This window comes from Mycobacterium hubeiense, assembly GCF_002838065.1.
In the GTDB taxonomy this organism is placed as follows: Bacteria; Actinomycetota; Actinomycetes; order Mycobacteriales; family Mycobacteriaceae; genus Mycobacterium; species Mycobacterium hubeiense.
On sequence record NZ_PIZU01000009.1, the window covers coordinates 57,672 to 114,856 of the forward strand.

General features: G+C 67.6%; 54 protein-coding genes and 2 pseudogenes (2 of these 56 cut by a window edge). 43 read left to right on the plus strand and 13 right to left on the minus strand.

Annotated elements, in window-relative coordinates; translation table 11 throughout:
- The 3 genes in view from ripC to CWS39_RS09495 are tightly spaced (at most 9 nt apart) and all read left to right on the plus strand, a layout consistent with a single transcriptional unit that may run on beyond the window.
- A protein-coding gene (gene ripC, locus CWS39_RS09485; RefSeq protein WP_102142666.1) for a peptidoglycan hydrolase RipC crosses the window boundary here: on the plus strand, positions 1-366 show its 3' end. Its footprint begins 783 nt before the window's first position; 366 of the gene's 1,149 nt are visible here — the last part of the coding sequence; its start codon lies off the left edge, out of view; its stop codon occupies positions 364-366.
- A complete protein-coding gene (locus CWS39_RS09490) occupies positions 335-1,153 on the plus strand; it encodes a peptidase (RefSeq protein ID WP_102142667.1) in 819 nt (272 codons plus the stop codon). Before ripC ends, CWS39_RS09490 begins: the two co-directional genes overlap by 32 nt.
- Before the next feature lie 9 nt (positions 1,154-1,162).
- Entirely contained in the window at positions 1,163-2,290 is a 1,128-nt protein-coding gene (locus tag CWS39_RS09495; RefSeq protein ID WP_102142668.1) for a glycosyltransferase family 4 protein, read from the plus strand.
- Positions 2,291-2,293: 3 nt separating this feature from the next.
- Here the strand turns inward: CWS39_RS09495 and CWS39_RS09500 are convergent, their stop codons facing one another.
- On the minus strand, positions 2,294-4,090 hold the full coding sequence (locus tag CWS39_RS09500; RefSeq protein WP_102142669.1) for an AMP-dependent synthetase/ligase: 1,797 nt from the start codon (positions 4,088-4,090) through the stop codon (positions 2,294-2,296).
- A 94-nt stretch (positions 4,091-4,184) separates the two neighbouring features.
- On the opposite strand from CWS39_RS09500, the gene CWS39_RS09505 reads away from it, so the two are divergent.
- The 5 genes from CWS39_RS09505 (at position 4,185) to CWS39_RS09525 (ending at position 7,548) form a co-directional block, all read left to right on the plus strand.
- A complete protein-coding gene (locus CWS39_RS09505) occupies positions 4,185-4,577 on the plus strand; it encodes a polyketide cyclase / dehydrase and lipid transport (protein ID WP_102142670.1) in 393 nt (130 codons plus the stop codon).
- Positions 4,578-4,645: 68 nt separating this feature from the next.
- The gene (locus CWS39_RS09510; protein WP_102142671.1) at positions 4,646-5,086 is read left to right on the plus strand and encodes an SRPBCC family protein; all 441 of its coding nucleotides are present in this window, start codon (positions 4,646-4,648) and stop codon (positions 5,084-5,086) included.
- A gap of 1 nt (position 5,087) precedes the next feature.
- Positions 5,088-6,353: an ArsA family ATPase gene (locus CWS39_RS09515; protein WP_199178028.1), complete on the plus strand. Its 1,266-nt coding sequence runs from the start codon at positions 5,088-5,090 to the stop codon at positions 6,351-6,353.
- Complete coding sequence (locus CWS39_RS09520; RefSeq protein ID WP_102142740.1) at positions 6,350-6,724, plus strand: hypothetical protein; 375 nt, start codon at positions 6,350-6,352, stop codon at positions 6,722-6,724. Before CWS39_RS09515 ends, CWS39_RS09520 begins: the two co-directional genes overlap by 4 nt.
- A gap of 83 nt (positions 6,725-6,807) precedes the next feature.
- Entirely contained in the window at positions 6,808-7,548 is a 741-nt protein-coding gene (locus CWS39_RS09525; protein ID WP_102142673.1) for a lysophospholipid acyltransferase family protein, read from the plus strand.
- Here the strand turns inward: CWS39_RS09525 and CWS39_RS09530 are convergent.
- Positions 7,545-8,819 carry a glycosyltransferase 87 family protein gene (locus tag CWS39_RS09530; protein WP_102142674.1) on the minus strand — a complete coding sequence of 425 codons (1,275 nt, stop codon included), beginning with the start codon at positions 8,817-8,819 and terminating at the stop codon, positions 7,545-7,547. The two genes, CWS39_RS09525 and CWS39_RS09530, sit on opposite strands and share 4 nt — an antisense overlap.
- Before the next feature lie 83 nt (positions 8,820-8,902).
- Between CWS39_RS09530 and CWS39_RS09535 the strand changes: the two genes are divergently transcribed.
- Genes CWS39_RS09535 through CWS39_RS09550 form a run of 4 tightly spaced genes read left to right on the plus strand, consistent with a single transcriptional unit; the run spans position 8,903 to position 12,181 of the window.
- Positions 8,903-9,763 (plus strand): hypothetical protein, encoded by an 861-nt coding sequence (locus tag CWS39_RS09535; protein WP_102142675.1) that lies wholly within the window; start codon positions 8,903-8,905, stop codon positions 9,761-9,763.
- Positions 9,763-10,260, plus strand: coding sequence for a polyadenylate-specific 3'-exoribonuclease AS (locus tag CWS39_RS09540; protein ID WP_102142676.1), 498 nt, complete (start codon positions 9,763-9,765; stop codon positions 10,258-10,260). Before CWS39_RS09535 ends, CWS39_RS09540 begins: the two co-directional genes overlap by 1 nt.
- Positions 10,261-10,293: 33 nt before the next feature.
- Positions 10,294-11,682 (plus strand): class II 3-deoxy-7-phosphoheptulonate synthase, encoded by a 1,389-nt coding sequence (locus tag CWS39_RS09545; protein ID WP_102142677.1) that lies wholly within the window; start codon positions 10,294-10,296, stop codon positions 11,680-11,682.
- Positions 11,683-11,719: 37 nt separating this feature from the next.
- Positions 11,720-12,181 carry a copper chaperone PCu(A)C domain-containing protein gene (locus CWS39_RS09550; protein ID WP_102142678.1) on the plus strand — a complete coding sequence of 154 codons (462 nt, stop codon included), beginning with the start codon at positions 11,720-11,722 and terminating at the stop codon, positions 12,179-12,181.
- Here the strand turns inward: CWS39_RS09550 and CWS39_RS09555 are convergent.
- A complete protein-coding gene (locus CWS39_RS09555) occupies positions 12,178-13,383 on the minus strand; it encodes a protein kinase domain-containing protein (RefSeq protein WP_102142679.1) in 1,206 nt (401 codons plus the stop codon). The two genes, CWS39_RS09550 and CWS39_RS09555, sit on opposite strands and share 4 nt — an antisense overlap.
- 38 nt (positions 13,384-13,421) lie before the next feature.
- Here CWS39_RS09555 and CWS39_RS09560 point away from each other — a divergent pair, with 38 nt between their 5' ends.
- The gene (locus CWS39_RS09560; RefSeq protein ID WP_102142680.1) at positions 13,422-13,826 is read left to right on the plus strand and encodes an Rv2175c family DNA-binding protein; all 405 of its coding nucleotides are present in this window, start codon (positions 13,422-13,424) and stop codon (positions 13,824-13,826) included.
- Here the strand turns inward: CWS39_RS09560 and CWS39_RS09565 are convergent.
- The 4 genes from CWS39_RS09565 to CWS39_RS09580 all read right to left on the minus strand — a co-directional run bounded on the left by CWS39_RS09565 (position 13,747) and on the right by CWS39_RS09580 (position 17,816).
- Positions 13,747-15,318: an alpha-(1->6)-mannopyranosyltransferase A gene (locus CWS39_RS09565; protein ID WP_102142681.1), complete on the minus strand. Its 1,572-nt coding sequence runs from the start codon at positions 15,316-15,318 to the stop codon at positions 13,747-13,749. The two genes, CWS39_RS09560 and CWS39_RS09565, sit on opposite strands and share 80 nt — an antisense overlap.
- A 5-nt stretch (positions 15,319-15,323) precedes the next feature.
- The gene (gene idsA2 / locus CWS39_RS09570) at positions 15,324-16,412 is read right to left on the minus strand and encodes a bifunctional (2E,6E)-farnesyl/geranyl diphosphate synthase (protein ID WP_102142682.1); all 1,089 of its coding nucleotides are present in this window, start codon (positions 16,410-16,412) and stop codon (positions 15,324-15,326) included.
- Between the two features lie 95 nt (positions 16,413-16,507).
- Positions 16,508-17,191 (minus strand): LppM family (lipo)protein, encoded by a 684-nt coding sequence (locus CWS39_RS09575; protein WP_102142683.1) that lies wholly within the window; start codon positions 17,189-17,191, stop codon positions 16,508-16,510.
- 25 nt (positions 17,192-17,216) lie between these two features.
- On the minus strand, positions 17,217-17,816 hold the full coding sequence (locus CWS39_RS09580) for a GNAT family N-acetyltransferase (protein ID WP_199178022.1): 600 nt from the start codon (positions 17,814-17,816) through the stop codon (positions 17,217-17,219).
- Positions 17,817-18,042: 226 nt separating this feature from the next.
- Between CWS39_RS09580 and CWS39_RS09585 the strand changes: the two genes are divergently transcribed.
- The 20 genes and pseudogenes from CWS39_RS09585 (at position 18,043) to CWS39_RS09680 (ending at position 39,206) form a co-directional block, all read left to right on the plus strand.
- Positions 18,043-18,444, plus strand: coding sequence for an SCO2097 family morphological protein (locus CWS39_RS09585; RefSeq protein ID WP_102142684.1), 402 nt, complete (start codon positions 18,043-18,045; stop codon positions 18,442-18,444).
- Positions 18,445-18,742: 298 nt separating this feature from the next.
- Positions 18,743-19,174, plus strand: a complete 432-nt coding sequence (mraZ, locus tag CWS39_RS09590) for a division/cell wall cluster transcriptional repressor MraZ (protein ID WP_102142685.1) — start codon at positions 18,743-18,745, stop codon at positions 19,172-19,174.
- A complete protein-coding gene (rsmH, locus tag CWS39_RS09595; RefSeq protein ID WP_199178023.1) occupies positions 19,149-20,273 on the plus strand; it encodes a 16S rRNA (cytosine(1402)-N(4))-methyltransferase RsmH in 1,125 nt (374 codons plus the stop codon). The genes mraZ and rsmH overlap by 26 nt, the downstream gene beginning before the upstream one ends.
- Before the next feature lie 2 nt (positions 20,274-20,275).
- Entirely contained in the window at positions 20,276-21,346 is a 1,071-nt protein-coding gene (gene ftsL / locus CWS39_RS09600) for a cell division protein FtsL (RefSeq protein WP_102142687.1), read from the plus strand.
- Positions 21,267-23,265: pseudogene (locus CWS39_RS09605) on the plus strand (peptidoglycan D,D-transpeptidase FtsI family protein); the annotation flags it as partial. The gene ftsL and the pseudogene CWS39_RS09605, both read left to right, overlap by 80 nt.
- A 42-nt stretch (positions 23,266-23,307) precedes the next feature.
- Positions 23,308-24,831, plus strand: a complete 1,524-nt coding sequence (locus CWS39_RS09610; RefSeq protein ID WP_102142689.1) for a UDP-N-acetylmuramoyl-L-alanyl-D-glutamate--2,6-diaminopimelate ligase — start codon at positions 23,308-23,310, stop codon at positions 24,829-24,831.
- A complete protein-coding gene (locus tag CWS39_RS09615; RefSeq protein WP_102142690.1) occupies positions 24,828-26,330 on the plus strand; it encodes a UDP-N-acetylmuramoyl-tripeptide--D-alanyl-D-alanine ligase in 1,503 nt (500 codons plus the stop codon). The genes CWS39_RS09610 and CWS39_RS09615 overlap by 4 nt, the downstream gene beginning before the upstream one ends.
- Positions 26,327-27,485: pseudogene (mraY, locus tag CWS39_RS09620) on the plus strand (phospho-N-acetylmuramoyl-pentapeptide-transferase). Before CWS39_RS09615 ends, mraY begins: the two are co-directional and overlap by 4 nt.
- A 1-nt stretch (position 27,486) precedes the next feature.
- Positions 27,487-28,944, plus strand: a complete 1,458-nt coding sequence (murD, locus tag CWS39_RS09625) for a UDP-N-acetylmuramoyl-L-alanine--D-glutamate ligase (RefSeq protein ID WP_102142742.1) — start codon at positions 27,487-27,489, stop codon at positions 28,942-28,944.
- Between the two features lie 14 nt (positions 28,945-28,958).
- The gene (gene ftsW / locus CWS39_RS09630) at positions 28,959-30,428 is read left to right on the plus strand and encodes a putative lipid II flippase FtsW (RefSeq protein WP_431306106.1); all 1,470 of its coding nucleotides are present in this window, start codon (positions 28,959-28,961) and stop codon (positions 30,426-30,428) included.
- Positions 30,429-30,493: 65 nt separating this feature from the next.
- On the plus strand, positions 30,494-31,549 hold the full coding sequence (murG, locus tag CWS39_RS09635) for an undecaprenyldiphospho-muramoylpentapeptide beta-N-acetylglucosaminyltransferase (RefSeq protein ID WP_431306107.1): 1,056 nt from the start codon (positions 30,494-30,496) through the stop codon (positions 31,547-31,549).
- Positions 31,546-33,009, plus strand: a complete 1,464-nt coding sequence (gene murC, locus CWS39_RS09640; protein ID WP_102142693.1) for a UDP-N-acetylmuramate--L-alanine ligase — start codon at positions 31,546-31,548, stop codon at positions 33,007-33,009. The genes murG and murC overlap by 4 nt, the downstream gene beginning before the upstream one ends.
- The gene (locus CWS39_RS09645; RefSeq protein WP_102142694.1) at positions 33,009-33,923 is read left to right on the plus strand and encodes a cell division protein FtsQ/DivIB; all 915 of its coding nucleotides are present in this window, start codon (positions 33,009-33,011) and stop codon (positions 33,921-33,923) included. Before murC ends, CWS39_RS09645 begins: the two co-directional genes overlap by 1 nt.
- Positions 33,924-34,109: 186 nt before the next feature.
- Positions 34,110-35,252 carry a cell division protein FtsZ gene (gene ftsZ, locus CWS39_RS09650; protein ID WP_102142695.1) on the plus strand — a complete coding sequence of 381 codons (1,143 nt, stop codon included), beginning with the start codon at positions 34,110-34,112 and terminating at the stop codon, positions 35,250-35,252.
- A 32-nt stretch (positions 35,253-35,284) separates the two neighbouring features.
- A complete protein-coding gene (pgeF, locus tag CWS39_RS09655; protein ID WP_199178024.1) occupies positions 35,285-35,998 on the plus strand; it encodes a peptidoglycan editing factor PgeF in 714 nt (237 codons plus the stop codon).
- Positions 35,995-36,744: a YggS family pyridoxal phosphate-dependent enzyme gene (locus CWS39_RS09660; protein ID WP_102142697.1), complete on the plus strand. Its 750-nt coding sequence runs from the start codon at positions 35,995-35,997 to the stop codon at positions 36,742-36,744. Before pgeF ends, CWS39_RS09660 begins: the two co-directional genes overlap by 4 nt.
- 67 nt (positions 36,745-36,811) lie before the next feature.
- The gene (locus CWS39_RS09665) at positions 36,812-37,438 is read left to right on the plus strand and encodes a cell division protein SepF (RefSeq protein WP_102142698.1); all 627 of its coding nucleotides are present in this window, start codon (positions 36,812-36,814) and stop codon (positions 37,436-37,438) included.
- Positions 37,439-37,570: 132 nt separating this feature from the next.
- Positions 37,571-37,861 carry a YggT family protein gene (locus CWS39_RS09670; protein ID WP_102142699.1) on the plus strand — a complete coding sequence of 97 codons (291 nt, stop codon included), beginning with the start codon at positions 37,571-37,573 and terminating at the stop codon, positions 37,859-37,861.
- Between the two features lie 221 nt (positions 37,862-38,082).
- Positions 38,083-38,877 carry a DivIVA-like cell division protein Wag31 gene (gene wag31, locus CWS39_RS09675; RefSeq protein WP_102142700.1) on the plus strand — a complete coding sequence of 265 codons (795 nt, stop codon included), beginning with the start codon at positions 38,083-38,085 and terminating at the stop codon, positions 38,875-38,877.
- Between the two features lie 32 nt (positions 38,878-38,909).
- Positions 38,910-39,206, plus strand: coding sequence for a hypothetical protein (locus tag CWS39_RS09680; RefSeq protein WP_102142701.1), 297 nt, complete (start codon positions 38,910-38,912; stop codon positions 39,204-39,206).
- Here the strand turns inward: CWS39_RS09680 and CWS39_RS09685 are convergent.
- Positions 39,203-39,892 (minus strand): phosphoribosyltransferase, encoded by a 690-nt coding sequence (locus CWS39_RS09685; RefSeq protein WP_102142702.1) that lies wholly within the window; start codon positions 39,890-39,892, stop codon positions 39,203-39,205. The two genes, CWS39_RS09680 and CWS39_RS09685, sit on opposite strands and share 4 nt — an antisense overlap.
- Positions 39,893-39,957: 65 nt before the next feature.
- Here CWS39_RS09685 and CWS39_RS09690 point away from each other — a divergent pair, with 65 nt between their 5' ends.
- The 3 genes from CWS39_RS09690 to CWS39_RS09700 are packed head-to-tail and all read left to right on the plus strand — an operon-like array spanning position 39,958 to position 43,238.
- Positions 39,958-41,295, plus strand: coding sequence for a TIGR01777 family oxidoreductase (locus tag CWS39_RS09690; RefSeq protein ID WP_102142703.1), 1,338 nt, complete (start codon positions 39,958-39,960; stop codon positions 41,293-41,295).
- Between the two features lie 22 nt (positions 41,296-41,317).
- Positions 41,318-41,740 carry a DUF2784 domain-containing protein gene (locus tag CWS39_RS09695; protein ID WP_102142743.1) on the plus strand — a complete coding sequence of 141 codons (423 nt, stop codon included), beginning with the start codon at positions 41,318-41,320 and terminating at the stop codon, positions 41,738-41,740.
- On the plus strand, positions 41,697-43,238 hold the full coding sequence (locus CWS39_RS09700; RefSeq protein WP_102142704.1) for a phospholipase D family protein: 1,542 nt from the start codon (positions 41,697-41,699) through the stop codon (positions 43,236-43,238). The genes CWS39_RS09695 and CWS39_RS09700 overlap by 44 nt, the downstream gene beginning before the upstream one ends.
- On the opposite strand, the gene CWS39_RS09705 is transcribed toward CWS39_RS09700, so the two are convergent.
- A complete protein-coding gene (locus tag CWS39_RS09705; RefSeq protein WP_102142705.1) occupies positions 43,222-44,466 on the minus strand; it encodes a cytochrome P450 in 1,245 nt (414 codons plus the stop codon). The genes CWS39_RS09700 and CWS39_RS09705 overlap by 17 nt on opposite strands.
- 138 nt (positions 44,467-44,604) lie before the next feature.
- Here CWS39_RS09705 and CWS39_RS09710 point away from each other — a divergent pair, with 138 nt between their 5' ends.
- Positions 44,605-47,904: a helix-turn-helix transcriptional regulator gene (locus CWS39_RS09710; protein WP_431306108.1), complete on the plus strand. Its 3,300-nt coding sequence runs from the start codon at positions 44,605-44,607 to the stop codon at positions 47,902-47,904.
- Here CWS39_RS09710 and CWS39_RS09715 read toward each other — a convergent pair.
- On the minus strand, positions 47,901-48,308 hold the full coding sequence (locus tag CWS39_RS09715) for a type II toxin-antitoxin system VapC family toxin (protein WP_102142706.1): 408 nt from the start codon (positions 48,306-48,308) through the stop codon (positions 47,901-47,903). The two genes, CWS39_RS09710 and CWS39_RS09715, sit on opposite strands and share 4 nt — an antisense overlap.
- Entirely contained in the window at positions 48,305-48,565 is a 261-nt protein-coding gene (locus CWS39_RS09720) for a type II toxin-antitoxin system Phd/YefM family antitoxin (protein ID WP_102142745.1), read from the minus strand. Before CWS39_RS09720 ends, CWS39_RS09715 begins: the two co-directional genes overlap by 4 nt.
- A 110-nt stretch (positions 48,566-48,675) precedes the next feature.
- On the opposite strand from CWS39_RS09720, the gene CWS39_RS09725 reads away from it, so the two are divergent.
- The gene (locus tag CWS39_RS09725; protein ID WP_102142707.1) at positions 48,676-49,965 is read left to right on the plus strand and encodes an HNH endonuclease; all 1,290 of its coding nucleotides are present in this window, start codon (positions 48,676-48,678) and stop codon (positions 49,963-49,965) included.
- Here CWS39_RS09725 and CWS39_RS09730 read toward each other — a convergent pair.
- Positions 49,962-50,624: a response regulator gene (locus CWS39_RS09730; protein ID WP_102142708.1), complete on the minus strand. Its 663-nt coding sequence runs from the start codon at positions 50,622-50,624 to the stop codon at positions 49,962-49,964. The two genes, CWS39_RS09725 and CWS39_RS09730, sit on opposite strands and share 4 nt — an antisense overlap.
- A complete protein-coding gene (locus tag CWS39_RS09735) occupies positions 50,617-52,242 on the minus strand; it encodes a sensor histidine kinase (RefSeq protein ID WP_233213427.1) in 1,626 nt (541 codons plus the stop codon). Before CWS39_RS09735 ends, CWS39_RS09730 begins: the two co-directional genes overlap by 8 nt.
- Before the next feature lie 94 nt (positions 52,243-52,336).
- Here CWS39_RS09735 and CWS39_RS09740 point away from each other — a divergent pair, with 94 nt between their 5' ends.
- The 5 genes from CWS39_RS09740 to CWS39_RS09760 all read left to right on the plus strand — a co-directional run.
- Entirely contained in the window at positions 52,337-53,317 is a 981-nt protein-coding gene (locus CWS39_RS09740; protein ID WP_102142710.1) for a Bug family tripartite tricarboxylate transporter substrate binding protein, read from the plus strand.
- On the plus strand, positions 53,314-53,835 hold the full coding sequence (locus CWS39_RS09745) for a tripartite tricarboxylate transporter TctB family protein (RefSeq protein ID WP_233213428.1): 522 nt from the start codon (positions 53,314-53,316) through the stop codon (positions 53,833-53,835). Before CWS39_RS09740 ends, CWS39_RS09745 begins: the two co-directional genes overlap by 4 nt.
- Position 53,836: 1 nt before the next feature.
- A complete protein-coding gene (locus CWS39_RS09750) occupies positions 53,837-55,378 on the plus strand; it encodes a tripartite tricarboxylate transporter permease (protein WP_102142711.1) in 1,542 nt (513 codons plus the stop codon).
- The gene (locus CWS39_RS09755; protein WP_102142712.1) at positions 55,375-55,767 is read left to right on the plus strand and encodes a universal stress protein; all 393 of its coding nucleotides are present in this window, start codon (positions 55,375-55,377) and stop codon (positions 55,765-55,767) included. The genes CWS39_RS09750 and CWS39_RS09755 overlap by 4 nt, the downstream gene beginning before the upstream one ends.
- Before the next feature lie 77 nt (positions 55,768-55,844).
- Positions 55,845-57,185: the beginning of a bifunctional nitrate reductase/sulfite reductase flavoprotein subunit alpha gene (locus tag CWS39_RS09760; protein ID WP_102142713.1), read on the plus strand. The gene runs 2,442 nt beyond the window's last position; only the first 1,341 of its 3,783 coding nucleotides appear in the window; it begins with the start codon at positions 55,845-55,847; its stop codon lies off the right edge, out of view.

The window sequence follows — 57,185 nt, forward strand, 5'->3', positions numbered from 1 at the left end:
GGCGCGCCGGCCCCCGGTAGTGGGCATTCCTCCACCGTCATCCAGGCGGCACTGAGCCGCATCGGCTCGCCGTATTCGTGGGGTGGGTCCGGTCCGAACGCCTTCGACTGCTCGGGACTGGTGATGTGGGCCTTCCAGCAGGCGGGTATCTCGCTGCCACACTCCAGCCAGGCATTGGCGCGCGGCGGGCAGCCGGTGTCACAGGATCAGATGCAGCCAGGCGACGTCGTCACCTACTACTCCGATGCCTCGCACGCCGCGATCTACATCGGTGACGGGATGATGGTGCACGCCTCGACCTACGGGACGCCCGTGCGGGTTGCCCCGGTGAACAATGCGCCCATCTACAACGTCCGTCGCTACTAAGCGGCTGCTGCTCGGGATCTTGCTGACCGAGCTGATTTTCGGGGTACTGCTCCTCGGTCAGCCCGCCGCGCCGCAGATCCCCCGCCTCGCGGCACCCGCTGCGCACACCACCTTCACCGGCGGCTCCACCACGCTGATGCTGCCCGATGGCCGCCGGGTGGCGCTGGTCGATCTGGGCGGACCGGACGCCGCGTCGCTACTGACCCGAGTCACCGCTGAAATCGCCGATGCGGCGAACGCGGTGACGGCGTTCTGGGGTCCTGATTGGCCGCGTGAGGTGACCATCGCGGCCACCGCTACCGACGAGCAGTTCACCGCGTTGGCCGGCGGCGGGGCCGACATCGCCGCGGCCACCACCAAAGAACGGATCGTCTTCGCACCGGGCGCTGCCGCGATGAGCAACACCGCGCTGCGAATCGTCTTGCGCCATGAGCTTTTCCACTACGCCACCCGCACCGTCACCGCATCAGACGCTCCCCGCTGGCTGACCGAAGGCGTCGCAGACTTCGTCGGCCGACCGCCCGTCGCAGCGCCGCGCGACGCGCAGGCGGTGTTGCCCACCGATACCGAGCTGGACACCGCCGGACCCCTCCGCTCGCTGGCCTACGACCGGGCGTGGTGGTTCAGCAGCTTTGTCGCCGAGGTGTACGGCACTCCAGCGCTGCGGGCGCTGTATCTGCGGGCCTGCGGCATCGGACACACCGATGTAGGCACCGCCGTGCGCGACACGCTGGGCGCCGACCTCGACGAGGTGCTGAATCGGTGGCGCGCCTGGCTCACCCGCTAATCTGACCGGGTGCCCCGGCTCCTGCTGGTTACCAACGACTTTCCGCCGCGACGTGGCGGGATCCAGTCGTACCTTTCCGAACTGGTGGACCAGCTGGAGTCATCCGGGTCGCACACGCTCACGGTGTACGCACCGAAGTGGAAGGGATCCAACGACTTCGATCGGGCGGCGCCCTATGAAGTGGTCCGGCACCCCACCACGCTGATGCTGCCCGAGCCGAGGGTGGCCCGCCGGATGTGCGAACTCATCAAATCCCGTGACATCGACACGGTGTGGTTCGGGGCGGCCGCGCCGCTGGCGCTGATGTCGAGCCTCGCGCGTCAGGCCGGGGCAGGCCGGGTCATTGCCAGCACACACGGCCACGAGGTCGGCTGGTCGATGCTGCCGGTTGCACGAACAGCGTTGCGCCGCATCGGAAACGACACCGATGTGGTGACGTTCGTGAGTCGGTACACCCGAAGCCGGTTCGCCTCGGCGTTCGGGCCGCAGGCCGCGCTGGAGCATGTGCCGCCGGGAGTGGACGTCCAACGGTTCGCACCAGACCCGAATGCCCGCGCTGAATTGCGGTCGCGGTACCGGCTGGGGGAGCGGCCAGTAGTGGTGTGCCTGTCGCGGCTGGTGCCTCGCAAGGGTCAGGACATGATGATCCGCGCGCTGCCGGTGATCCGGCAGCGCATTCACGGCGCCGCGTTGGTGATCGTCGGCGGCGGGCCATACCGAACGACGTTGGGCCGGTTGGCACATCGCTACGGCGTGGCCGACCATGTGGTGTTCACCGGCGGCGTGCCCGACGCCGAACTCCCGGCACACCACGCGCTGGCCGACGTGTTCGCGATGCCGTGCCGCACCCGCGGTGCCGGGCTGGACGTGGAGGGGCTGGGCATCGTCTATCTGGAAGCGTCGGCGACGGGTGTGCCGGTGGTGGCCGGACGCTCGGGCGGCGCGCCGGAGACCGTGATCGACGGCAAAACCGGTGTGGTGGTCGACGGTTGGAACGTCGGCGCAATCTCCGCCGCGGTCAGCGACATCCTCGCCGACCCCGACCGGGCATCGCGCATGGGTGCCGCGGGACGCCAGTGGGTGGTCGACAACTGGCAGTGGCCGCGTCAGGCCGCGCGACTGGCCGCGCTGCTGTAGCCGTTAGCCGTACAGCGCCTCGATGTCGTCGGCGAACTTCTCGGCCACGACCTTGCGCTTGACCTTCATCGTCGGTGTCAACTCGCCGGTGTCCTCGGTGAAATCGACTGGCAGAATGCGGAATTTGCGGATCTGCTCGGCCTTGGACACCGCCTGATTGGCCTCCTTGACCGCGAGGTCGATCTCGGCGATCAGATCGGGGTCGTTCGCCAGATCGGCCACCGACGCGCCGGCGTCCTTGCCGTTGCGCTCTTTCCAGCCTGGAAACGCCTCGGGGTCAATGGTGATCAGCGCGCCGATGAACGGTTTGGCGTCCCCGACGGCCATCGCTTGGCTGATCAACGGGTGGGCGCGCAGCTGATCCTCCAGGATCGCCGGTGCGACGTTCTTGCCGCCCGCCGTGACGATGATTTCCTTCTTGCGTCCGATGATGGTCAAAAAGCCGTCGTCGTCGAACGCGCCGAGGTCGCCGGTGTGGAACCAGCCGTCGGAGAACACCTTGGCGGTCTCCTCCTCGTTGCGCCAGTAGCCGCCGAACACCACGCCGCCCTTCACCAGCAGCTCGTCGTCGTCACCCAACCGCATGCTGTTGCCGGGCAACAACTTTCCGACGGTGCCGATCTTGAGGTCGTCGACGCGGTTCACCGTGATCGCGGCACTGGTCTCGGTCAGGCCGTAGCCCTCGTAGATGGTGAGCCCGACGCCGCGGTAGAAGTGGCCCAGCCGAGCGCCCAGCGGTGCGCCGCCGGAAATCGCCGCGTGGCAGTCGCCGCCAAGCGCCGCGCGGAGCTTGCCGTAAACCAACCGGTCGAACAGCGCGTGCTTGGCCCGCAGTACCAAACCCGCACCGCCGGTGTCCTGCGCCTTGCTCCACTCGATGGCGGTGTCGGCGGCGATCTCGAAAATCCGCCCCTTGCCGTCGTTTCGGGCATTCTGCTCGGCGGTGTTGTACACCTTCTCGAAGACCCGGGGCACCGACACCACCAGGGTCGGTTTGAACACCCCGAACATAGGCACCAGATTCTTGATGTCACTGGTGAATCCGAGCGTCACCTTGTTGGCGAACGCGGCAATCGTGATCGCCCGCGCCAGCACGTGGGCCAGGGGGAGGAACACCAACATCCGCTCGCCCTTGGCCAGCTGGTCGGGGAAGCACTCTTTGGCGCCGCGGATCTCGTACACCAGGTTGGAGTGGGTCAGCTGGCATCCCTTCGGGCGGCCGGTGGTGCCCGACGTGTAGATCAGCGTGGCGGGTTCGCCGGACTTGATGCCGGCCAGCCGGGTGTCGAGGTCTTTGGCGTCGACCGACTTGCCCGTCTCGGCCAGCACATCGAGTGCTTGGGATTCGGCGCCGTCGATGCGCAGCACCTTGCGCAGCTGGGGCAGTTCGCTCTTGAGCTGCTCGATGGTCTCGGCATGCGCATCGGTCTCGGCGAACGCCAGCACCGCGCCCGAATTCTCCAGCACGAACCGCACCTGTTCGGCCGACGACGTCTCGTAGATGGGAACCGTCACCGCGCCGGCCGCCAGGATCGCGAAATCGATGATCGGCCATTCGTATCGGGTCGCCGACAACACCGCCACCCGGTCGCCGGGCGCCACCCCTTCGGCGATCAAACCCAATGCCGTCGAGCGGATTTGCTGTGCCGCCTGGGCACAGGTCACATCCGTCCAGGCGCCCTCGACCAGGCGCCGGAAGATCACGTGGTCGGGATCCTCGCGTTCGTGGTCGAACACGGTGCTGACGATGTTGTCGTGCTCGCCGACGGTGAACGATGCGGGAACACTGAACTCACGCACGATCTTGGCCTCTCGTGGTTGTTTCGCCGTTGCCGACTTCAGCCTAGTCGGCCGCCGACGACCAGGTCAGGCGCATGTGTGAAGCTTGTGGGCGATGAACAGCATCCAGATCGCCGACCAGACGTTCGTCGCCGCCGATCCGGCCGACGTCGGCCGGGCCGTCGCGGATGCCGCCAGCTGGCGGCGGTGGTGGCCGGACCTGCGGCTGACGGTGGTGGAAGACCGCGGTGAGGCGGGGCACCGGTGGACCGTGACCGGTGCTCTTACCGGCACGATGGAGGTCTGGCTGGAGCCGATGCTCGACGGGGTGATCCTGCACTATTTCCTGCACGCCGAGCCGGCGGGCGTCGCGGCGTGGCAGTTGGCGAAGATGAACCTGGCCACGCTCAACCATCGGCGCAGGGTGGCCGGCAAGAACATGGCCTTCGAGATCAAGCGCACACTGGAGGCGTCGCGCCCGGTCGGGGTCTCGCGCCTGGCCCGATAATGGGTCACAGCCATCGGGTGCCGGTAGATTTTCACACCTGAGGCTGCCTGCGGGCGGGAGGGAACTACGTGGCGGACAAGACTGCGCAGACCATTTACATCAACGCCGATCCGTCGACGGTGATGGACGTGATCGCCGACATCGAGTCGTACCCGGAATGGGTGAACGAGTACAAGCACACCGAGGTGCTCGAGGCCGATGAGAAGGGCTACCCCAAGACCGCCCGCCTGGAGCTGGACGCCGCGGTGCTCAAAGACACCATGGTGCTGACCTATGACTGGGGCAACGTCGACCGCGGCTCGGTGCGATGGAGCTTGGTGTCCAGTTCACTGCTCAAATCGCTCGAGGGGGAATATCGGCTGTCTCCCAAGGGATCTGGCACAGATGTCACCTACGAGTTGTCTGTCGATCTGATCATTCCGATGATCGGGTTGCTCAAACGCAAGGCTGAGCGCAGATTGACCGACACCGCACTGAAGGATCTCAAGAAACGAGTAGAGGCTGAGTGAGCTGAGGGATGGCGCCGACGCGGCCGCCGACGCCCGGGTCAGTCTCTTCGTCGGCAAGGGCGGGGTAGGCAAGTCGACGCTGGCGACGGCGACCGCGGTGCGCGACGCGCGTGCCGGAATGCGGGTGCTGATCGTCTCGACGGATCAGGCGCATTCCATCGGGGATGTGCTGGGCACCACCGTCACGCCGACGGGTCGGCGCGAACCCACCCGGGTGCTCGCCGACGACGCGGATGCCGGGGGCGGCTCGCTGGACGCCCTGGCATTGGACACGCTGGCGCTTCTGGAGGAGCACTGGCGCGACGTCGCCGGTCTGCTGGCCGACCGTTTCCCCGATTCTGACGTGGGAGACATTGCGCCCGAAGAACTTTCGGCATTGCCGGGCATACAGGAGGTGCTAGGTCTACACGAAGTCGGTGAACTCGCAGCCTCGGGGCAGTGGGATCACGTCGTCGTGGACTGTGCCTCGACCGCGGACGCGTTGCGGATGCTGACGTTGCCCGCGACGTTCGGGTTGTATCTGGAGCGGGCCTGGCCCCGGCACCGCCGGTTGTCGATGACCGCCGACGACGCCCACTCGGCGGCGATCGTCGATCTGGTCGAGCGGGTCAGCGCCGGCACCGAGCGATTGAGCTCGCTGCTGACCGACGGGACGCGGGTGGCTGCACACCTGGTGCTGACCGCGGAGCGGGTGGTGGCCGCCGAGGCCGTGCGCACGCTCGGATCGCTGGCGCTGATGGGTGTGCGGGTCTCCGAGCTGCTTGTGAATCAAATTCTGGTGCAAGACGATTCGTTCGAATACCGCAACCTGCCCGAGCACCCGGCGTTCGATTGGTATGCCGAGCGCATCTCCGAACAGCAGAGCGTGCTCGACGATCTGGGCGCCGCCATCGGCGATGTGCAGTTGGTGTTGGTGCCGCATTTGGCGGGCGAACCGATCGGCCCCAAGGCCCTCGCGGAGCTACTGGACTGTGCGCGCCGGCGTGACGGCTCACCGCCGCCGGGGCCGCTGCGACCGATTGTGGACCGCGAGTCCGGATCTGGTCTCGAGGCCGTCTACCGGTTGCGGCTAGAGTTGCCAGCGGTCGACTCCGGCGCGTTGACGCTGGGCCGAGTCGACGACGACCTGATAATCGGTGCCGGCGGTATGCGGCGCCGGGTTCGGCTGGCGTCCGTCCTGCGGCGGTGCATCGTGATGGACGCCGAGCTGAAGGGCAGTGAACTGACCGTGCGATTTCGACCGAATCCGGAGGTGTGGCCGACGTGAGCGGGGCGCACTCGGAGATCGGTCCCGAACTGCGGCAGCTGGCGCAGACCATCCTGGACCGACTCGACCCGGCGGTGCGATCGGCCGCCGCGTTCGCGGCCAGCGGTGACGGCCCGGGCAAATGCCAGCAGGTGTGGTGCCCGGTATGTGCGCTGGCGGCGCTGGTATCCGGCGAGCAGCACCCGTTGCTCGACGTGATCGCCGAGCACAGCGTGTCGCTGCTGGAGGTCATCCGGGCGGTGCTCGCGGATGGCCAGCCGGGGCCGTCCGGCCCGAGCGAACCGCCTCCGGACGAGCCGCCGCCGGCGGGTCGCGGACGCTATCAGCACATCCCGGTGGCCATCAAGGACCCGGAGGACCCAGGGCAGTGACCTCATGCTGTGGTCGCATCAACAGCACCTCGGTACAGTTGTCGCAGAGCACTATCGCAGTGTTCGGGTGATGGGGAGGGTCCATGTGGTATTGGCTGTTCAAATACATCCTGCTGGGACCCTTGCTCGCCCTGATCGGCCGGCCGAAAGTCGAAGGGCTTCACTACGTTCCAGAGTCCGGACCGGCCATCCTGGCCAGTAATCACCTGGCGGTGATGGACAGTTTCTATCTGCCGCTGGTCGTGCGGCGTCGCATCACGTTTTTGGCCAAGCAGGAGTACTTCACCGGAACCGGAATCAAGGGCCGCTTCCTCGCCTGGTTCTACACGGTCGTCGGCCAGGTGCCGATCGACCGCACGAATGCCGACTCGGCCCAAGCCGCGCTGGATACCGCCGCGCGCATCCTGGGGGAGGGCAAGCTGCTCGGCATGTACCCGGAGGGCACCCGCTCACCGGACGGCCGGCTGTACAAGGGCAAGACCGGGTTGGCGCGCCTGGCCCTGCAGACCGGCGTGCCGGTGATTCCGGTCGCGATGGTCGGCACCGACGTGGTGAACCCTCCGGGCAAGAAGGGGCTGCGGTTCGGCCGGGTCCAGGTCAAGTTCGGCAAGCCGATGGACTTCAAGCGGTTCGAGGGCTTGGCGGGCAACCGCTTCATCGAGCGCGCGGTGATCGATGAGGTGATGTACGAACTGATGCGGCTGTCCGGTCAGGAGTACGTGGATCTCTATGCCGCCGACGTGAAGGAGGGCAAAGAGATCACCACCAAAAGCGGCCCCGCGATCAAGCCGCCGGCACGAATGCCGGACACCGCCGCGGGCTAATTGACCGCCGGCACCGGCGAAGCGTGGGCGTCCGTGCGCGTGCCTGCGGCGACACGCGTCGACACAATGCCGCTCACCACGATCACCGCCATCGCCCACCACACATAGGAGCCACCGGCCAGCTGCCGCCACAGCGACGCCGACGTCTCGTGGTGCTCGGGCATCAGCGTGATCGGCGTCCACACCATCAGCGCAAGCCCCGCGACACTGACCACCCCCAACAGCATGTCGCGATGCCGGTAGGCGACGGTTGCCGTCACCAGCACCGCCGGCAGCGCCCAAACCCAGTGATGCGACCACGACACCGGGGAGACCACCAAGCCGAACATGGCCACGCAGATCAGGGCCAGCACCGGCTCGTCGCATTTGAGCGCCCGCCGCGCCGCCCACACCGTCAGCGCCAGCACCGCGAAACAAGCCAGCACCCACAGCGCGAACCGTGGCCCCTCCGTAAGGCCCAGCCGGGCCAGCGCACCCGCGATGTTCTGATTGGTGTTCAGGGTCGCGGTGCCGATCCGGTCGGTGTTGCGAACGGTCTCGCCCCAGTACTCCAGGGAGTCCCGCCAGGCCAGCAGGAAACCGGCCAGCGTGGCCACCGCCGCCGACGCCGCGGTCACCAGCAGCGCACGTGTGTCTCGGCGCAAGACGAAGTAGAGCACGAAGACCGCGGGGGTGAGTTTCAGCGCGATCGCGAGCCCGAGCAGGATGCCGCGCGGCCATGGCGTCTTGCGGGGCACACAATCGGCGATCACCAGCGTCATCAACACGACGTTGATCTGGCCGAAGTCGAAGTTGGACCGGATCGGTTCGAGGTAGATCACGGCCGGCGCGACGATCGCGGCGGCCAACCACCAGCGTCGCAGCCACACCGGGGTGGACAGCGAAGACGATGCCCACACGTCCAGACGGGTCAGCACGATCGCGATCGAGGCGATCAGCAGCACCAGCGTGGTCAGGGTGATCGCCACGCTGGCCGCCGACAGCGACAGCCAGGCGAACGGCGCGAACGCCACCGCCGCCAGCGGGGGATAGGTGAACGGCAGATCCAGGCCGCCGCGGGTGTGGAAGATGGCGCCGTCGGCGTAGAGCGGCTGACCGTCCAGCCAGGCCCGCCCGCCCATCCGGTACACGTCGATGTCGATGCGGTACGGACTGTGCCCGAGCAACCGCCAACCCGCCCAGACCAACGCCGCCACGGTGAGCAACTGGAACAGTCGCCAGGCGAGCGTTGGCCCCCAAACAGCCCCGCCGGGCGACCGCCAAATACTCATGTCACACGACAGCCTATCGGTGGCCACCGCGGGTCGGGCGGTATCCCGGGCGCGACGCGCGCAGGTCGGCGTAAGTTTCGAGCGTGCACGCGAGCATCCAACTGGACTTCATCACCCGGGAGCGGTTGCCGCTGCTGTGCTGCCTGCTGGCGTTCATCCTGACGTTCTTCGTCACCCGCATGATCGTCCGCTACATCCGCGGCCACGCCGACGACGACGCGCCCCGCAAATGGTGGCAACCCCGCAACATCGGTCACGGCACCACCCACATCCACCACGCGGTGATCGGTGTGATCTTGGTGATGGTCTCCGGGATCACCATGGTGACCTTGGCGGTGAACGGAGGAGTAGCCGAATTCACGGTGGCCGCAACATTTTTCGGTGTCGGTGCGGCGCTGGTGCTCGACGAGTTCGCGCTGATCCTGCACCTGTCGGACGTGTACTGGGCCGAGGACGGCCGGACGTCGGTCGATGCGGTGTTCGCGGCGGTGGCGGTGGCCGGGCTGCTGGTGCTCGGCTTCAACCCGTTGTCGTTCTTCGACATCGGGATCTGGCGCGACGACCACAGCCTGGTGGCGCGGGCCAGCGTGATCGCGATGGCCGTGCTCACGCTGCTGCTGGCGGTGATCGTGCTGCTCAAGGGCAAGGTGTGGACCGGCCTGGTGGGCATGTTCATCACGCCGCTGCTGGTGGTCGGCGCGCTGCGGTTGTCCAGGCCACACGCCCCGTGGGCGCGCTGGCGCTACACCAGCCGTCCGCGCAAGATGCACCGCGCGCTGGTTCGGGAACATCGATGGCGCAGGCCGGTGGTGCAGGCCAAGCTGTGGCTGCAGCACGTCATCGCCGGCGAGCCGCGCTTTCCCGACGACAGCGAAGTCGACCGGCAACTCGAGAGCGAGATCCACGCCGCGGCGCCACCTACTCCCGACCGGAAAGCGGCCTAGTGCGCTACTTCTACGACACCGAGTTCATCGACAACGGCCGCACCATCGAGTTGATCTCGATCGGCGTGGCGGCCGAGGACGGACGCGAATACTACGCGGTGTCAACGGAATTCGACCCGGAGCGGGCCGGCAGCTGGGTCCGCAAACACGTGTTGCCCAAGTTGCCGCCGCCGGCCTCGCCGCTGTGGCGGTCGCGGCGGCAGATCCGCACGGAGCTGGAGGACTTCTTCGGCATCGACGGTGACGAGCCGATCGAGCTGTGGGCCTGGGTCGGCGCCTATGACCACGTCGCGCTGTGCCAACTGTGGGGCCCGATGACCGACCTGCCGCCCGCGATACCGCGGTTCACCCGCGAGTTGCGGCAGTTCTGGGAGGAGCGCGGTTCCCCCCGAATGCCCCCGAGGCCGCGTGATGCACACGACGCCCTGGTCGACGCCCGGCACAACCTGCACCGGTTCCGGCTGATGACCACGGGTGTTCTACCTGCACAGCGGTAAAAAGCACGTGTCGGCGACCGCTACCATGAATGGGTGAACTGGACCGTCGACGTACCCATCGACCAGCTGCCGCCGCTGCCGCCGCTGCCAGACGATCTCCGGCATCGGCTGGACGCCGCGCTGGCCAAACCGGCGGCCCAGCAGCCGAGCTGGCCTGCCGACCAGGCCAAGGTGATGCGGACCGTGCTGGAGAGCGTCCCGCCGGTGACCGTGCCCGCGGAGATCGAAAAGCTCAAGGGTCTGCTGGCCGATGTGGCGCAGGGTAAGGCGTTTCTGCTGCAGGGCGGCGACTGCGCCGAGACGTTCGTCGACAACACCGAGCCGCATATCCGGGCCAACATCCGCACGCTGCTGCAGATGGCGGTGGTGCTCACCTACGGCGCCAGCATGCCGGTGGTCAAGGTGGCCCGCATCGCGGGCCAGTACGCCAAGCCGCGGTCGTCGGACATCGACGCGCTGGGCCTGAAGTCCTACCGCGGCGACATGATCAACGGCTTCGCGCCCGATGCCGCCGCGCGGGAGCACGACCCGTCACGGCTGGTGCGGGCCTACGCCAACGCGAGCGCGGCGATGAACCTGGTGCGCGCCCTGACCGCGTCGGGCCTGGCCTCGCTGCACCTGGTGCACGACTGGAACCGCGAATTCGTCCGGACGTCACCGGCCGGTGCCCGCTACGAGGCGCTGGCCGCCGAGATCGACCGCGGGCTGACGTTCATGAGCGCGTGCGGCGTCGACGACCACAATCTGCAGACCGCCGAGATCTACGCCAGCCACGAGGCGCTGGTGCTCGACTACGAGCGGGCGATGCTGCGGCTGTCGGAAGAAGACGGTGAGCAGCCCAAGCTGTACGACCTGTCCGCGCACTACCTGTGGATCGGCGAGCGGACCCGCCAGCTCGACGGGGCGCACGTCGCGTTCGCCGAGGTGATCTCCAACCCGATCGGGGTGAAGATCGGGCCGACGATGACACCGGAGCTGGCCGTCGAATACGTCGAGCGGCTGGATCCGCAGAATCAGCCGGGGCGGCTCACGCTGGTCAGCCGGCTGGGCAACAACAAGGTGCGCGACCTGCTGCCGCCGATCATCGAGAAGGTGCAGGCCACCGGCCATCAGGTGATCTGGCAGTGCGACCCGATGCACGGCAACACCCACGAGAGCTCGACGGGCTACAAGACCCGCCACTTCGACCGCATCGTCGACGAGGTGCAGGGCTTCTTCGAGGTGCACCGGGCGCTGGGCACCCATCCCGGCGGCATTCACGTCGAGATCACCGGCGAGAACGTCACCGAATGCCTCGGCGGCGCGCAGGACATCTCGGATTCCGATCTCGCCGGGCGCTACGAGACGGCCTGCGATCCGCGGCTCAACACGCAACAGAGCCTGGAGCTGGCGTTCTTGGTCGCGGAGATGCTGCGCGACTAATCGACTAAGACGTCCGCGTCGCGGGTATGCATCCGCCATGGGTATTGCACTCGCCTTGGCGTCTGCCGGCGCCGCGCTGATGTTGATGACCGCGGGCTGCGGCCAGCGCAGTGATTTCGAGCCGAACAATCGCGGGGCCAACACCGAGACGTTGCCGACCTCGGTGGACAACGCGTACATCGTGCCCGCCTTCGTTCCGGGCCGCTGCGCGATTCAGGCGGGCAGCGCGGCGGAATTGCGGTTCACCGTGAGCAACACCAGGCCGGCAGAATCGGAACGGCTGCTCGCAATCGCCACCGGCGCCGCCGACGCGGTGCGGCTACCAGCCGGTGCGACGGACATTGCCCCCAAGGCCTCGCAGGAGTTCACCGCCGCGGTCGAAGGTCTACGTGAGGACCTGCGGCCCGCGATGTCGGTCGACGTGACGTTCCGCTTCGACAAGGCCGGCGACATCGAGCTGCGAGTGCCGATCGAGGCGTGCCCCACCCAGCAGACTTAGATCAGCCCCGCGATGTTGCTGCCGACGGTCCACGCCGCGGCGGCGACCAGGCCGGTCACGGTCAGGATCGCGATCACCCAGAACAGCAGGACACGCTTGGCGCGTTGCCGGGCCCAGTAGAACTCGCTCATGTCGATACCCGCGAATTGCCCTGATACCACGTCGTATTCGGAGCCATAGTCGGCGTCGTCGACCGGCGGATCCCAATCGTCGGGACCTCGGGTGAGTTCCCTGGTGTGCTGACGCGGGGCAGGCTTCGCCTGGGTCCGCTCCTGGCTGTGGTACAGCGCCGCCGAAAGATGTTGCGCCGAATTGGTGGGCGCGGGCACGCGGAAATCGGGAAGGTCGAGCTCCTCGACGATTTCGTCGAGTTCGGTGGCCATCTCCTGCGCGTCGGCGTAGCGCCGCGCGGGGTCGCGCGCGGTGGCCCGCAACACCAGTTCGTCGAATTGCGGTGGTACGCCGGCGATCACGGTGCTCGGGGGTGCGACATCGCGGTCCATCCGCTGATACGCCACCGCCAGTGCGGTGTCGCCGGTGAACGGTGTGTCACCGGTGAGCAGCTCGTAGGCGAGGATGCCGACGGCGTACACGTCGCTGGCCGGACTGGCGTCGCCGGTGCCGACCTGTTCGGGCGACAGATACGCCGCCGTGCCCAAAATCACGCTCGTAGAAGTGATCTTGGCCTCGGCGACCGCGCGGACGAGACCGAAGTCGGCGATCTTCACGTCGCCGTCGTCGGAGATCAACACGTTCTCCGGTTTGACGTCTCGGTGCACCAATCCTTCGCGGTGCGCCACCGCCAGCCCGCCGAGGACCGGCGCCAGCACCGCGGCGGCCGCATGCGGCGGCATCGGGCCTCGTTCCCGCAGGAGCTCGCGCAGCGTGCCGCCTTCGATCAGTTCCATCACCAGAAACGGGTGCTGACCGTCGATCCCCTGGTCATAGACGGCAACCAGGCACGGATGCTTGAGCCGCGCCACCGCCCGCGCCTCGCGCTGGAAGCGGGTGAGGAATTGCTGGTCGCCGGCGTAGCGCGAATCCATGATCTTCAACGCCACCGGCCGGTCCAGCCGAAGATCCAGGCAGCGGTACACCCCCGACATGCCGCCGGTCGCGATCAGCGCGTCGACACGGTACCGCCCGTCCAGCACGGCCCCGACGAGTGGATCCGATTGCTGGTTGGCCTTCACCGAAGACATGGTAACGAGACGGCCTCGACGGTCTTAGACTCGATGCGGTGAGCAGCATTCCGGCCGCTGACGATGTACTGGATCCCGACGAGGCCACCTACGACCTGCCCACCGTGGCCGAGATGCTGGGCGTCCCGGTGACCAAAGTGCATCAACAGCTACGTGAGGGACACCTTGTCGCCGTGCGTCGCAACGGGACGGTGGTGGTACCCAAGATCTTCTTCGACGAGACCGGCCATGTGGTCAAGAGCCTGCCCGCGCTGTTGGTCGTGATGCACGACGGGGGATACCGAGACACCGAGATCGTGCGCTGGCTCTTCACGCCAGATCCGTCGCTGACCATCAGCCGGGACGGCACGACGGAGCAGCAGGCTAATGCCCGCCCGGTGGATGCCCTGCACTCGCATCAGGCTCGGGAAGTGGTGCGGCGGGCCCAGGCGATGGCGGTTTGACCTCCGGCGCCCTATACAGCGAGTACCACGCGACCACCGCGCAGGCCGTGGTGAGCAGTACATGTGCCCACGAGTACATGCCGTGCGCGCCGTCGGGTTTCCACATCACCATGATCCAGGTGGAGAACCCCGCGATCGCGGCGATGGCGAGCCGGCTCTGCCAAAGTGCCGCCACCACCGCCAACGGCCAGGTGTAGTACCAAGGCAGCGCGGCCGGGACGAACAGCACCACCACACCCATCACCAGGGCGATGCCGATCAGCGCCTCGCGGTCGGTGTGACGAAATCGCCACCACAGCAAGGGAAGTGAGACGGCGATGATCGCGATGCCGATGATCCGGGTGACGTCGAGCACGGCGTAGAAGTTGACCGGCACGAAAAGGCTGCCGAACACGTTGACCAGGTTGGCCGCCGCGGTGGGCACCGTCAGCCAGTTGATGATCTTCACCGAACCGGCCAACGCAGTCAGCCAGCCCAGGCCGACACCGGCCAGCCAGGAGAGCACCGCGAACACCGCCGCGAAGATCAACACCGATGCGGCGGTGGCCACCGCGAACGCCCGCAGCGTGGGCATGTTGCGCCGGTCCCGCAGGTGACGCATCCACACCCACACCATGAACGGCAACGCCAGTCCGCCAGTGGCTTTCACCGCGACCGCCGCGGCGATCAGCGCCACCCCCCAGACGTGGTGCCCGGCGAAGGTCAACGCGATGCCGGCCATCATCAGTCCGACCATCAACATCTCGTTGTGGACGCCCCCCATCAGATGGATGATCACCAGCGGATTGAGCACGCAAATCCACAGCGCCGCAGCGCCGTTGGCGCCCACATGGCGGGCAACCCGCGGCGCCGCCCAGATCAGCAACACCAGACCGGGCAGCATGCACAAGCGCAGCAACATGGTTCCGGCCACCACGTCGTTGCCGACCAGAATCGTGACGAACTTGGCCACCAGGATGAACGCCGGGCCGTACGGCGCCGTCGTCGTAGTCCAGATCGGACTAACGTTGTCCAGCAACGAGTTCGGGTTGTCCACCGGGCCAACAACATACGGGTCGAATCCGTCGCGCAGCAGCGCGCCCTGGGCGAGATACGAATAGGTGTCGCGGCTGAACACCGGCACACTGAGCAACAGGGGTGCGAGCCAGAAGCCGGTGGTGGCCACCGTGGTGTATTCGGTTGCGGTGCCGTCGATCACGCGCCGGCCCAGCCATAGCCACGCGATCAGCATCAGCGCCACGCCGCCCCACAGCAGCACCGACGAGAGCACCAGCCCGTGCCCGTATCGCATCCAGGACAGGTGCAGCGACTCCAGCAGCGGGTCGTGTAAGCGGGTACTACCGGCGCCCAACCCGCCGATCGTGATCAGCGCCGCGCCGAGACAACCGAGCAACGCAGGTTTGGCCTGCTCCGATGCGGCGAACGTGGTCAGCCGCGAAACATGCTCGGCCAGCCCGGTTTTCGGGGTCTGGGTGCGGGTTGGGGTAGTCATTCTCCTCAGGCGGACCGGTTGGCGGCCATTCTGGCAAGTTCGGACAAACCCAGTTTGGCCTGTGCGTCGATTGGCGCGGCGGCCAGGATGTCCAACGATCGACGGGTGAGCGTATCGATGCGGTCCTCCACCGCGGCCAGCGCACCGACCGATTCGATGACCAGGCACAGCTCCTTGACCTGCGCGTCGGACAGCTCGGTGCCGATGGATCTCCGCAGGAGTTTGGCCGCCACCGGATCGGTCTTGTCGGCCAACTCGACGGCTTCGGCCAGCAGCACCGTGCGTTTCCCGGATCGCAGGTCGTCGCCGGACGGCTTGCCGGTGACGGCCGGGTCACCGAACACGCCCAGCACGTCGTCGCGCAATTGGAACGCCACACCCAGGTCGGTGCCGAACTCGTGGAAGATCGCCTGCACATCGGGCCGATCCGCGGCGGCGGCCGCGCCGAGCTGCAACGGTCGCGACACGGTGTAGGAGGCCGTCTTGTACAGGTTGACGGTCATCGCGGACTCCACCGATTCCGCGCCGCTGGATTCGGCGACGATGTCGAGATACTGCCCGCCGAGCACCTCGGTGCGGATGCTGGCCCACACCTTCTGCACGCGCCGGTGCGCGTCGATCGGCAGGTCGACGCCTGCGACGACGTCGTCGGCCCACGCCAGTGCGAGGTCGCCGAGAAGGATAGCCGCCGACATCCCGAACTGCTCCGGTGAGCCATGCCAGTTTCGGTCGCGGTGGGCGGTGGCGAACAGCCGGTGCACCGTCGGCAGCCCGCGCCGGGTGGCCGACGCGTCGATGACGTCGTCGTGCACAAGAGCGCAGGCTTGCAGCAATTCCAGTGCGGCGAACAGCCGCAGGCTGTCCGGATCGACGGGGTCATTGGGCCGCGGGGCGACGGCGCGCCAACCCCAGTAGGCGAATGCGGGCCGCAACCGTTTGCCGCCGCGCAAGACGAATTCTTCGAGGGCGCCGGTCAAATCCCCGTAGTCGTCGCCGATGTAGGCGCATTCGCGACGACGTTCGGCCAGATACTCCCGCAACTGGTCGGTGACGGCGCCGGCCAGCTCGACGGCCGACGGTGCCGCGGTATCCACGCTCAGCGAGCGCCCCTTTCTCTTCCAAGGTTTTCACCAGCCCCCGAGCCTCATTCAGAGTAGAGCGTGCAGGCGGTTTTGGAGGAGCCAGGACCTCAGTCCTCGGCGACGGCGGGGTCCCCGACCTTCGGTGAACGGTCGCGGTTCGTCCACGCCAACATGCCGACGATCCCGGCCACCAGGAACGACGCCACCCCCAACCAGATCGCCGCGCCGGTGAACGAGCGGGCGCTCGGGTCGGTGTAGCGGGCCTGGGCATTCATCGTGCTCACCACGCCTGGCCGCAGCTTCCACTCGACCACCTCGGTGCTCACCTGCTCGCCGTTGGTGGAGGTGACCTCGCCGGGGAACGACACCGACAGCGACACGTCGGCCGCTGGGTCGCTCAGCGACGTGAGGTCGGCGCGGCCGTCGAGGATGACCAGGTCGCCGGCGCGCCGCAGCGAGATGTCTACGCCTGCGGCATCGCGGTTCATACTGGCCAGCTGCGGCAGTTCGGCGAAGGTCAGGTCGGAGAACACCGCCTGCGAGCCGACATAGTCGTCGCGGCTGTACTCGGAGACCGCCACCTTGGTGGCAAAAGGCAGCGCATTGAGCAGCTGCGGGCCCTTGTCGTCGGGATTGCGCGGTTTGGCCGCCGCGATGATCTGGCCCGATACCCGGTCGTCCTCAGACACCGTGATGGAGGCGCGCACCCGCACGCAACCCACCGCGCTGGGCACGACGAGCAACAACAACACCACTGCCAGCAGGCGGATTCGGCGTTCGCGGACGCGCACCCGCTCATCGTGCCAGACCGAGGTGCTACAGCGGCAGGGACCGGCCCAAGATGGCGAATGCACGGGGATCCCCGGCGAAGTGGTAGCCGCGGATGATGTCGGTGAACCCCAGCCGCCGGTAAAGCCGCCACGCCCGGTTGGACTCGCCGTTGATCTCCGGTGTGGACAGCAGCACGTGGGATTCGCCGCGGCCGGCCAGCAGCCGCCGGGCCAGCGCCTCGCCGAGCCCGTGTCCCTGGGCGCGCGGGTGGATGTGCAACTCGGTGAGTTCGAAGTAGCTCGACATCAATTCGGCGATACGTGCCGAATCCACTCCGATGCGCTGCAGACCAGCCACCACCTGCTGTTGCCACCATTGATCGGGTGCGCCGCAGTAGCCGTAGGCGACGCCGAGCAGTGGCGCGTCGCTCATCGTCGCGACGTCAGCGTGCTCCCCGGGAGCGACGGGCACGTCGACGGCGGCGACACACTTCCACCCCCGGCGCCGCGTGTGCTCCAACCACATGGAGGCGCGTTGCTCTTCGGTGCCGCGCGGATAGCGCATGGCATCGACGTAGACGCTGAGCGCGTCCGGAAGCCGGCGTTCCATGTCGCTCGGCGACAGATCGATCAGAAATGTCGCCAACTCTGTGTTGCCCTTCGTCCGCGTTCGACTCTGATGCCGTCATCCATTACCGAAGCCATTATCGGGTGGCAGAGCCGGTCCGTCGCAACGCCGCCCTGCGACATACAATCGAGCGGCGAACTAGGTGGTACGGCACAGATCGACCTCGTATCATTACTGTTAGGTGCCCGTAAATGCGGGCATACCCGAGTTTGAACAACGTGCCGCGGCGGCAAGGGAGGGACGAATGCCACTCTCCGATCATGAGCAGCGCATGCTCGAGCAGATCGAGAGCGCGCTCTATGCCGAGGATCCCAAGTTCGCATCGACCGTTCGCGGCGGGACTCTGCGCGCACCCTCGACCCGGCGCCGACTGCAAGGCGCCGCACTCTTCGTAATTGGTTTGGCGATGCTCGTGTCGGGTGTCGCGTTCAAGGCCACCATGATCGGGAGCTTCCCGATCCTGTCGGTGATCGGCTTCTTGGTGATGTTCGGTGGCGTCGTCTATGCGATCACCGGCCCGCGGGTGGCGGGCGGTCGCGACCACGCGGGCGCCGAGCCGGGCGGGCCGCGGCCGAAGCGCGTCAAGGGCTCCGGCACGTTCACCAGTCGGATGGAGGATCGGTTCCGGCGCCGCTTCGACGAATAGGCCGGTACCGACCGAGGTGGGGTAGCTCCTAGACGGGAGCTACCCCTTTTTGTTAGCGGATTGCTACAGATTTCCCCCACCACGCCCCACTGCGCTCGCCGCAGATTCTGAGCTGGGCATTTGAGATCGACCATGGTCTTCGGCCGTGCGCGTGGCGGTTACGGCGCCCGCTCTGACCACGTCGAGTGGGGACACAACACGAACTTTTGCCCATCAATGGAGCAGTGTGGGGGATTGTGGGGTAAAGTGGCGGACAACGGAGCGACCGGGGCTCCGGAGCAGGGCAGGAGGTGGCCAGATGTTTCTGGGCACCTACACGCCGAAACTCGACGACAAGGGGCGGTTGACACTGCCCGCCAAATTCCGCGACGCGCTGGCAGGAGGGCTGATGGTGACCAAGAGCCAAGACCACAGCCTTGCCGTCTATCCACGCGCCGAATTCGAAAAGCTGGCCCGCAAGGCGTCGCAGGCATCCCGAAGCAATCCGGAAGCTCGGGCATTCCTGCGAAACCTCGCTGCCGCCACCGATGAACAGCATCCCGACGGGCAAGGCCGGATCACGTTGTCCGCCGACCATCGTCGCTACGCCAACCTCTCCAAGGAGTGCGTGGTGATCGGTTCGGTTGACTACCTGGAGATCTGGGACGCCCAAGCATGGCAGGAATATCAGCAGGCCCACGAAGAGAACTTCTCCGCGGCGACCGATGAAACTCTGCGCGACATCATCTAGCCCGGCTGTTGGCCGCCACGTTGCCCGTGCATCGCGGCCTCTGCCCGAACCGGCCCTGGCGTACTTCCCCAACGCCAGGTCCGCGATCTCGGACAGGGACCTCGGTGCAGGGGCGCCACCACACAGGCTTTTTCGAGGTGTTGCGATGCCTGACTACGGGCATGTCCCGGTCCTGCTCCAGCGCTGCGTCGAGCTGCTCACACCGGCGCTGACCCGTGAGCACGCCGACGGCGCCGGCGCCGTTCTGGTCGACGCCACGCTGGGCGCGGGCGGGCATGCCGAACGCTTTCTGAGCGAGTTGTCCGGCCTGCGCGTCATCGGGCTGGACCGCGACCCCGATGCGCTGCGCATCGCCGGTCAGCGACTGGCCCCATTCGGCGATCGGGTGAGGTTGGTGCGCACGCGCTACGACGGCATCACTGAGGCGCTGGATGTGCCTGCGGTACAAGGCATTCTGTTCGATCTCGGGGTGTCGTCGATGCAGCTGGACCGCACCGAGCGCGGATTCTCATACTCCGCCGACGCCCCGCTGGATATGCGGATGGACCCCGATGCGCCGCTGACCGCCTCCGACGTGCTCAATACGTACGACGAGAAGACGCTGACGCGGGTGCTGCGCGATTTCGGCGAGGAACGCTACGCGTCCCGCATCGCCAGGCAGATCGTGCGTCGCCGGGCGCAGCGACCGTTTCGCACCACCGGCGAGTTGGTGCAGTTGCTGTACGACGTCATTCCCGCCCCCGCCCGTCGCACCGGTGGCCATCCGGCCAAACGCACTTTCCAAGCGTTGCGCATCGCGGTGAACAGCGAGCTGGAATCGCTGCGCGAGGCACTGCCCGCCGCGCTGGCCGCCCTCGCGCCCGGTGGCCGGATCGTGGTGATGGCCTATCAATCGCTGGAGGACCGCATCGTCAAGAATCAGTTCGCGGCTGCGACCGCCTCCCGCACACCGCCCGGTCTGCCCATCGAATTGCCCGGCCACGAACCCGAATTCGTCGCGCTGACCCGCGGCGCCGAGCGCGCCGATGCCCAGGAAATCAAGCGCAATCCGCGAAGCGCCCCGGTGCGGCTGCGCGCGCTGGAAAAGGTTGGGAGATAACGATGAAGGCCAAGCGATCAGCGCCCGCGCCGGCCGACGAACGCCGGCGCAAAGCGCGTCAGCCCAGCCGCACCGCGCAGCGCCGCACTGTGGACGCCCCGCCGCGCCGCCGCCGGCCCGAACGTGAACAGCGTCCGCTGCGGTCGGCGCCTCAGACCGCGCCGATTCCACGGCCCGCGGAACGGCCGGGCCGGGCCAAGAACGCCAGCCAAGCCAAGGCCCGGGCGAAAGCGCGGAAGGCAAAGGCTCCCAAGGTTGTTCGGCCGCCTCTTCGCGAGCGGCTGCTGGTCAAGCTGGCCTCGATCGAGCTCGATCCCCGCGCGCTCGTCGCCCGGGTGCCGTTTGTCGTGCTGGTGATCGGCGCGCTGGGGATGGGGTTGGGCGTGACGCTGTGGCTGTCTACCGGTGCGGCGGAGCGGTCCTACCAGTTGGGCAACGCCCGAGAGACCAATGAGGCTCTGCTGCAACAGAAGGAAGCCCTGGAGCGCGACGTGCTGGAGGCCCAGGCGGCGCCCGCACTGGCCGAAGCGGCGCGCAACCTCGGCATGATCCCGTCCCGCGACACCGCGCACCTGGTGCAGGATCCGGCCGGTAACTGGGTGGTGGTGGGCACGCCCAAACCCGCCGAAGGTGTGCCGCCGCCACCGCTGAACGCCCCGCTGCCGGAGGAGACGCCGGCACCGACACCGCCGCCGGCGCCGCGGGTCGTCGACCCGCGCGAGATGACCGTGCGAGTGCCGGCCGCGGCTCCGTCATCGACGCCGCCGACGCCACCGACGCCACCGACACCACCGACGCCGTTGGCCGCCCAGGCCGCGCCGGAAGCCGACCACGGCGCGACCGGTCAACCGCCCGCGCTCGGTCCAGCTCAACCGCCTGCCGCGCCGGTGCAGCCCGCGCCGCTGGCCGCCCCGGTGCAGCCCGCAGCCCCGCCGCCCGCGACACCGCTGGATGCGGGCATCACCCACCTGCCGGGCCCGCAGGCACCGACGGCACCCGGCCCGCAGGTTCCCGCCGAGCAGTTCAGCCCGATCACCCCGTCCGCCCCGCCGGCGCCGGTCCCCGCCGCATGAGCCGGCGCGACGAGCATCGCGGGCGCAAGGGTCAGCCCACCCGAGGGCCTGCGCCGAGCCAGGGCCGCTCGGCGCGGAGCCGACGCACCCGCCAGCCCGTCACCGAAACCGGTTTGCGCAGCGCGTCTTTCGTCTTCCGGCATCGGGCGGGCAACGCCATTATCTTCATCTTGCTGCTGATCGCCGGCACCCAGCTGTTCAATCTGCAGGTGCCTCGCGCGGCCGGGTTACGCGCCGAGGCCGCCGGCCAGCTCAAGGTCACCGATGTCGAAAAGGCCTTGCGGGGCAGCATCATCGACCGCAACAACGACAAACTGGCTTTCACCATCGAGGCCCGGGCACTGACGTTCCAGCCGGTCAAGATCCGCAAACAGCTGGCCGAGGCGAGGGAGAAGACACCGGAGGCTCCCGACCCGCAGCGGCGGCTGCGTGACATCGCCACCGAGGTGGCGTCGCGGCTGAACAACAAGCCGGACAAGAAGACCGTGTTGAAGAAGCTCAACAGCGACGAGACGTTCGTCTACCTCGCCCGCGCGGTCGACCCCGCGATCGCCGACGCCATCACCACCAAGTTCCCCGAAGTCGGTTCGGAGCGGCAGGATTTGCGCCAGTACCCGGGCGGCTCGCTGGCGGCCAACATCATCGGCGGCATCGACTGGGACGGCCACGGCCTGCTCGGGCTCGAGGATTCGCTCGACGCGGTGCTGGCGGGCACCGACGGCTCCGTCACGTACGACCGCGGCTCCGACGGCGTCGTGATTCCGGGCAGCTACCGCAACCGCCACGACGCGGTCGACGGTTCCACGGTCCAGCTGACCATCGACGACGACATCCAGTTCCACGTTCAGCAGCAGGTGCAGCAGGCCAAGAACGCCTCCGGCGCCGAGAATGTCTCCGCTGTCGTGCTGGACGCGAAAACCGGTGAAGTGCTGGCGATGTCGAACGACAACACGTTCGACCCGGCACAGGACATCGGCAGGCAGGAGGATCGGCAGCTGGGCAATCCGGCGGTGTCCTCGCCGTTCGAGCCGGGTTCGGTGAACAAGGTCGTCACCGCGGCGTCGGTCATCGAGTTCGGGTTGTCGAACCCGGACGAGGTACTGCAGGTGCCCGGCTCCATCCACATGGGCGGTGTCACCGTGGGTGACGCGTGGAACCACGGTGTTATGCCCTACACCACCACCGGAATCTTCGGAAAGTCCTCCAACGTCGGCACTTTGATGCTGGCCCAGCGTATCGGCCCGGAGCGCTATGCGGACATGCTGCGGCGATTCGGGCTCGGTCAGCGCACCGGGGTGGGGCTGCCCGGTGAAAGCGCGGGCCTGGTCCCGCCGATCGATCAGTGGTCCGGCAGCACGTTCTCCAACTTGCCTATCGGCCAAGGTCTTTCGATGACATTGCTGCAGATGACCAGCATGTACCAGACCATCGCCAACGACGGTGTGCGGATGCCGCCGCGCATCGTCAAGGCCACCATCGCCCCGGACGGAAGCCGCACCGAGGAGCCCCGCCCCGACGGCATCAAAGTGGTGTCGCCGCAGACTGCCCAGACCGTGCGCAACATGCTGCGTGCGGTGGTGCAGCGCGATCCGATGGGCGAGCAGCAGGGTACCGGCCCACAGGCCGCGGTCGAGGGCTACCAGATCGCCGGCAAGACCGGCACCGCCCAGCAGATCAACCCCGCCTGCGGCTGCTACTACTCCGACGTCTACTGGATCACGTTCGCCGGCATCGCCACCGTCGACAATCCGCGTTATGTGGTCGGCATCATGATGGACAATCCCCGTCGCGCCGCTGACGGCAGCCCCGGATCGTCCGCAGCGCCGCTCTTCCACAACATCACGTCGTGGCTGCTGCAGCGCGAGAATGTGCCGCTGTCGCCGGATCCCGGGCCGCCGCTCACCCTGCAAGCGACCTGAGCGGCGAGCCGGTCACAGCCCGGTCGGTACTGTGTCAGGGCCATGAAATTGCGTCCCAGCCGTCCCGTCGGCCACCACCTCGGGCCGCTCATCGACCAGGTCGGCGCTGTGCCCGCCGTCGGTGTTGCGGTGCCCGATGTGCGGATCACCGGCGTGACGCTGCGGGGCCAGGACGCCCAGCCGGGCGACCTGTTCGCCGCCCTGCCCGGTGCCTCGTCGCACGGCGCGCGTTTCGTCGACGACGCGGTGCAGCGCGGCGCGGTCGCCGTGCTCACCGATGCCGCAGGCGCGGCCGAACTGGGTGGGAGCCTTGCCGTTCCGGTGTTCATCCATCCGGCACCGCGCTCGGTGCTCGGCGAGCTGGCGGCCACCGTGTACGGGCGGCCGTCGGAGCGGCTGCGCGTCATCGGGGTCACCGGCACCTCGGGCAAGACCACCACCACCTATCTGGTGGAGGCCGGACTGCGCGCCGCCGAGCGGGTCGCCGGCCTGATCGGCACCGTGGGCATCCGCATCGACGGCCGCGACCTACCCAGCGCGCTGACCACGCCGGAGGCCCCCGAACTGCAGGCGCTGCTCGCGGTGATGGTCGAACAACATGTCGACACCGTGGTGATGGAGGTGTCCAGCCACGCCTTGACGCTCGGCCGGGTGGACGGGGTGCGCTTCGCGGTCGGCGGGTTCACCAACCTATCGCGTGATCACCTGGATTTCCATCCGACCATGGAGGACTACTTCGACGCCAAAGCGCGGCTGTTCGATCCCCAATCACCTACGCACGCAGATATTTCCGTGATCTGCGTGGACGACGACGCGGGCCGGGCGATGGCCCGGTTGGCGCAGGCGCCGGTGTCTGTCAGCGCGACCGGCCGTAACGCCGACTGGCGCGCAGAAGACATTCGCGCCGTCGACGCCGGCGCCCAGGAGTTCGTCGCGGTGGATCCGGCCGGGGTGCACCATGCGCTGCGCATCGGGTTGCCCGGCCGCTACAACGTGGCCAACTGCCTGCTGGCGGCGGCGCTGCTCGACACGGTCGGGGTGTCCCCGGAGCAGGCCGCGCCCGGGTTGCGCCGGGCGACGGTGCCCGGCCGGCTCGAGGCGATCGACCGCGGCCAGGATTTTCTCGCGCTCGTCGACTACGCCCACAAGCCCGGCGCGCTGAACGCGGTGCTGCAGACGCTGCGGGACCAGTGCACCGGACGGTTGGCGGTGGTGTTCGGCGCCGGAGGCAACCGCGACGCGGGCAAGCGCGAGCCGATGGGCCGCGTCGCCGCCGAACTGGCCGACCTCGTGGTGATCACCGACGACAACCCCCGCGACGAAGATCCGGGTGCCATACGGGCGGCGATCCTCGCGGGTGCTTCGGGTGGTCAGGCCGAGGTGGTCGAGCTCGGTGACCGGCGGGCGGCCATTGACTATGCGGTCGGTTGGGCACAGGCCGGCGACGTGGTGCTGATCGCGGGCAAAGGCCACGAAACGGGCCAGACCAGTCACGGCGAGACCCGGCCGTTCGACGACCGCGAGCAATTGGCCGCGGCGTTACAGGCATTGGGGTCGGGCTCGTGATCAACCTGACCATCGCCCAGATCGCCGAGATCGTCGGCGGCGAACTCGCCGACATCACGCCCGAGCAGGCGGCGCGTACCCGCGTCACCGGAACCATCGAATTCGATTCGCGCGCAGTCACGCCCGGCGGATTGTTCCTGGCGCTTCCCGGTGCCCGATCCGACGGCCATGACTTCGCAGCGGCCGCAGTCCAGGCCGGCGCCGTCGCGGTGCTGGCGGCGCGGCCGGTCGGCGTGCCGGCCATCGTGGTGAGGCCGGGTAACGCCGTCGGCCCGATCGACGCTGCTTCGGGGGCCCTCGAACACGACACCGACGGCTCCGGCGCCGCGGTGCTGGCCGCGCTGGCGCGATTGGCCGGCGCGGTCGCGGCCGAACTGGTGGCCGGCGGACTGACCATCATCGGCGTCACCGGCTCGTCGGGCAAGACTTCGACCAAGGACCTGCTGGCCGCGGTGCTGGCGCCGCTGGGGGAGGTGGTCGCGCCGCCGGGCTCGTTCAACAACGAACTCGGTCACCCGTGGACGGTGCTGCGGGCCACCCCCGAGACCGACTATCTGATCCTGGAGATGTCCGCGCGCCACCCCGGCAACATCGCCGCATTGGCCGCCATCGCCCCGCCGTCGATCGCGGTGGTGCTCAACGTCGGCACCGCCCACCTCGGCGAGTTCGGCTCGAGAGAAGCCATCGCCGCAACCAAATCAGAACTGCCGCAAGCAGTTCCGGCGTCAGGCGTGGTGGTGCTCAACGCCGACGACCCCGCCGTGGCGGCGATGGCCGACAACACCGCCGCCCGCGTGGTGCGGGTGTCACGCTCGCCGGGCGCGGATCTGTGGGCCGGGCCGGTCACCCTCGACGAGTTGGCCCGGCCCCGCTTCACCCTGCACGCCGCCGATCGCCAGGTCGACGTCACGCTGGCCGTCCACGGTGACCATCAGGTGTCCAACGCGCTGTGCGCGGCCGCCGTCGCGCTGGAGTGCGGCGCCAGCCTGCCGCAGGTGGCCGCGGCGTTGGCCGCCGCCCACCCGGTGTCGCGGCACCGGATGCAGGTCTATACCCGGGCCGACGGTGTGACGATCATCGACGACGCCTACAACGCCAACCCGGATTCCATGGCGGCCGGCCTGAAATCGCTGGCCTGGATGTCTCGCCAGGGCGGTGAGGCCAGACGCAGCTGGGCGGTGCTCGGCGAGATGGCCGAACTCGGTGAGGACGCGATAACCGAGCATGACCGCATCGGCCGATTGGCGGTGCGCTTAGATGTCTCTCGACTCATCGTCGTGGGAACCGGGAGGGCTATGAGCGCCATGCACCACGGCGCGGTGATGGAGGGGTCGTGGGGCTCTGAGTCGACCATGGTCCCCGATGCCGACGCCGCGCTGGCTCTGTTGCGGGCCGAACTGCGGGCGCCAGACGTGGTGCTGGTGAAGGCCTCCAACGCCGCCGGGCTGGGCGCGCTGGCCGACGCGCTTGTCAACGAAGACGGGACCGCGCGCGGATGAGGCAAATCCTTATCGCCGTCGGTATCGCGCTGACGGTGTCGATCCTGTTGACCCCGGCGCTGATCCGGCTGTTCACCAGCCAGGGGTTCGGCCATGAGATCCGCGAGGACGGACCGCCCAGTCATCAGAAGAAGCGCGGCACGCCGTCGATGGGCGGCGTCGCCATCCTGGCGGGTATCTGGGCCAGCTACCTGGGCACCCACCTGGTCGGATTGGCCCTGGACGGGCAGGGCCCGTCCGCGTCCGGACTGCTGGTGCTGGGCCTGGCCACCGCGCTGGGCGCCGTCGGCTTCGTCGACGACCTGATCAAGATCCGGCGCGCCCGCAACCTCGGCCTGAACAAGACCGCCAAGACCGTCGGCATCCTGCTGGCCGCCGTGATCTTCGGCGTCCTGGCGCTGCAGTTCCGCAACGGCGAGGGCCTGACGCCGGCCAGTGCCGAGCTGTCTTACGTGCGCGAAATCGCCACGGTCACACTGGCGCCCGCGATCTTCGTATTGTTCTGCGTGGTCATCGTCAGCGCCTGGTCCAACGCGGTGAACTTCACCGACGGGCTGGACGGGCTGGCCGCGGGGGCGATGGCGATGGTGTGCGCGGCCTATGTGCTGATCACCTTCTGGCAGTACCGCAACGCGTGCGCCACCAGCCCGGGCCTGGGCTGCTACAACGTGCGCGACCCGCTGGACCTCGCGCTGATCGCCGCCGCGACCGCCGGGGCCTGCATCGGCTTTCTGTGGTGGAACGCCGCACCGGCCAAGATCTTCATGGGCGACACCGGCTCGCTCGCGCTGGGCGGCATCATCGCCGGACTGTCGGTGACCAGCCGCACCGAAATGCTGGCGGTGGTGCTCGGCGCGCTGTTCGTCGCCGAGGTCACCTCCGTCGTCGTGCAGATCCTGGCGTTCCGCACCACCGGNGGCGGTGGTGCTCGGCGCGCTGTTCGTCGCCGAGGTCACCTCCGTCGTCGTGCAGATCCTGGCGTTCCGCACCACCGGACGACGGGTGTTCCGGATGGCGCCGTTTCATCACCACTTCGAACTCGTCGGCTGGGCCGAAACCACCGTGATCATCCGGTTCTGGTTGCTGACCGCCATCGCCTGCGGACTCGGGGTGGCACTCTTCTACAGTGAGTGGCTCGCCGCCGTCGGGGCCTGAGATGACCGACCTGACCGCAGACGCCCGGGTGTTGGTCACCGGGGCGGGCATCACGGGCCGTTCGGTCAGCGCGGCGCTCGCACCGATGGGGGTGCGGCTGACGATCTGCGACGACGACCCCAAGGCCCTGCAGCGGCTTTCGGAGGCGGCGCGGGTGGTCGAGACGCCCGCCGCAATCGATCGCATCGCGGACTACGACCTGGTGGTGACCAGCCCCGGCTTTGCGCCCACCGCACCGGTGCTGGCCGCCGCCGCGGCCGCCGGCGTGCCGATCTGGGGTGACGTCGAGTTGGCATGGCGACTGGACCAGTCGGGCCGCTTCGGGGGGCCGCGGCGCTGGCTCGTCGTCACCGGCACCAACGGCAAGACCACGACCACCTCGATGCTGCACGCGATGCTCGTCGCCGCCGGGCGACGGGCCATGTTGTGCGGCAACATCGGCGACCCGGTGCTCGACCTGATCGCCGAGCCGGCCGAGTTCCTGGCCGTCGAACTGTCCAGCTTCCAGTTGCACTGGGCGCCGTCGCTGCGCCCCGAGGCCGGCGTCGTGCTCAACGTCGCCGAGGACCACCTGGACTGGCACGGCTCACTGGAGGCCTACGCCCGCGACAAGGCGCGGGTGCTCGACGGGCGGGTCGCGGTCGTCGGCCTCGACGACCCGGTGGCCGCGAAATTGCTGGACACCGCCGCCGCGTCGGTACGCGCCGGCTTCCGGTTGGGCGAGCCCGCGCCCGGCGAGCTCGGGGTGCGCGACGGCATGCTGGTCGACAACGCGTTCGGCGACGGCGTCGCGCTGGCCGACGCCGCATCCATCCCGGTGGCCGGGCCGGTTGGCGTGCTCGACGCGCTGGCCGCCGCCGCGTTGGCGCGCGCAGTCGACGTGCCGCCGGAGGCGATTGCCGACGCGCTAGCGTCGTTTGAGGTGGGGCGGCACCGCGCCGAGGTCGTCGCGGTCGTCGACGGGGTCACCTACGTCGACGATTCGAAGGCGACGAACCCGCACGCTGCGCAGGCTTCGATCGCCGCCTACCCGCGGGTGGTGTGGATCGCCGGCGGACTGCTCAAAGGCGCATCGGTGGACGACCTCGTCACCGAGGTGGCAAATCGGCTGGTCGGAGCCGTGTTGATCGGACGAGACCGTGGCGTGGTTGCCAACGCGTTATCGCGACACGCCCCGGATGTCCCCGTCGTCGAGCTTGTGACGGGGGAGGATTCTGGGGTGCTTGAGACGATTGAGCCTAGTGAGTCAGGTATTAATACTGTGACTCGTGTTATCGAGACGGGGGAGCGTCCGCTGGGCGAGGCCGTGATGACGGCCGTCGTCGACGCCGCCCGCGGCTTGGCCGGCGCCGGGGACACCGTGTTGCTGGCACCCGCGGGCGCGTCCTTCGACCAGTTCAGTAGCTACGGCCACCGCGGCGATGCGTTCGCCGCCGCGGTCCGCGCCATCACCCGGTAACGACGGTGAGCAACATCCTGACCCGGTTGCGACACCGGCGGACGAACGGCGCCGCGACGCCGACCGCCGAATCGCCCCGCGGGCCCCGCACCCGGTTCGGTGCGTGGCTGGGCCGTCCGATGACGTCGTTTCACCTCATCATTGCCGTGGCCGCGCTGCTCACCACGCTGGGTTTGATCATGGTGCTCTCCGCGTCGGGGGTGTACTCCTACGACTCGGACGGCTCGCCGTGGGCGGTGTTCGCCCGTCAGGTGCTGTGGACCGTCGTCGGCCTGGTTGCGTTCTACATCGCGCTGCGCATGCCGGTGCAGATGATGCGCCGGCTGGCGTTCCCCGGTTTCGCCCTGACCATCGTGCTGCTGATCCTGGTGTTGATCCCGGGAATCGGCAAGGAAGCCAACGGGTCTCGCGGATGGTTCGTCGTCGGCGGGCTGTCGATGCAGCCGTCGGAGCTCGCCAAGATCGCATTCGCCATCTGGGGCGCGCACCTGCTGGCGGCCCGTCGCATGGAGCGCGCGTCGCTGCGGGAGATGCTGATCCCACTGGTGCCCGCCGCAGTCATCGCGCTGGCGTTGATCGTCGCCCAGCCCGACCTCGGGCAGACGGTGTCGCTGGGCATCATCCTGCTGGGCCTGCTGTGGTACGCCGGCCTGCCGCTGCGGGTGTTCCTGTCGTCGTTGTTCGCGGTGGTGGTGTCGGCGGCCGTGCTGGCCATGGCCGAGGGCTACCGCTCGGCGCGGGTGCAGTCCTGGCTCAACCCCGGTGCTGACCTGCAGGGCTCCGGCTATCAGGCCAAACAGGCCCGGTTCGCGCTGGCCAACGGGGGATTCTTCGGCGACGGGCTGGGGCAGGGCACCGCCAAATGGAACTACCTGCCCAACGCGCACAACGACTTCATCTTCGCGATCATCGGTGAGGAACTGGGCTTCGTCGGCGCCGCGGGGCTGCTGTGCCTGTTCGGGCTGTTCGCCTATACCGGCATGCGGATCGCCCGCCGCTCGGTCGATCCCTTCCTGCGGCTGCTGACCGCCACCGCGACGCTGTGGGTGATGGGCCAGGTGTTCATCAACGTCGGCTACGTGGTCGGGCTGCTTCCCGTCACCGGCCTGCAGCTGCCGCTGATCTCGGCCGGCGGTACCTCAACGGCGACAACGCTTTTGATGATGGGCGTGATTACCAACGCGGCGCGACACGAACCTGAGGCGGTGGCAGCGCTGCGCGCGGGGCGCGACGACCGGGTGAACCGGCTGCTGCGCCTGCCCCTACCGGAGCCGTACACCCCCACCCGGCTGGAGGCCGTCCGCGATCGGCTGCGGTCCCGCCCGGCCAAGCCGGCCGGGAAGCCCGCCCGCAAACCCGCCCGGGACACTCGGCGCAAACCCCATACGGCCGATCGGCCCGTGCGGCGCACCAGGCATCATGGAGGCGCCCAGCGCCAACAGGCGCGGCGGGCTCGCACACTGGAAGGTCAGCGTCACGGGTGAACAGCGACCGGGGGATTTCAGTCGTCCTCGCAGGGGGAGGCACCGCCGGGCACGTCGAACCGGCGATGGCGGTGGCCGACGCGCTGAGGTCACTCGACCCGTCGGTGCGCATCACCGCGCTGGGCACACACCGGGGACTGGAAACCCGGCTGGTGCCCGAACGCGGCTATGACCTCGAGTTGATCACGCCCGTTCCGCTGCCGCGTAAGCTCTCGGCCGATCTGGCCAGACTCCCGCTGCGGGTACGCCAGGCCGTCCGGCAGACGCGCGCGGTGTTCGACAAGGTGCACGCCGACGTCGTCGTCGGATTCGGCGGCTACGTCGCACTGCCGGCGTATCTGGCCGCCCGCGGCGGTCTTTCCCGGCGCCGCGTTCCCGTCGTGGTGCACGAGGCCAACGCCAGCGCGGGCTGGGCGAACCGGGTCGGTGCACGCTCGGCGCGCCGAGTGCTCTCGGCGGTGCCCGATCCCGGATTGGGGTCGGTCGAGGTCGTCGGCGTCCCGGTCCGCGAGGCGATCACCTCACTGGACCGAATGGCCCTGCGGGCCGAGGCGCGGGCGCACTTCGGCTTCGCCGACGACGCCCGGGTGCTGCTGGTGTTCGGCGGCTCGCAGGGCGCGCAGTCGATCAATCGCGCGGTCGCTCCTGCCGCCAAAGACCTTGCCGCCGCGGGTATTTCAGTGCTACACGCCCATGGGCCGAAGAACACACTGGACCTGCGCGAGCCGGCCGACGGCGATCCGCCGTATGTGGCCGTGCCGTATCTGAACCGGATGGACCTCGCCTACGCCGCCGCCGACCTGGCCATCTGCCGGTCCGGTGCGATGACGGTGGCCGAGGTGACGGCCGTCGGGCTGCCCGCGGTGTACGTGCCGCTGCCGATCGGCAACGGCGAGCAGCGGCTCAACGCGTTGCCGGTGGTCGACGCCGGGGGCGGGATGCTCGTCGACGACGCCGACCTCACACCCGACTTCGTGGCGGACACGGTGACCGGACTGCTCAACGACCCCGCCCGGCTGGCGGCGATGACGGCGGCCGCGGCGTTGGCCGGACACCCTGACGCGGCGCAACGCGTCGCCGAGGTGACGTTGGACGTCGCACGGAACGGCCGAAAGCGATGAACGCCAAGCAACTGCCGGAAGAACTCCAGCGGGTGCACATGGTCGGCATCGGGGGAGCAGGCATGTCCGGGATCGCCCGCATCCTGCTGGACCGCGGCGGCTTGGTCTCCGGGTCAGACGCCAAAGAGTCCCGCGGCGTGGTGGCGCTGCGGGCCCGCGGCGCGGTGGTCCGCATCGGGCACGACGAATCGTCGCTGGACATGTTGCCCGGCGGGCCGACCGCGGTGGTCACCACACACGCGGCGATCCCCAAGACCAATCCCGAACTGGTAGAGGCTCGCCGGCGCGGGATCCCGGTGATTCTGCGACCGGTGGTGCTGGCCAAACTGATGGCCGGACACACCACGCTGATGGTCACCGGCACGCACGGCAAGACGACAACCACGTCGATGCTCATAGTTGCCTTGCAGCACAGCGGCTTTGACCCGTCGTTCGCCGTCGGAGGCGACCTCGGCGAGGCCGGCACCAACGCCCACCACGGCAGCGGCGACTGTTTTGTCGCCGAGGCCGACGAAAGTGACGGCTCGCTGCTCGAATACACCCCGAACGTCGCGGTGGTGACCAACATCGAGGCCGACCACCTGGATTTCTTCGGCAGCGCCGAGGCCTACGGCGCGGTGTTCGACCAGTTCGTGGAACGGCTGGCGCCCGGTGGCGCGCTGGTGGTCTGTGTCGACGATCCCGGCGCCGCGGCGCTGGCCGAACGCACTGCCGAACTGGGCATCACCGTGTTGCGCTACGGCAGCAACGGCGGCGATCTCGCCGGGCGGCTGGTCAGCTGGGAACAGCAGGGCACCGGCGCGGTGGCGCACATCCAGCTGGCCGGTGAAGCCCATCCGCGGGTGCTGCGGCTCGCGGTGCCCGGAAGGCACATGGCGCTCAACGCACTGGGTGCGCTGTTGGCGGCCGTGCACATCGGTGCGCCCGCCGAGACGGTGCTCGACGGCCTGGCCGGTTTCGAAGGGGTGCGCCGTCGCTTCGAACTGGTCGGCACCGCCAACGGGGTCCGCGTATTCGACGATTACGCGCACCATCCCACCGAGGTCCGCGCCACGCTGGCGGCGCTGCGCGCGGTGACCGATCAGCGCAGCTCCTACTCTTCACCTCAGGCCATCGTGGTGTTCCAGCCACACTTGTATTCGCGGACAAAGACTTTCGCGCGTGAATTCGGCGAAGCGTTGAGCGCGGCCGACCGGGTTTTCGTGCTGGACGTCTACGGCGCACGCGAGCAGCCGATGGCCGGGGTGAGCGGGGCGATGATCGCCGAACACATCCGCGTGCCGGTGACCTACGTGCCGGACTTCTCCGCCGTCGCCGACGCGGTGGCCGCCGTCGCCAACTCCGGCGATGTCGTCGTCACGATGGGCGCCGGTGACGTGACCATGCTCGGTACGGAGATCCTGGCGTCGCTGCAGGTGAAGGCCAACCGCAGCGCGCCGGGCCGGGGAACGGCGTTGTGATGACCGACCCGGACCCGCCCCCCGTTCCGGACGCGGCCCCGGACACCCGGGAGCCGGTCGCCGATGAACCGACCCTGCCGCTCGCCGCGTCCGACGACTACGAAGGCCCGCGCCGGCGGGCCCGTCGTGAACGCGAAGAGCGCCGCGCGGCCAAGGACCGCGCCAGAGCCATCGAGCAGGCCCGCCGCGAAGCCAAGCGCCGCGCCCTGGGCGGATCGGCCGATGCCCCGAAAACCCTTGGCCGAGGCGCGGTTCGGGGCCTCAAGGTGCTGTTGTGGTCGGCGCTGCTGTCGGTGGTGGCGGTGTTGTTGGGTCTGCTGCTGTACTTCACGCCGATCATGTCCGCGCGCCACCTGGTCATCACCGGCCTCGGCGCGGTCACCGAGCAGGAGGTGACGACGGCCGCCGCGGTGGTGCCGGGCACCCCGCTGTTGCAGATCGACACCGACGCCGTCGCCGAACGCGTCGCGTCGATACGGCGCGTCGCCAGCGCCCGCGTGCAGCGCGAGTACCCGTCGTCGCTGCGAATCACCGTGGTGGAGCGAGTGCCGGTGGTGGTCAAGGACTATCCCGACGGCCCGCACCTGTTCGACCGTGACGGCGTGGATTTCGCGACCGCGCCGCCCCCGCCCGGCCTGCCGTACCTGGACGCCGACACCCCCGGGCCCAGTGATGCCGCCACCAAGGCGGCGCTGCAGGTGATGACGGCGCTGCCGCCGGAGGTCGTCGGCCAAGTCAGTCGCATCGCGGCGCCGTCCGTCGCGTCCATCACGCTGACCTTGACCGATGGCCGCGTCGTGGTGTGGGGGACCACCGACCGCACCGAGGAGAAGGCGCTCAAGTTGGCGGCGCTGCTGACCCAGCCGGGCAAGACCTACGACGTCTCCAGCCCGGATTTGCCGACGGTCAAGTGAGCGCCGGGCTCAAAATCTGCCCAAAATCTTGACGTGCGCGTCGGCGCGCCTGCATGGATACGCCGCGGGATCGCCCTACCGTTCTGGTTGCGCGGAACAACTTGACATAACTCTAAGCCTCTGGTTGAGGTTGAGGGTTTGCCAGACAGGTTTCGGCGGCACGAACGGCAACCAGGGAGGAAGAGGATGACCCCCCCGCACAACTACCTGGCCGTCATCAAGGTGGTCGGCATCGGCGGCGGCGGCGTCAATGCCGTCAACCGGATGATCGAACAGGGCCTCAAAGGCGTGGAGTTCATCGCCATCAACACCGACGCGCAGGCGTTGTTGATGAGTGATGCCGACGTCAAGCTCGACGTCGGCCGGGACTCCACCCGTGGCCTGGGCGCCGGGGCCGATCCCGAAGTCGGGCGGCGCGCCGCCGAGGACGCCAAGGACGACATCGAAGAGCTGCTGCGCGGCGCCGACATGGTGTTCGTCACCGCGGGTGAGGGCGGCGGCACCGGAACCGGCGGCGCGCCTGTCGTCGCCACCATCGCGCGCAAGCTCGGTGCTCTGACGGTCGGTGTGGTGACCCGGCCGTTCTCGTTCGAGGGCAAGCGCCGCAGCAACCAGGCCGAGGCCGGGATCGCCGCGCTGCGGGAAAGCTGCGACACGTTGATCGTCATCCCCAACGACCGGCTGCTGCAGATGGGTGACGCCGCCGTGTCGTTGATGGACGCTTTCCGCAGCGCCGACGAGGTGCTGCTCAACGGTGTGCAGGGCATCACCGACCTAATCACCACGCCCGGCCTGATCAACGTCGACTTCGCCGACGTCAAGGGCATCATGAGCGGGGCGGGCACGGCGCTGATGGGTATCGGCTCGGCCCGCGGGGACGGCCGCGCGCTCAAAGCCGCTGAGATCGCCATCAACTCGCCGCTGCTGGAGGCGTCGATGGAAGGTGCGCAGGGCGTGCTGATGTCCATCGCCGGCGGCAGCGACCTGGGGCTGTTCGAGATCAACGAGGCCGCCTCGCTGGTGCAGGAGGCCGCGCACGCCGAGGCCAACATCATCTTCGGCACCGTCATCGACGACTCGCTGGGCGACGAGGTGCGCGTCACCGTGATCGCCGCCGGGTTCGATGCCACCGGCCCGAGCCGCAAACCGGTGGTCGGAGCCAGCGCCGGCGCCCAGTCGATCGCACCGGGCAAGGCCGGCTCGCTGTCGTCCTCGCTGTTCGAACCCGCCGATGCGGCCAGCGTGCCGGTGCACACCAACGGGGCGACCGTCAGCATCGGCGGCGAGGACGACGACGACGTCGACGTGCCGCCCTTCATGCGCCACTGAACGCCGGCCGCCGACAGCGGATACTGGCGACCGTGAGTGTTCGGATACGGCGCGTGACCACCACTCGCGCCGGCGGGGTCTCGGCGCCACCGTTCGACACCTTCAATCTGGGTGACCATGTCGGCGACGATCCCGCCGCGGTGGCCGCCAACCGCAGACGGCTTGCGACCACCATCGGCCTCGGCGAGGACCGGGTGGTCTGGATGAACCAAGTGCACTCCGATCACGTCGTCGTGGTCGATGAGCCGGTCCGCGACCGCACCCCGGTCGACAAAACCGATGCATTGGTAACCACCACACCGCGTTTGGCTTTGGCAGTCGTGACCGCAGATTGCGTACCGGTATTAATGGCCGACGCGCGTGCCGGTGTGGTCGCCGCAGTTCACGCCGGACGGGTGGGTGCCGCCAAGGGCGTCGTCGCGCGTGCGGTCGAGGCCATGGAGTCCGTCGGCGCACACGCCGCCGACATCTCGGCGCTGCTCGGGCCCGCGGTCAGCGGCCGCAACTACGAAGTGCCCGAGGCGATGGCCGCCGAGGTGGAGCAGAGCCTGCCCGGCAGCCGCACCACGACCGCCACGGGCACGCCGGGACTGGACCTGCGAGCCGGAATCGCCCGGCAACTAACAGCTTTGGGCGTCACGGCCATCGACGTCGACCCGCGCTGCACGGTCGAGGACCCCAACCTGTTCAGCCACCGGCGCGATGCCCCGACCGGACGCCTGGCGTCGCTGGTGTGGATGGAATGACGACCTTGACGACAACCCGGGAAGCCGAACTCGCCACGGCGCTGGCCGCCGTGCGGTCGCGGTTGGCGCGCGCCGCCGAGGCCGCCGGAAGAAATGTCGACGATATTGAATTACTCCCTATTACGAAATTCTTTCCGGCCTCCGACGTGATTATTCTGCGTAATTTAGGGTGCGCCGCATTTGGCGAGTCCCGCGAACAAGAAGCGGCGAATAAATCCGCCGAAGTTCACGCCGCAATTCCGTCGAAGCCGATTCGCTGGCACATGGTCGGCCGCATCCAGCGCAACAAAGCGCGCTCGATCGCCGGCTGGGCGTATGCCGTGCACTCGGTCGACAGCGCGCGGGTGATCGACGCGCTGGACCGGGCCGCTGTCGGCGCGCTGGCGGACGGACGACGCGCCGCGCCGCTGCGCGCCTACCTCCAGATCAGCCTCGACGGCGACCCCCGCCGCGGCGGCGTCGATATCGGCCGCCCCGAGCTGGTCGACGAGTTGTGCGGTGCGATCGCGGCGGCCGAGGGGCTGGAGTTCGTCGGGTTGATGGGCATCCCGCCGCTGGGTGCGGACGCCGAGGAGAGCTTCGGCAGGCTGGCCGCCGAGCTGCACCGGGTCCAGCGGGACCACCCCCAACCGCTCGGACTGTCCGCGGGCATGTCCAGCGACCTTGAGATCGCCGTAAAACATGGTTCGACGTGTGTGCGTGTCGGTACCGCGCTAATGGGACAACGGCCGCTAACGTCACCATGAGTAGTCACTCCAGTCACATCTTCATCACAGACACCACGAACTTCCAGGGCACCAGAAGGGTCGAGCGATGAGCACACTGCACAAGGTCAAGGCCTACTTCGGTATGGCACCGATGGAGGACTACGAGGACGAGTACTACGAGGACGACGACCGCGCGCGCGGCGGCTACGCGCGCCGGCCCCGTGAGGACCGCTTCGACGACGGCTACGGTCGCGACTACGAGGGCCCTGACTATGACGACGCGCCGCCCGGCTACCGCGGCGGTTATGACGAACCGCGCTTCGAGCCCCGCCTGCGGGGACCGCGCGACTTCGACCGGCCCGCACCACGATTCGGCGGCCTGCGCGGATCGACCCGCGGCGCCCTGGCCATGGACCCGCGCCGGATGGCTGAGCTGTTCGACGCGGGCAGCCCGCTGGCGAAGATCACCACGCTGCGGCCCAAGGACTACACCGAGGCGCGCACCATCGGCGAACGCTTCCGCGACGGCACGCCGGTGATCATCGACCTGGTCTCATTGGACAACGCCGAAGCCAAGCGGCTCGTCGACTTCGCCGCCGGACTCGCGTTCGGCCTGCGTGGCTCCTTCGACAAGGTCGCGACCAAGGTGTTCCTGCTCTCGCCCGCCGATGTCGACGTCACCGCCGAAGAGCGCCGCCGCATCGCCGAGGCCGGCTTCTACGCCTATCAGTAGGCCCTATCTATAGGGGCCGTCGCTAGACGCGCTGCTCCCAGCGGCGCCAGGTAGGCTGGCGACGTCGCGCAGGCACTGGGCTGAAGCGACCTGTATCGAAAGTCACATCTGCCCGTAGTGAGGTCGGCTTCCTTGGCGCTGTTCTTCGAGATCCTTGGTTTCGCGCTGTTCGTCTTTTGGCTGCTGCTGATCGCGCGGGTCGTGGTGGAATTCATCCGGTCGTTCTCTCGCGACTGGCATCCCAAGGGTGTGACGGTGGTGATCCTGGAGGTCATCATGACGGTGACCGACCCGCCCGTGAAGCTACTGCGACGACTTATTCCGCAGCTCACCATAGGTGCCGTCCGCTTCGACCTGTCGATCATGGTGCTGCTGCTGGTGGCGTTCATCGGTATGCAGCTCGCGTTCGGCGCCGCGGCCTGAGAACCGGTTCACCCCTTGATGTCCGGACGGTCCAGCGTTGCGGAGGCGCTTTGCCGGAGGCGCTGAATTTGCGTAAGAAGATTGAAATTCGTTCTTAATTTCAGCCTCCCCTGCAACCGCCGGGTCTGGTGTGACAGGATGGACGCCAGTTACGTTCCGTGTGATACCAAGGCTCTACACTTTGAGATCGGTTGACCGTCCAGACTTCAAGGGGGCAGACAATGCCGCTCACTCCAGCCGACGTCCACAATGTCGCGTTCAGCAAGCCACCCATCGGCAAGCGGGGCTACAACGAGGACGAGGTCGATGCCTTCCTCGATCTGGTTGAGAACGAGCTGACTCGTCTCATCGAAGAGAACGCCGATCTGCGGCAGCGGGTCGCCGAGCTGGACCAGGAGCTGGCGAGCGCCCGTGCTGGTGGAGCGCAGCAGACGGCGGCCATCCCGCTCTACGAGCCCGAACCCACCCCGCCGCCGCAGCCGGTCTACGAGGCGCCGCAGGCCGCCGAGATGAGCGAGGACCAGGCGATCAAGGCCGCCAAGGTGCTCAGCCTGGCCCAGGACACCGCGGACCGGTTGACCACCACCGCCAAGGCGGAGTCGGAGAAGCTGCTCGCCGATGCCCGCGCACAGGCCGACGCCATGGTCAGCGAGGCGCGGATGACGGCCGAGAAGACGGTCGCCGAGGCCCGCCAGCGCGCCGACGCCATGCTCGCCGACGCCCAGACCCGGTCGGAGGCGCAGCTGCGCCAGGCCCAGGAGAAGGCCGACGCGCTGCAGGCCGACGCCGAGCGCAAACACTCCGAGATCATGGGCACGATCAATCAGCAGCGCACGGTGCTGGAAGGCCGGCTCGAGCAGCTGCGCACCTTCGAGCGCGAGTACCGCACCCGCCTGAAGACCTATCTGGAATCCCAGCTGGAAGAACTTGGCCAGCGTGGCTCGGCAGCACCGGTCGATTCCGGCGCCAACAGCGACAACGCCAGCTTCAACCAATTCAACCGCGGCAACAACTGACCTGACACGCGACCACGACCTAGGGTTGATCAATGCTGATCGTTGCGCTTGTGCTCGCCGTCATCGGCCTTGCCGCGTTGGTAACCGCGGTCGTTACCAGCAATGAACTGATCGCCTGGGTCTGCATCACCGCCAGCGTGATCGGCGTGCTGCTGCTCATTGTCGATGCGGTGCGGGAACGGTCACGGCGCGACTCCGGAGAGGTGGCAGCCGAATCCGACGAGACACAGCCCGAACTCGAGGATTATCCGGAGGACGACGTCGCCGACGCGGACACCGCGGTCGAGGCGCACGACGAAATCGCCGGCGAAGAGCACAACAGCCGCTAGTTGCCGTCCCCGACGGTGGGCCTGGCAAGGAGTTCGCGCACCTCATCGTCGGTGACCTGGTGGAAATCGACGAAAACCTGTCCGACGGCTTCGAATCCGGGCGGCATGGTCGCGCACACCACGTCATCGGCCTCCTCGGCGAGCTGACGGCACGCCGACGGCGGCCCAACCGGTACCGCCACCACCACCTGCGCGGGCCCGGCCGCCCGCACCGCCCGCACCGCCGCCAGCATGCTTGCGCCAGTGGCGATCCCGTCGTCGACCAGAATCACCGTCTTACCCGAGAGATCGGGCGGTGGACGGTCGCCGCGGTAGGCGGCTTCGCGCCGGTGCAGTTCCTCGGTCTCCCGCTCGATCGCGGCCCGCAGCTCCTGCTCACTGATGCCCAGGTTGCGGATCAGGCTGTCGTTGGTCACCACGCCGCCGCCGCTGGCCAACGCGCCCATCGCGAGCTCCTGCCACTGCGGAACGCCGAGCTTGCGGACCAAAAACACATCGAGCGGCGCGTTCAGCGAGGACGCGACTTCCCAACCCACGGGCACGCCGCCGCGGGCGAGCCCCAAGACGATGAGGTCGTCGCGGCCGCGATAAGGCGCCAAATCTTCCGCCAGGACGCGGCCGGCCTCGCGGCGGTCCCGGAATGTGCGTCTCGCATTTCGTCGGGCGAGTCCGCTCCAACCGCTCATCGCATTCGTGAATCTCGAGTACTTCTCAGCCTAGAACTCATCGCATTTGTGGGGTACCCAGAATCATGGGCATCGAGCACCAAAGCGTCGTCGACCATCCGCTGGCCGAGGTATTCGACTGGCACACCCGGCCGGGCGCGATGACGCGGCTCATTCCGCCGTGGCAACCGATGAAGGTGATCTCCGAGACGGCGTCTCTGGCCGACGGCCGTGCGGTGCTGGGCCTGCCCGGTGGGTTGCGCTGGGTCGCGCAGCACGACCCGGCGGGATTCAACCCGCCGCACCGCTTTGTCGACGTGCTCTCACATGATGGGCTCGCATCGTGGCCCCCTCGCATCATCGGCCGGTGGCGACACACCCACGAGTTCAGTTCGACGGCCGACGGCGGCACACTCGTTCGGGACCGCGTCGAGGCGCCGGTGCCTGCAGCAGCGTTGCGTTCTACCTTCGTCTACCGGCACCGCCAGCTCGCCGACGATCTCGCCGCGCACCGTGACGCCGGGGACGCGCGTTTCGTCGTCGCGCTGACCGGGGCGTCGGGCCTCGTCGGCACCGCTTTGGCAGCGTTCTTGAGCACGGGCGGGCACCGGGTGATCCGGCTGGTGCGGTGTCCGGCGGGCATCGACGGTGAGCGCGAGTGGGATACGGAGAACCCGGCGCCGGATCTGCTGGCCGGGGTGGACGCCGTCGTGCACCTGGCGGGTGCGTCGATTGCGGGGCGGTTCACGGCCGCACACAAGGCGGCCATCCGTGACAGCCGGATCGGTCCGACACGCCGGTTGGCCGAAGTGGCCGCCGGCAGCGATGTCCGGGTCTTCGTCAGCGCCTCAGCCATCGGATATTACGGATTCGACTGCGGGGACGCGGTTTTGGACGAGGAGAGTTCGCGGGGCGACGGGTTTTTGGCCGACGTCGTCGCGGAGTGGGAAGCCGCGACGTCGCCTGCAGCCCAGGCCGGGTTACGTGTCGTCGCTGTGCGCACGGGCATCGTGCAGGCGGCGGCCGGCGGCACGCTGCGGCTGTTGCGGCCGCTGTTCGCGGCCGGATTGGGCGGGCGGCTCGGCGACGGGCGGCAGTGGTTGTCGTGGATCGGGCTGGACGATCTGCTCGACGTGTATTACCGGGCGATCTACGACGGCCGGCTTTTTGGACCCGTCAATGCGGTGACGCCGAATCCGGTCCGCAACAGCGACTACACCAAGGCGCTTGCGGGCGTGCTGCACCGACCGGCGATGCTGCCCGTGCCGTCGGTGGGGCCGCGGCTGCTGCTCGGTGGCGAGGGAGCACGCGAGCTGGCCTCGGCCTCGCAGCGGGTGATGCCCGCCAAACTGGAGGCGCTGGGGCACCGCTTTCGGCAACCGGATATCACCGCCGCGTTGGCGCATCAGCTCGGACGCGGTTGACGGACTTACCATGGGCAGCAGCATGAACGATGTGGCTGTCGTCGCCTTTGCGACAGTTGTGGCCGTCACGGTTGCCGTGCATTTCGCGTTCATCGGCTACCTCGTGATCGGCGGTTTTCTCGCGTGGCGCTGGCCGCGCAGCATCGGGCTGCATGTGCTGGTGGTGGTGTGGGGGATCAGCAGCATCGCCTGCGGCTTGCCGTGCCCGCTGACCGATCTCGAGCGGTGGGGCCGGGCCGGGGCGGGCATGAATCAGCTGCCGCCGGACGGTTTCATTGCGCACTACCTCACCGGGGTGCTCTATCCGGTGGATTACGCAGTTGCCGTGCACGCCTTGGCATTCGCGGCGGTGGCTGCGTCGTGGCTCAAGCTCGGGCAGACGGCCGCGAGGAGGTGGCGTGATGGATCTGTCCGACTGGTTCCTGACGGCAGCCGAACGGGGTAACCCCGCTTCCGATCTGCCCGGCTGGTGTGTGGGCAATCGTGTCGCGCCGCTGGTGCACGGTGCGACGTATTTCGACCATCTCGTCACCGAGGTCGAAGCGCTCAAACGTGGGGATTACGTGTTTTTCACCGACTGGCGGGGTGATCCGGACGAGAAGCTGCGCGACGACGGCCCGACGATTGCCGAGTTGTTCTGCAACGCCGCCAGGCGGGGCGTCGTCGTCAAGGGTTTGGTGTGGCGCTCGCATCTGGACAAGTTCGCCTACAGCGAGGAGGAGAACCAGCATCTCGGGGAGGCGATCGAAGCCGCCGGCGGTGAGGTGCTGCTGGATCAACGTGTGCGCATGGGTGGTTCGCATCATCAGAAGCTGGTGGTGATCCGCCATCCCGATGCCCCCGATCGTGACGTCGCATTCGCCGGCGGCATCGACCTGTGCCATTCGCGGCGCGACGATTCATCGCATCGCGGTGACCCGCAAGCGGTGCGGATGTCCAAGCGCTACGGGGAGCATCCGCCTTGGCACGACGTGCAATTGCGGTTGCAGGGGCCAGTCGTCGGCGCGCTGGACACTACGTTCAGAGAGCGGTGGAACGATCCGGCGCCGCTGGACACGCTATCGCCGATCGCCTGGATTCAGGACAAGTTGCGCGGCGCGGATCTGTCGCCGGGGCGGTTGCCGCCGCAGTCGGCGGATCCGCCGCCGTGCGGGAAGCATGCGGTGCAGGTGTTACGGACCTATCCGGACGCGCATTTCGAATACGACTTCGCACCGCATGGTGAGCGAAGCGTCGCGCGCGGGTACACCAAGGCGGTAGGCCGGGCTCGTCGGCTGATCTACCTGGAGGACCAATACCTGTGGTCCAAGCGGGTCGCTGGGCTGTTCGCAAAAGCCTTGCGCGACAATCCGGATCTGCATTTGATCGCGGTGGTGCCGCGCTATCCGGACGTCGACGGCCGATTGGCGTTGAGCCCCAACATGGTTGGCCGTCAGCAGGCGTTGGACGCATGCCGCAAGGCCGGTCAGGAGCGAGTGCACGTGTTCGATATGGAAAACCATGACGGCACACCGGTTTACGTGCACGCCAAGGTATGTGTGATCGACGACGTCTGGGCGTGTGTGGGCAGCGACAACTTCAATCGGCGGTCCTGGACCCACGACAGCGAACTGGCTTGTGCCGTATTGGATGAGGCCGGGTTGTTCGCGCGCGACTTGCGGCTGCGGTTACTGCGTGAACATCTGGATCGCGCCGCCGACGGCAGTGAGGACGACGGGCTGGTCGAACCGGAGACGGTGGTGGACGTGGTGGCGGCGTCTGCGCGGGCGTTGGACGCGTGGCATGCCGGCGGGCGGCGTGGCCCGCGGCCGCCGGGGCGGCTGCGTCCGCATCGGCCGGAACGGATGGGTCCGCTGACCCGGCTGTGGGCGGTGCCGCTGTACCGAATGATCTATGACCCGGATGGCAGGTCGTATCGAGCGCGGATCAAGAACGAGCTGTGACGTCGAACTCGATGGGCAGTGTGGTCGGCCCGGAGATCCCGGTCATGGGTTTCCACGGTGCGGCGCCGATGCAGTGTGTGTTGGGCATCCGCCGGGTGATGACTGAAAGAGCCTCAGCCAGTTCAATTCTCGCGAGGTGGGCACCGAGACAGTAGTGCACCCCGCCGCCGAAGGTGAGCATAGCCGGGGGTTCCTCGCGCGTGATGTCGAGCCGCTCAGGATCGTCGTACACCGCGGGGTCGCGGTTGGCGGCAGCCGTGTTGGTGATGATGAAGGTGCCGGCGGGAATGGTGACGTCGGCGAGTTCGACGTCTTCGAGTGCGATGCGCATGGCGCCGAAGATGATCGGGGAGTGGCGCATGAGCTCCTCGACGGCGTTGCGGGCGAGTTCGGGATGCTCGGCAAGCAGCGCCCACTGGTCAGGGTGCTGACTCAGGGTTTGCACCGCGGCGGCCAGTTGGTTGCGGGTGGTGTCGGTCCCGGCGATCAGGAGGCCGCCGGCGAGCATCAGCAGTTCGTCTCGCGTGAGCCGGTCACCGTCGACTTCGGCGCGGATCAGCTCCGAGATCAGGTCGTCAGTGAGGGTTTCGCGTCGACGGGCGGCCAACTCGTCGATGTACGCGTCGAGTAGGTTCCACGCCTGCAAGATGACGGGGGCATCCTCGATGACGTTCCAGCTGAACACCTTGAAGATGTCGTCGGTCCAATCGGAGAACTGCTGCCAATCCTCGTGCGGCGCGCCGAGCAGAGCGCAGATGATGGGGATCGGATACCGCCGGGCGATGTCGGTGACCATGTCGCAGTGGCCAGCGTCAGCGTATTGGTCGACCAGGTCGGTGATGACGTCGACGCATATCGGGCCGAGCCGTCCGGCGGCGCGCGGGGTGAATGCCTTGGCAACGAGTTTGCGCAGCCGGAGGTGTTCGGCGCCGTCGACGCTCAGGATGAGCTTGACGACGCGGTCCCAGACGGGGCCGGACGTGATGCCTTGCGCCCCAAGGCCGAGTCCTTCGGGCACCGCGAAGCGGTCGTCGCGCAGGACAGTTCGAACCAGTTCGTAGGTCAGTATCTCGGGCCCGTGGGGGCCAAGAGCGATCGGTGATTGCGCGCGGGCCTGCTTCAGCATGCGGTGGGCGATGTCGGGGTCGTCGAGGTTTTCGTAGGCGACGACCGGGAGGTCGGCATCGAGCACGCTTGGGCGGCGGTGGCCGACGATCTCGATGGTCATGGCAGTCTCCCTTCGTCGAGATCGTCGCGCCGTTGTTGCCGTTTGGCATGCGTAGTGCACTACTTGACTTGCGTGGCTGCGCGGGGTCGGGACCGCATATACGCGAAAGTGCTGATGTTTTGCGATGTCGGGCGCTGGATGCTGGCTACCATGAGCCAGACGGACTGGAGTGACCTTGGTGTGATTGGACTCCTGCCGACGGGAACCGTGACGTTGCTGCTTGCCGACGTCGAGGGTTCCACGCGGCTATGGGAAACCCAGCCGGAGGAGATGACGGCCGCGGTGGCGGTGCTCGATCGCACGCTGGCCGAGGTGACCGCCGCGCATAACGGGGTACGGCCGGTCGAACAGGGCGAGGGCGACAGCTTTGTCGTGGCGTTCGCGCGGGCGTCGGATGCGGTGGCATGCGCGATGGCGCTGCAGCGGGCGCCGTTGGCGCCGATTCGATTGCGCATCGGTGTGCACACCGGTGAGGTGCAATTGCGCGACGAGGCCAATTACATCGGGCCGACAATCAACCGGACAGCGCGACTGCGCGATCTCGCGCATGGCGGGCAGACGGTGCTTTCGGGTGTGACCGAAGCGTTGGTTGTCGACGCACTCCCGGATGATGCATGGCTTGTTGACCTCGGTTCGCACCCGCTGCGCGACCTGCCGCGCCCGGAACGCGTTGTCCAGCTGTGTCATCCGGACTTGCGGAATGACTTTCCGCCGCTGCGAGTTGCTAAAAGCACTGCAGCACACAATCTTCCGGTGCAGTTCACCAGTTTCGTCGGCCGCGCCCAGCAGATGGAGGAGGTGCGCAGCCTGTTGGCCGACCACCGCCTGGTGACGCTGACCGGCGCCGGCGGCGCAGGAAAGACGCGGTTGGCCATACAGATTGCCAGTCGGATTGCCTGCGAGTTCCGCGACGGCGTGTGCTACGTCGACTTGGCGCCGATCACCAACCCAGAGGTGGCGTCGGTCGCGCTGGCCCGGGCATTGGGCGTGCCTGAACAGCCGAGCCGCTCGACGATGGACATGATTGTCCGCTTTATCGGCGAACGTCAGATGCTCGTCGTTCTCGACAACTGCGAACACCTATTGGACGTGACGGCCACCATGGCAGGCGAACTCATGACGGCATGCCCCTCCCTCACATTGCTCACGACAAGCCGGGAGCCGATAGGCATTTCAGGCGAGGTCGCCCTGCGGGTGCCGTCGCTGTCGATTGCGGACGAGGCGCTCGAGTTGTTCGCCGACCGCGCTCGGCTCGTGCGCGCGGGATTCAAACTCACCGAAGACAATATTGGTCTGGTAACCGAAATCTGCTGTCGGCTCGACGGAATGCCGCTTGCGATCGAGCTTGCCGCCGCGCGGGTGCGGGCGCTCTCCTTACAAGAGGTCGTCGACAGCCTGCACGATCGATTCCGTCTGCTGACTGGGGGATCGCGGACAACGGTGCGCCGCCAGCAGACGCTGCGAGCGTCGGTCGACTGGTCGCATGCGCTGCTGACCGAACCGGAACGTCAGCTGTTTCGGCGGCTTGCCGCATTCGTCGGCGGGTTTGATCTCGCAGCGGCGCAAGCGATTACCGGCGACGGCGATGTGGAGCGTTATCAGGTGCTTGACCTGCTTACCCTGCTGGTCGACAAGTCCCTTGTGGTCGCCGAAGACAACGGCGGACGCACGCGATACCGGCTCTTGGAGACCGTGCGGCAGTATGCCCAGGAGAAGCTCGCAGAGTCCGGCGAAGCGGATGCAGTACGCACGCGGCACCGTGACCACTACCTCGCGCTGGCCATCGCGGTCGATTCCCCAGCCGACTCCGACCACGAAGCACGTCTCGAGCAAGCCGATACTGAGATCGACAATCTGCGAGCCGCCTTCGCATGGAGTCGCGAGCGCGGTGACACCGAACGTGCCTTACAACTTGCCTGCTCGCTGTTTCCGTTGTGGCTTGCTCGTGGCCGCAACAGGGAGGGATTCGCCTGGCTTGACGCGGCCCTGGATGACCGACAGTCGCGGGAGAAGGCAGTCGCGCCCGGCATCTATGCCCGTGCGGTCGCGGACAGAGTGACGCTCGATGCCTGGTCTGGCCTTTCGCCGAGCCTCGATCAGGCTGAACAAGCCCTCGCGATTGCACGGGAGGTCGGCGACGCGGCCCTCATGACCCGGGTACTCATGGCGCGCGGCCTGGCCGTCGGCTACGACGACGACCTCGCGGAACCGTACTTCGATGAGGCGGTCGCGTTGGCCCGCGAACTTGGCGACAGTTGGTGGCTCACGCATACTGTCGGCTGGCGTGCGTACGTCGCGGTCGCAGCGGGTGACCCGATTGCGGCGCACAGTTTCGCCGAAGAAGGCCGGCGCGTTGCCGAATCGATTGGTAACCACTTCGCTTCGCGCATGTGTCGAACCTGGCTGGGTTACGCGGACATGTGCAACGGCGATTTCGCGGAAGCCGCCGCCCTGTTCGAAGAAGTACTTGTGGAGGCCGAAGCAACCCGCGATCTGTCCTGGCGGTTCACGAGCATGCACGGTCAGACATACCTTTTCGCCAATCAAGGCGACCTGCCGCGTGCGCGTGCGGTGGCTGAAGCAGCACTCGATATCGCCAACGAACTCGCCGGCTTTTACCCCGGGATCGCCTATGGCGGACTCGGACTCGCGTACCTTGCAGAGGGCGATTTTGACGCGTGCGCGCAGGCGTCAGAAGCTGCATCAGAGCATCTCGGTGTGCAGCCTCATGCAGCGGGAGTGATGCTGTACCCACGTGCGGAGGCAGCGTTGGCCCGCGGTGACTTCGTGGCAGCGCGGCGGATTGCGGACGAGGCGGTGTCGACAACAAAGGGTTGGCATCTTGCGTCTGCGCTCAGGACACGTGCCAGGATCGCCGTGGCAGAAGGCGAATTCGAAGACGCTGACCGGGACGCCCATGCGGCGCTCGCCTGTGCCGCAGAGCTACGCGCATACCTCGGGGTCGCCGACACGCTGGAGTGCATCGCGCGTGTGGCGGGGGAGGCGGGAACTCATCAAGAGGCGGCACGCCTACTCGGCGCGGCCGAAGCGATGCGTCAGCGTTCCCGACTTGTGCGGTTCAAGGCTTACGAAGCGGATTTCCAGTCCACGCTGACATTTCTTCGAAGTGCAATGGCGCAAGACGATTTCGACGCCGCGTGGGCAGAAGGCGCCGCGCTGTCCACCGAAGATGCAATCGCATACGCCCAACGCGGTCGTGGCGAACGCAAACGCCCGTCGAGTGGGTGGGGATCGTTGACCCCGACCGAGCTCGATGTCGTCCGGTTGGTGAGTGAGGGGCTGCCCAACAAGGACATCGCGACAAGGCTTTTCGTGTCGCCACGGACGGTGCAGACGCATCTCACTCACGTGTATTCGAAGCTCGGGTTGACCTCGCGCGTGCAGCTGGCCCAGGAAGCGGCTCGGCGGCTGGCTTAGACCCGGATGATGGTAAGGCCTGCCGCGCCTCCGAGTGCGTCAAAGTCGTTGTCCTGAGTGATGACTGGCAGTTCCCGTGATGCGGCGATGGCCGCGATCCAGAGATCGTTGATTCGCACCCGTCGGCCGGTTTCGGCGAGATGGATGCGTAGCCGTGCCCACATCCGTGCCGCCTCCTCATCCACCGGTAGGGCTTCCATGTCTGCGACGGATTCGAGTGTTGCCAGACGTTGCGCGCGAATGTCGCTCGTGGTCGCGGCGAGCACGCCGACGTTGAGTTCGGCCAGTGTGATCACGGTGGTGGCGACCTCATCGGGGATCAGTGAATCGTCGAGTTGCCGGCCCGTTTCACTCGCGACAAACACGGACGTATCAAGGACGCCCGCCTGAAGGGGAGCGCTCACGGGATCGGGCCGAGATCGTCGGTGGTTTCGCCAGCCAGGGCGGCAAGGTCGTCGCGTAAACCTGGATCGGCTTGGAAACGGTGGCGACGCGCTAGGAATTCCGTCTTTGTCAACCAGCGGCGGCGCTGCGGCCTCACTGCTGTGAGTCTTGCGACTGGGCGTCCCTTAACCGTGATGGTGACGTCTTCTCCCGCCTGCACACGGCGAAGCACCCCAGCTGTGTCATTGCGCAGATCACGTGACGCCACATCGGACATGCTACGAGTGTAGGCCATTCGTAGCCATCAGTTACTTATGAGGTATCCGCGTCAGGAGGGCTTGCCGGCACAGGCTTGCCAGCACGGCGGCGTCGTGTATAGTCGAACATATGTTCGATCTGGAGGGGTTGGTGGCGGTGGATCCGCATGCCGACCAGGCTGCGTTGGTGGCCCGGATCGATGCGTTGGAGCGGGTGAAGTCGGCGGCGGCGGCCGGTCAGGCCCGCGCCACGGCATTGCTGGACGAGCAGCGTCACGCCGAGGAGGCCGCGGCCGGGGTGCCGAAGGCTCAGCAGGGCCGCGGTGTCGCCAGTGAGGTGGCGTTGGCGCGACGAGATTCCCCGGCGCGCGGCAATCGGCATCTCGGGTTTGCCAAGGCGTTGGTGCACGAGATGCCCCACACCCTGGCGGCGTTGGAGTGTGGGGCGCTCTCGGAGTGGCGCGCCACCCTGATCGTGCGGGAATCGGCGTGTCTGAGCGTGGCGGATCGGCGGGCGTTGGACGCCGAGATGTGCGCGGACCTGTCGAAGCTGGAGGGTAAGGGGGATAAGCGGATTGCCGCGGCGGCCAAGGAGATCGCGTGTCGGCTTGATGCCCAGGCGGTGGTGGAGCGGGCGGCCAAGGCCGAGGCCGATCGGCGTGTCACCATCCGTCCCGCGCCGGATGCCATGGTCTATGTGACCGCGCTGCTGCCGGTAGCTAAAGGCGTCGGCGTGTACGCGGCGCTTAAACGGGCCGCCGATACCACTTTCGATGAGCGCTCTCGGGGTCAGGTGATGGCCGACACGCTCGTGGAGCGGGTGACCGGGCGGGCCGCGGAGACACCGGAGCCCGTGGCGGTCAACCTGGTGCTGACCGATCAGACCCTGCTGGCAGGTGATAACACCCCGGCGAACGTGGAGGGGTACGGCCCGATTCCCGCCGAGGTGGCTCGCAACCTGGTCGGTGATGCGGCGGCTGATGAGCGGTCCAAAGCCACCTTGCGCCGGCTGTATGCCCATCCGCGTTCGGGGGCGTTGGTGGCGATGGAATCGCGGTCGCGGTTGTTCCCGAAAGGGCTGGCCCGCTTTATCGGGGTGCGGGATCAAAGCTGTCGCACACCGTATTGTGATGCGCCGATTCGGCATCGTGATCACGCCACACCCCGTAACCGGGGCGGGCCGACCAGCGCGGCCAATGGGCTCGGGGAGTGTGAGCGCTGTAACTACGTCAAGGAAACACCGGGCTGGCGAGTCCGTGCGGGTGCGGACGAGAACGGCACTCACACCGCCGAATTCGTGACCCCCACCGGGGCGACGTATCGGTCGACGGCGCCGCCACTGCCCGGCGCGCCACTGGTCACCATCAGCGAAGTCGAACTCAAAATCGGCATCGCCCTCACCGAACTGCACGCCGCCTAAACGGGGCGGTAGCGACGCTCGGGTCGGCCGGCGCCGTACTGGAGGCGTAGCTCCAATGCGCCGGTGCTGAGGTAGTGCTCGAGATAGCGACGGGCGCTGACCCGCGAAATGCCAACAAGCTCAGCGCATTCTGCGGCGGATACCTCGCCCGCGTCGCGTACGGCGGCCAGCACGAGGCGGCCGGTCTCGGCGCCCAGGCCTTTGGGCAGGGTCTGCGACGAGGCCGCGGCAGCGCCGCCGAAGAGCGAGTCGACCAACGACTGGTCCACCCCGGCCGCGGATTCCAGTGCATCGGCCCGCGCCGCGAAGGCCTCCAGTTTGGCGCGCAGATGCGGGAACTCGAACGGCTTGATCAGATAGTCGGCCGCGCCGCCGTCCAGCGCCCCGCTCACCGTGTCCAGCTCGCGCGCCGCGGTGATCATGATGACACCGACGCGATCACCCTCGGATCGCAGTCGCTGCAACACTTCCAGGCCCGTCATGTCGGGCAGGTACACGTCGAGCAAGATCAGGTCCGGTCGCAATTCTCGTGCGGCCGACAGCGCCTCGCCGCCCGTGCGCGCCACGCCGACGACGCGGAAACCGTCGACCTGCTCGACGAAGCGGCGGTGAATCTCGGCGACCATGAAATCGTCGTCGACCACCAGCACGTCACGCATGGGCGGCCCGATTCACCATCGCCGCCACCGGCAGTCGCACCACGAACAACGCTCCGCCGGTCGGACCGTCGCTGATCTCGACGCTGCCCCCATGCTGGGCGGTCACCAGTCGCACCAAGGCCAGGCCAATCCCGCGTCCGCCGGGCACGTCCGGCTTGGACGTCACACCCCGCGCAAAGACCGCCTCCCGCAGATGCTCTGGAACTCCCGGCCCCGAGTCCGCGACCGAGATCAGCAGCCCGTCGGCGTCATTCATTCGCACCACCACCCGCGCCGGCGATGAACCCACCGACACGTCCACCGCGTTGTCGATGAGGTTGCCCAGCACGGTGATCACATCGGTGGCCAGCGCGGGATCCAACGGCGCCAGATGCGAATCGGACGCAATCTCCAGTGTCACACCGCTTTCCGCGGCCAGCGACGTTTTGGCGATCAACAGCGCAGCCACCGCCGGGTCCGAGATGTGCTGCGTCACCGCATCGCTGATCTCCGCACGGCGCCGCGTCAGTGTGCCCACCAGATCGCGCACCGCGTCGAACTCGCCCAGTTGCACCAGACCCGAGATGGTGTGCAGCTGATTGGCGAACTCATGCGTCTGCGCCCGCAGCGTGTCCGTCACGCTCTTGTGCGACGAGAGCTGCCCCTGCAGCGCGGCCAGCTCGGTGCTGTCGCGCATCGTGGTCACCGTGCCGATCCGCTGGCCCTGGCTGGTCGCGGCGCGCCGATTCAGCGCTAAAACTCTTGTGCGGGTGGCGATCACGACATCGCGGCCGTCCTCGCCCGACAGCAGGAAGTCGACAATCGCGGGGTCCAGGCCGATCTCGGTCACCCGACGCCCCACCGCGGAGCCGTCCACGCCCAACAACTCCTGCGCACTGTCGTTGAGCACCGTGACGACACCCTCGTTGTTCACCCCGACTACACCCTCGCGGATGCTGTGCAGCAATGCTTCTCGGTGATCGGCCAAGCTGGCGATCTCGCTGATCTCCAATCCCCGGGTGTGCCTCTTGATGCGACGCGACAGCAGCCACGAGGTCACCATTCCCAGCACCGCGCCGAGTCCCAGGTACACCAGCAGCCGTTCACCCGCGCCGGACAGCAGCTCCCACACCGACGGATACCCCTCGCTCACCGAGACGATCGCCAGCACGTCGCCGTTTGTCGAAAGAATCGGCACCTGCCCGACCAGGCTGTGCACGCCGTCGATATCGCGGTCGCCGAACCACGCCCGTCCCTCATCGGCGCGGCTGGGGCCCAGATCCACCTGGCCCCCGATCCGCGACGGGTCAGACGACGCCCGCACTATGCCGCCCGGATCGATGATCTCGGCCAGCCGCGCGCCCGACAACGCCACTGCGCGGTCCACCTCGGGCGCAAGTAACTGCGCGGCGAACGGGTCGGCGTAGCGCTCACGCACGATCGGCGTCGACGCCACGTTCTCGGCCACGGCGATCATCCGCTGGCCGCGAACGTCGCGGAATTCCCGTGTCGACTGCGCCACCGACACCGCCGCGACCGCGAGCAGCACCACCGCCACGACCAGCAGCTGGAATACCAGAAACTGGCCGGCCAGGCTACGGCCCCGCAGCACGCGAAGCGCCGATGCCCATGAACTCAATGACCAATACTTCCTTTGCGTCCGAATCAGTGACCTGAGTCACTACCAGGGTCCAGTATTGCTGAGCATCACATATCAGCGATTGGGGACCGACATGTCGAGACGACTGTGTGCGGGGGTCATAGTGGCGCTGATCGCGGCGCTGCTGTTGACGTCGTGCGGTGTCACCCGCGGCGAGGAATCGCGCGGTCTGCACCGGCTGCGCATGATGGTGCCGAACAGCCCGGGCGGCGGCTATGACCTCACGGCGCGCACCGCGGTGAAGATCATGGAAGACACCGACATTACGGGGCGCATCGAGGTCTTCAATGTGATCGGCGCGGGCGGCACCGTCGCGATGGCCCGGCTGATGAACGAACGAGGCAACAACGACCTCATGATGATGATGGGGCTCGGCGTGGTCGGGGCGACGTACACCAACGGCTCGGATGCGCGCGCATCGGACGCCACGGCACTGGCCCGCATGGTCGAGGAGCAGGAAGGCATTCTCGTTCCGGGGGATTCGCCGTTCGACTCGATCCAGGAGCTGGTCACCGCCTGGAAGGCCGATCCTGCCGCAATCAGCATCGGCGGTGGCTCGTCACCCGGCGGGCCTGATCACCTGTTCCCGATGGAAACCGCGCGGGCCGTCGGCATCGACCCGCGCAAAGTCAACTACGTCACCTACGACGGTGGCGGTGATCTGCTGACGGCGTTGCTGGGCAAGAAGATCGCCGCGGGCACCACGGGTCTCGGCGAATTCGTCGACCAGATCGAGGCCGGGCAGGTGCGGGTACTCGCCGTGTCGGGCAAGGAGCGGGTCGAGGGCGTTGACGCACCTACTCTCACCGAAGCCGGCATCAACCTCACCTTCACCAACTGGCGCGGAATCCTCGCCCCGCCAGGCATTTCCGATACCGCCAAGCAGGCGATGGTCAAAGCTCTGGAAGAGCTTCACGCCACACAGCAATGGAAGGAGGCGCTGGTGCAGAACGGATGGAGCGATGCGTTCGCGACCGGTGCGGAGTTCGAGCAGTTTCTCAAGGAGCAGGACTACCGGGTGTCCTCCACACTGACCGAATTGGGGCTGATGTGACGACAGAAACGGAAAAACAAACACCGCAACAACGTTCGGTCGACAAGGCGCAGTACATCGTCTGTGCGGTGCTCGTTGCCGTCGGCGCTTTCCTGATCTACGACGCGCTGACGCTCGAAGCCGGGTTCGCCAAGGTCGATCCCGTCGGGCCCAAGTTCTTCCCGATCGCCATCGGCATCATCCTCATCGTCTTGGCGGTCATCCTCGCCGTCGCCATTCCGCGCGGTTCGGTCGGCGAGGCCGACGCCGGGGAGGACGTTGACCCCAACACACCAGGGGACTGGCGCACCGTGGGACTGCTTGTCGGGCTGTTCATCGCGGTGATCCTGCTGGTGAATCCTCTCGGCTGGGTGATCACCAGCACCCTGTTATTTGCAGGCGCCGCAACGATTCTCGGCAACCGGCACTACGTGCGCAACCTTGTGATCGGAGCGGTGCTCGCACTGGTCAGCTTCTACGCGTTCTACTCCGGGCTCGGGATCCCGCTGCCCGCAGGCATTCTGGACGGGATCCTCTGACATGGAAAACCTCGACTGGTTGATTCAGGGTTTCGAGCAGGCGGCCACGCCGATGAACCTGCTCTATGCGGTGATCGGTGTGCTGCTCGGCACCGCGGTGGGTGTGCTGCCCGGCATCGGCCCGGCCATGACGGTGGCCCTGCTGCTGCCCGTGACCTACAACGTCAGCCCCAGCGCCGCGTTCATCATGTTCGCCGGCATCTTCTACGGCGGCATGTACGGCGGGTCGACGACGTCGATCCTGCTCAACACGCCGGGGGAGTCGTCGTCGGTCATCACCGCCATCGAAGGCAACAAGATGGCCAAGGCGGGCCGCGCGGCCCAGGCGCTTGCCACCGCGGCGATCGGATCGTTCGTCGCCGGCGTCATCGGCACCGCGCTGCTGGCCGCGTTCGCGCCGCCCATCTCGCGGTTCGCGGTCACCCTCGGCGCCCCGTCCTACCTGGCGATCATGCTGTTCGCCCTGGTGGCGGTGACGGCGGTGCTCGGCGCGTCGAAGCTGCGCGGCGCCATCTCGCTGTTCCTCGGCCTGGGAATCGGAATCGTCGGCATCGACTTCCTCACCGGCCAGCCACGCGCGACCTTCGGCATCCCGCAGCTGTCCGACGGCATCGACATCGTGGTGATCGCGGTGGCGATCTTCGCCGTCGGCGAGGCGCTATGGGTCGCCGCGCACCTGCGACGGCGCCCGGCCGAGGTCATCCCGGTCGGCCGGCCGTGGATGGGCCGCCGAGACTGGCAGCGGTCGTGGAAGCCGTGGCTGCGCGGTACTGCGTACGGGTTCCCGTTCGGCGCGCTTCCGGCCGGTGGCGCCGAACTGCCGACGTTCCTGTCCTACATCACCGAGAAGAAGCTGACCAAGCATCCCGAAGAGTTCGGCAAGGGCGCGATCGAAGGCGTCGCCGGGCCGGAGGCCGCCAACAATGCCTCCGCGGCGGGCACGTTGGTGCCGATGCTCTCACTCGGGTTGCCGACGAACGCCACCGCGGCAGTGATGCTGGCAGCCTTCGTATCATATGGAATTCAGCCCGGACCAACGCTTTTCGAGAAAGAGCCGCTGCTGATCTGGACGCTGATCGCCAGCCTGTTCATCGGCAACCTCTTGTTGCTGGTGATCAATCTGCCGTTGGCGCCGGTGTGGGCCAAGCTGCTGCGCACCCCGCGGCCCTACCTGTACGCCGGCATCTTGTTCTTCGCCACCCTCGGCGCGCTCGCGGTGAACGTGCAACCGCTCGACCTGGCGCTGCTGCTGATCCTCGGGCTGCTCGGCCTGATGATGAGACGGTTCGGGCTTCCGGTGCTGCCCTTGATCATCGGAGTCATTCTCGGCCCGCGGATCGAACGCCAGCTGCGGCAGAGCCTGCAGCTCGGCGGGGGAGACTGGACCAGTCTGTTCACCGAGCCCGTCGCGATCATCACCTACGTGTTGATGGTGATCCTGCTGCTGATGCCGTTGGTGCTGCGGCTGATGAACCGCAGCGAGGAGACCCTGCTGATCGTCGAGGACGACACCGACCAGAAAGCGAAGGCAGCGCAGGCATGACGATCGTCGTGGGATACAGCGCGGACAAATACGGCAGGGCGGCGCTCGATCACGCCATCGACGAGGCGCGACTGCGAAACACCAACCTGTTGGTCATCAACGCGACGTCAGGTGAGTCCTACGCCGACCCGCGATTCGCCCGCTCCGTCGAGGTGCACGACATCGAAAAGCAGCTTGCCGACTCCGGCCTCGACTACGAACTGACCCAGCCCGTCGGGGTGGACACCGCGGAGGAACTGCTCAACGCGATGGAGCGTGACGACGCCGAACTACTGGTCATCGGCATCCGCCATCGCAGCCCCGTGGGCAAGCTGCTGCTGGGCAGCGTCTCCCAGCGGCTGCTGTTGGAATGCCCCAAACCCATACTCGCGGTCAAGCCGGCCGAGTGAGGTAGCTCATAGCCCAGTTTTCCTGCCGCTAACACAAGCGGAAAGAAACCGGAACAGAGCCCAGACACTCTGGCGCCATGGTGGTGCCCGGCGACAAGGGCACGTTGACACGTTCGGCGTGCTCGTACTGCGGCGTGGGCTGTGGCGTGCAGATCCGCACCACCGCCGACCCCGGCACGGGCCTACCGGTAATCGCCAGGGTGACCGGAGACACGTTGCATCCCGCGAACTTCGGGCGGCTGTGCACCAAGGGTGCGACACAGGCCGAGATGATGCGCGCCGACGACGACAGGCTGAAATCCGCGCTCGTGCGCTCGGCTCGCGACGAGGAGCTCGTGCCCGTACCGGTCGACGATGCGGTCGCCGAGGCCGGTCGGCGGCTGCGCGGGATCATCGACGAGCACGGCCCGGACGCTGTCGCCCTCTACGTATCCGGCCAGATGACGCTGGAGGCGCAGTACCTGGCGAACAAACTGGCCAAGGGGTTCATCCGGACCGTGCACATCGAGTCGAACTCGCGGCTGTGCATGGCCAGCGCCGGAACTGGATACAAGCAGTCCCTCGGCGCCGACGGGCCGCCCGGATCATATGCCGACTTCGACTGCGCCGACCTGTTTTTCGTGATCGGCTCGAACATGGCCGACTGTCACCCGATGCTGTATCTGCGTATGGCGGACCGGCTGAAGGCGGGCGCCAAACTCATCGTCGTCGACCCGCGGCGCACCACCACCGCCGAGAAGGCCGACCTGTTCTTGCAGATCAAGCCCGGCACCGACCTGGCGTTATTGAACGGCTTACTGCACCTGCTGGTCGAAAACGGCGATATCGACGCCGATTTCATCGCCGCGCACACCGAGGGCTGGGAAACCATGCCGGCGTTTCTGGCCGACCATCAACCGGCACGGGTTGCGGCCGTCACCGGCATACCCGAAGCCGACATCCGCACCGCCGCAAGGATGATCGCCGATGCGGGGGAGTGGATGAGCTGCTGGACCATGGGGCTCAACCAGAGCACCCACGGCACGTGGAACACCAACGCCATCTGCAATCTGCATTTGGCGACGGGCGCGATCTGCCGCCCGGGCAGCGGCCCGATGTCGCTGACCGGCCAGCCCAACGCGATGGGTGGCCGCGAGATGGGTTATATGGGACCGGGTTTGCCCGGCCAACGGTCGGTCACCTCCGCCGAAGACCGCGCGTTCGTGGAGCAACGGTGGGGATTGCCGGCGGGCAGCATCCGCTCCGACGTCGGGCCCGGCACCATCGAGATGTTCGAGAAGCTCGCTTGCGGTGACATCAAGGCATGCTGGATCATCTGCACCAATCCCGTTGCGACAGTGCCCAATCGCAAGTCGGTGATTACCGGTCTGGAGGCGGCCGAGCTTGTCATCACCCAGGACGCCTACCGGGCCACCGCG

Excerpts from the sequence above, each read along its gene's own strand:
- murG (WP_431306107.1), top strand. The coding sequence starts at position 30,494 with ATGGCGGTGGCCGACGCGCTGAGGTCACTCGACCCGTCGGTGCGCATC.
- CWS39_RS09690 (WP_102142703.1), top strand. The coding sequence starts at position 39,958 with ATGGGCATCGAGCACCAAAGCGTCGTCGACCATCCGCTGGCCGAGGTA.
- CWS39_RS09740 (WP_102142710.1), top strand. The coding sequence starts at position 52,337 with ATGTCGAGACGACTGTGTGCGGGGGTCATAGTGGCGCTGATCGCGGCG.
- murD (WP_102142742.1), top strand. The coding sequence starts at position 27,487 with ATGACCGACCTGACCGCAGACGCCCGGGTGTTGGTCACCGGGGCGGGC.
- ftsZ (WP_102142695.1), top strand. The coding sequence starts at position 34,110 with ATGACCCCCCCGCACAACTACCTGGCCGTCATCAAGGTGGTCGGCATC.
- CWS39_RS09695 (WP_102142743.1), top strand. The coding sequence starts at position 41,318 with ATGAACGATGTGGCTGTCGTCGCCTTTGCGACAGTTGTGGCCGTCACG.
- CWS39_RS09755 (WP_102142712.1), top strand. The coding sequence starts at position 55,375 with ATGACGATCGTCGTGGGATACAGCGCGGACAAATACGGCAGGGCGGCG.
- murC (WP_102142693.1), top strand. The coding sequence starts at position 31,546 with ATGAACGCCAAGCAACTGCCGGAAGAACTCCAGCGGGTGCACATGGTC.
- wag31 (WP_102142700.1), top strand. The coding sequence starts at position 38,083 with ATGCCGCTCACTCCAGCCGACGTCCACAATGTCGCGTTCAGCAAGCCA.
- rsmH (WP_199178023.1), top strand. The coding sequence starts at position 19,149 with ATGAAACTCTGCGCGACATCATCTAGCCCGGCTGTTGGCCGCCACGTT.
- CWS39_RS09555 (WP_102142679.1), bottom strand. The coding sequence starts at position 13,383 with ATGTCTTCGGTGAAGGCCAACCAGCAATCGGATCCACTCGTCGGGGCC.
- CWS39_RS09730 (WP_102142708.1), bottom strand. The coding sequence starts at position 50,624 with ATGCGTGACGTGCTGGTGGTCGACGACGATTTCATGGTCGCCGAGATT.
- CWS39_RS09610 (WP_102142689.1), top strand. The coding sequence starts at position 23,308 with ATGAAATTGCGTCCCAGCCGTCCCGTCGGCCACCACCTCGGGCCGCTC.
- CWS39_RS09705 (WP_102142705.1), bottom strand. The coding sequence starts at position 44,466 with ATGACCATCGAGATCGTCGGCCACCGCCGCCCAAGCGTGCTCGATGCC.
- CWS39_RS09680 (WP_102142701.1), top strand. The coding sequence starts at position 38,910 with ATGCTGATCGTTGCGCTTGTGCTCGCCGTCATCGGCCTTGCCGCGTTG.
- CWS39_RS09550 (WP_102142678.1), top strand. The coding sequence starts at position 11,720 with ATGGGTATTGCACTCGCCTTGGCGTCTGCCGGCGCCGCGCTGATGTTG.
- CWS39_RS09710 (WP_431306108.1), top strand. The coding sequence starts at position 44,605 with ATGCTGGCTACCATGAGCCAGACGGACTGGAGTGACCTTGGTGTGATT.
- CWS39_RS09565 (WP_102142681.1), bottom strand. The coding sequence starts at position 15,318 with ATGACTACCCCAACCCGCACCCAGACCCCGAAAACCGGGCTGGCCGAG.
- CWS39_RS09490 (WP_102142667.1), top strand. The coding sequence starts at position 335 with ATGCGCCCATCTACAACGTCCGTCGCTACTAAGCGGCTGCTGCTCGGG.
- mraZ (WP_102142685.1), top strand. The coding sequence starts at position 18,743 with ATGTTTCTGGGCACCTACACGCCGAAACTCGACGACAAGGGGCGGTTG.
- CWS39_RS09665 (WP_102142698.1), top strand. The coding sequence starts at position 36,812 with ATGAGCACACTGCACAAGGTCAAGGCCTACTTCGGTATGGCACCGATG.
- CWS39_RS09505 (WP_102142670.1), top strand. The coding sequence starts at position 4,185 with ATGAACAGCATCCAGATCGCCGACCAGACGTTCGTCGCCGCCGATCCG.
- CWS39_RS09720 (WP_102142745.1), bottom strand. The coding sequence starts at position 48,565 with ATGTCCGATGTGGCGTCACGTGATCTGCGCAATGACACAGCTGGGGTG.
- CWS39_RS09750 (WP_102142711.1), top strand. The coding sequence starts at position 53,837 with ATGGAAAACCTCGACTGGTTGATTCAGGGTTTCGAGCAGGCGGCCACG.
- CWS39_RS09660 (WP_102142697.1), top strand. The coding sequence starts at position 35,995 with ATGACGACCTTGACGACAACCCGGGAAGCCGAACTCGCCACGGCGCTG.
- CWS39_RS09725 (WP_102142707.1), top strand. The coding sequence starts at position 48,676 with ATGTTCGATCTGGAGGGGTTGGTGGCGGTGGATCCGCATGCCGACCAG.
- CWS39_RS09645 (WP_102142694.1), top strand. The coding sequence starts at position 33,009 with ATGACCGACCCGGACCCGCCCCCCGTTCCGGACGCGGCCCCGGACACC.
- CWS39_RS09685 (WP_102142702.1), bottom strand. The coding sequence starts at position 39,892 with ATGAGCGGTTGGAGCGGACTCGCCCGACGAAATGCGAGACGCACATTC.
- CWS39_RS09585 (WP_102142684.1), top strand. The coding sequence starts at position 18,043 with ATGCCACTCTCCGATCATGAGCAGCGCATGCTCGAGCAGATCGAGAGC.
- ftsL (WP_102142687.1), top strand. The coding sequence starts at position 20,276 with ATGAAGGCCAAGCGATCAGCGCCCGCGCCGGCCGACGAACGCCGGCGC.
- CWS39_RS09530 (WP_102142674.1), bottom strand. The coding sequence starts at position 8,819 with ATGAGTATTTGGCGGTCGCCCGGCGGGGCTGTTTGGGGGCCAACGCTC.
- CWS39_RS09525 (WP_102142673.1), top strand. The coding sequence starts at position 6,808 with ATGTGGTATTGGCTGTTCAAATACATCCTGCTGGGACCCTTGCTCGCC.
- CWS39_RS09700 (WP_102142704.1), top strand. The coding sequence starts at position 41,697 with ATGGATCTGTCCGACTGGTTCCTGACGGCAGCCGAACGGGGTAACCCC.